Source organism: Bradyrhizobium nanningense, assembly GCF_004114535.1.
GTDB lineage: Bacteria > Pseudomonadota > Alphaproteobacteria > Rhizobiales > Xanthobacteraceae > Bradyrhizobium > Bradyrhizobium nanningense.
Genome location: NZ_LBJC01000016.1, coordinates 113717 through 171387 on the forward strand (window position 1 = coordinate 113717; position 57671 = coordinate 171387).

Consider the following 57671-nt stretch of genomic DNA (forward strand, 5'->3'; position numbering starts at 1 on the left):
AAGGACCGTGTCCTGCAGGCGATCACCCTCAAGCCGGAGATCGCCACACTTGATTGCGGCGTTCTGGCGTTCGGCGAATCGATCTATGTGGCGCGAATGTCCGACTTGCGCGAAATGACGAAGCTTATGCAGGATGCGGGCGTCAGGCCCGAGATCGAATGCTTTGACCTCGGCCACATCGAAAATGCAAAGAAGCTCATGGCAGAAGGCACTCTCAAGGGCCCGCCGCTGTTCCAGTTCTGTCTCAGCACCGGTTACGGCGCGCCAGCGGAGCCGATCGTCATTCAGGCGATGAAAGAGACACTGCCTCCCGGCGCGATTTGGGCCGGATTCGGCTGCGGTTCGGACGAAATGCCCACGGTCGCTGCAGTCGTGAGACTAGGAGGGCATGTTCGGGTTGGTCTGGAAGACAATATCTACCTGCGGCGCGGCGTGCTGGCATCCAACGCCGAACTCGTCGACAACGCGGTTGGGATCATTGAAAGGATGGGCGCCAGCATCGCCACGCCCGCCGAAGCGCGACAAATAATCGGCTTGGTGAAGCGCGGTTAGTAATTTCATTCCCGCGGGCTTCCTGCGAACACGAAAGCAACAGGCGGGACTGTGGGAGCTAGCCCCGCGGAAGAACCTAACGTCATAACCATGTAGCGTTCGCGCAGGTCACAACCGGCATCACGTAGCAGTTCAATGGAAACCATCGAGGAGCACTCACGCGTAGACGGGCACTAGCGGAGTACGCGGTCGCTATCGGACGGGGGGAGTTGTACCAGAGGGTGAGAATCGGCCGCGCGCCCAATCCCGACGTGTTCGTTTCAGGCCACAAGGCATCTTAAAAACCTTCGACTGGGCCCCTCCGATCCACAGAAGCTCTGCCACAGTCCGGCGGCCGGCACGATAACGAGAACCGCAAGAAAACTGTTCCCATCATAAAGTCAGGCCCAAGGTGTGGGCCCGGCCTCGGGTCAAAGATGAGCCAGGCACGACGCGTTAATTAGAAACTGTCTTCGTAGAAGGATACACATGAATGGAGCTGGCATGTTTCTGCTGACGGCAACAGAAATCGGTCGTCTCACAGATGCTGTTCCCAGCAAAGAAGATGCTCCACTAGCTAAAGCCTTGACTGTTCGCAGATCTTCTTCATTCATTAGCCGATTTTCGCGCCCTTGAACATCGAAGCGTCCTTATGCTGATAGCGTGCGCGGGTGCACGAATGGCCAGCCCACCGGGAGCGAAACGTTATGGCCCCGCCAAGGAATGTCTGAAGCGTTGCTCCAAAATGCCCGCCTCGCCAGACTACCTTAGATAACTGGAGCTCGGAGAGGCTCAAGGAAGAGACTGATGCGTGAATACCTGAAGTTCTTCATCGATGGCCATTGGGTTGCCCCGGAAACTCCAAAACAGATGGACGTCGTCAATCCGGCCACTGAGGACGTGTGCGGTTATATCTCAGCCGGGTCGCCCGCCGACGTCGATAAGGCTGTGGTCGCGGCGAAGAACGCGTTCGTTACCTTCTCGCAGACCAGCCGAGAAGAGCGCATCGACCTCTTGCAGCGCACCCTGGCCGAGTACCAGAAACGCTATAACGACTTCGCCAAAGCAGTAACCGAGGAAATGGGCGCGCCCGCAAGTCTTGCAGATCAGGCGCAGGCTTCCTCGGGCATTGTCCAGATTAACGCCGGTATCGAGATCTTAAAGACTTTCAAATTCCAGGAAGACCGTGGCACAACGCGCATCGCCAAGGAGCCGATCGGTGTGTGCGGCATGATCACTCCCTGGAATTGGCCGATTTACCAGATCGTCTGCAAGGTGGTACCGGCGCTCGCCACCGGCTGCACGATGGTTTTAAAGCCCTCCGAACAGGCACCGTTCAGCGCCTCCATCTGGGCCGAAGTCATGGACGCGGCGGGCGTTCCGGCGGGCGTTTTCAACATGATCAACGGCGCAGGGCCTGATGTCGGAGCTGCGATCGCAAGCCATCCCGGGATTGACATGATTTCATTTACCGGCTCAACCCGTGCCGGGATCGAGGTTGCTCGCACCGCCGCCGCGACGGTCAAGCGCGTGTCGCAGGAGCTGGGTGGCAAGAGCCCGAACATCATCCTCGAGGACGCCGATTTCGAAATCGCTGTCAGCCGTGGCGTACGCTCGGTGATGAGCAACTCCGGTCAGTCCTGCAATGCACCTACTCGCTTGCTGGTACCAACAAGGAAGATGGAGGAGACCATCGTTATCGCCAAGCGGGTAGCGGAAGCCACCAGTGTCGGCGATCCAAACGACAACGTCACCATCGGGCCTGTGGCCAACAAAAACCAGTGGGAGAAAGTTCAGCGTCTGATTCAGGCGGGCATCGACGAGGGCGCGACGCTCGTTACCGGCGGGGTAGGGCGTCCGGACGGGCTCGACAAGGGGTTCTATGTGAAGCCCACCGTGTTCGCGAATGTGAAGAACCATATGACCATCGCGAAGGCAGAGATTTTCGGACCAGTGCTGTCAATCCTCAGCTACGAGAGCATTGACGACGCAGTGAAGATTGGCAACGACACCGAATATGGTCTAGCGGCCTATATCTCGGGGTCCGACATGAAAAAGATCCGTGCCGTGGCCTCGCAGCTACGTGTCGGCCAGGTCTCTATCAATGGCGGTGGCGGCGACGCGACCGCGCCGTTCGGCGGCTACAAGTACAGCGGCAACGGCCGCGAAGTAGGTGATTACGGGTTGCACGAGTACCTGGAAATCAAAGCAGTCCTCGGCTATCGATGATCGCGTCCAGCCGAGAGCCGTACAAGATCGGTCTGTCCGCTGTCCCGTCGTTCCTTAAGGTTGCATCGTCCCCTCCGATGCGACCGCGGAATCACCCCTCGATTCGAGGGAATCTGGGGGGGCTGTGAGGTTGCGTGGCAAAGGCCAGCCGCGAGCTCTGTCGTAGCGTGCGATCTTATAGAAGCCGGAGAGTGGGCGCTGTGGGAATACTGCAGCCAGTACTGCTGCCGAGAAGGCGCGCCCGCGGTCGTAGCGCTTCGGCGAGACTTCGGCTGATGGGAGTGGCCCCGTTGGTCGGGGCCGATCCAGCTAGGGATTTGCTGCGCTGGGATGCGCGGCCGAACGATTGGCGGGATGTTCGGCGACGAACGCGGCCACGGCGACCTCGGACGTCGCCACCGAGAAGGTGATCACGGAAGGGGTGGATGATGCAGGCGTGGTCATGACGTGTCACAACGAAACGGACGGTTGCGCGCGCCGGCTCGCTGGACGACTTCGAAGCGCCGCATGGTGCGCCGCAATATGGGCGGGGATCTCGCAATGACACGGGGATCGCCGCTGGCTTCTTGATCAGCCGCAGCGTTGCGGACAAGAAGTTGACGGCAAAGGGCGATGTTGTCCTTGCGTCCGCCAAGGCGAGGGAGCCATGGTCGCGGATGGGTGGAAGCCTTCCGGGAGGGTTGTGCAGGAGAAAGCGACGCATGAACTCATCGGCATGAAGTGTCATCACCTTGGCTTTGCGATTCTGCCGATAATCCTTCCAGGAAAAGCTCACCTTGCCATCGACGAGTGAGATCAGCCTGCTGGTGGCAACGGCGACGCGCGTAGCCGCAGAGATAGCCAGCACCTGTTCGTCCGCCGAATGGCGGCTTGGCATAGACGACCCAGTTGATCCGTCGGAGCTGATCGAGCCCCTGGGTGAACGCGGCGAGATAGGCGAGATAGCCAAAAAAGCCCAAGTGCCCGGCCGCGACGGCAGCTTGCGGTTCTTGCAGAAACAGGCGCCGGAACAGTGAGAGCGGATGCGGACCGGCAGGAAGAAGCCGGGCCGGCAAGCGACCCAGCGTGTGCCGTCGGGCGATGGTCCACCACCAGGCACGATACCGGTGGACATGCGGATGAAGTTGCAGGGTCTGGCCCAAGTTATGAAGGAGGGTGGTCACGCTGAGCGGGGCGCCGAGATGCGTGGGGCACGCCGCGATCGCGGTGAGCGTCTCCGCCGCGCAGCGAACAGGATGGCATAGACCACCGCCTTGTCGCGGCACTTGTTTCTTGGTTGTACGTCCTCCGCCAAACATAGGCGAGCATCGAAAAGCTTCGATGCTGGCCCGGAAAGCAATCTCTCTGGCCGGCGCCGGCAAGGTGAAGACCGCGTGGAAAGACGGCACGGGACACCGCCGCCCGACGCGCCGTGATCGGGCCCTCACGCGTCGGCTCCACGCGACCGAGATGACCGGCGTGCGCCTTCCCCGCACCCAGACGGGATTCTCCAGAATTGTCGAACCGCGATAAATTGACGAGGAAGCTCAGCACGCCTGTGAGCCCGCACCGGTTTTCCTCCTCAATTGCCTTGGTGAACTCCGCAATAGTCTTTATTCCGACCTTGGAGCCCGGCCGCTTCAGGTAGTTGTGGAACGTCGTGAGGACCGACACTACAAGCCACGAGCGTCGCAATCCGTCAACCGAGGAGTCGGCCGTCCCTACGCCGAAATAAAGGGGATCGTCGATCAGAACGGCGCCGTGTCTTCCAAGCCCCTCTTTGCTCTCTATCCCTTGCTGCGCTTCCGCAAGGGGTATCTAATCAAGCCAAAGCAGATTGGCGACGTCATTCATTGACCAGGAACCCGGGGGATACTCAGAATACTACATCGGTCGCGGTGGGATGCATTGCATTGACCTGTGATCAGAAGGCAAAACCTTCTACTCCAGTTGGCCATGGGGGGGCAGGACGCTCGGGGTAGCTAAAACTAAGTATCCTCTCACCATTTCTGCGACGAAATTCCGCGCCAACTTGGTAAAATTTGCCGAATTTATGCGCCCCGAAACAGAACTGGACGCTTTTCTTTTTCAGCAGCTGCTAAGTTCTCCTTTGCGGTCGAGAGTGGCCGACCAATGGGACCGTTATGTATGGATAGCGAAGGCAGGGCCGTGCGCCGACGGCTTAGTTGCTTCCTCGTGCGGCCGCTCCCGTGCGAGCGTGAGGTTAGCCGGTCGGCGTGGTCCAGTGACAAATGATCCAATTCTGGTCAGCAGGAACGAGCCTGTCCTTGCAGATAATTGGTGTGAAATCCCCACCCGTACCGGTGCAGGTTAAGTTGCTACGCTGTCAATTCAATGATCGAGGGATGTGAGAAAATGCCTGTACAAAGCAATCGCGTGGCGAGCGACGGAATGGTTGTTGTCGATTGTGACATCCACGTCAATGATCTTCCGGAGTTTTTGGCGCCTCATTGCGAAATGCCTTGGCGCAAGTCGCTCGAGATACTTGGTGCGGCCCCAAGGCGCTATTTGGACATCCCAGGATACGCGCCCAGCTTCGGACTGCATCCGCCGATTCCTGGCGGCCATTCGGCCAGGAGCGTCAATACCCCACAAGCAATGCGCGATGAACTTGATGCTTTGGGTATTGACTACGGCATCCTGCTGCCAGATCATTTGCTGCTTTTTGCGACGCTGCCGAATATTGAATATGCGACAGCGCTCTCGCATGCTTATAATCGCTGGCTCGTTGCGCAATGGATACAAGCGGGCAGCGGTCTCTACGGCGCGATAATGGCCTGCCCGCAAAATCCCGAAGATTCGGCTAAGGAGATCGAGCGCTATGCCGGCACGCCCGGCATCTGCTCAGTTTACCTTCCTACGGCTGGTGTCGACCCGCTATGGGGAGCTCGTCGCTACGACCCGATCCTTGCAGCGGCCGAGGCAGCTGACTTGCCAGTGATCTTGCACAGCGTCACCGTGACATCACCGGTGTTTCCTGCTCAGATTAACCAGTTCGAAAACCACTTTGGCCGCCAGGTGATCGGACATGCCTTCTCGATGATGGCCAACCTGGTCAGCATCATGCATACCGGGGTCCCCGCCCGCTACCCGAAGTTAAAGATTGTCTTCACCGAAGCCGGTGTCTCTTGGGTCCCGTGCATGATGTGGCGCATGGACCGGTATCATCAGGAATATCGTCGGACCGTGCCGTTTCTTGAGGAGCGGCCGAGCGAATACATGCGCCGGCAGATGTGGTTTGCAACACAGCCGCTGGACGAACCAGTCAATCCGAAGCATCTTGTCGAAACGATGGAGCACTACGGCGGCGCTGATCGTACGCTGTTCGCGTCGGACTGGCCGCATCACGACTTTGACCATCCGCGGGGCCTAGCGAAGCTGCCTCTGACACAGGAGCAACGCCGCAAGATCATGGGTGAGAACGCGCTCGGCCTTTTCAAGCTTCCTATGCCAAACAGGCTTTCGAAGAGGGAGATACATTCAGCATGAGCGGCAATCAAGAGATGGCGGAACGTGCAAGTGAAGCCGAGACAAAGTCGCAGCAGCCTGCATCGACTCCGGTCGATTATCCCGTCGGGCCGGCCAGTGACTTTCCTCCCGGTTCGCACAGGATTGTTCAGGTTCGCACGCAGGAAGTCGGAGTGTTCAACGTCAACGGCAACCTGCATGCTCTTGTTAACGTTTGCCCGCATCAATACGGGCCGGTATGCGACGGCCCTGTGGGCGGCGAGATGAGGTGCAACGCCAGCACAGGTTGGAAATTTCAATGGAGTCGGGATGGCGAGATTCTCATCTGTCCGTGGCACGGCCTTGAGTTCGACTTGACGACCGGGCGTTGTCTGGCTCCAAAGGAGATGCGCCTGCGCAAATGCAAGGTGAACGTGGTCGAAGGCGAGGTGCGTGTGAGCCTGACCGGTGGCTGAGGCCGCGCCTCCGCACTAGCGAAGGCATGAGCGCTCGGTCCCGCACTGCCCAGCCTACGGATCCTCGATCTCGCTCAGTAGGTATGAGCGTCATTCAACCAGAGCTTTGGCAAGCAAGGCGCTGAGTTATCAAAAGCGAGGCTCCACTGAACAGGGGCCCGACGCCAAATTTTGTGAATGGGGCGCGACCTTGCGGCCGACATTGCGCTGGAGAACAATCGCTGGTGAAGCTGAATTGCCAAAGCCTAGCGGATTTTCTCGCCGCGCAGAACGTCGGACCGACCTGCCGGTCGCCATTGGGACAATCATGTTCGTGGTCATAGTCGAGACCCAGATTGATGCCGAGGAGCAGTCCGGCAGGACGGCCTATCTCGCGAAGCTCGAATACGAAGCCGGCGGGGCTGTCGGCGAAGTCCCTGGTCTCGAGGTACTCAACCAGGAGAATCGCCACGCTTTAGCGATGCTGGCGAGGCCGAACGAATTGTTCTTGGCACGGCGCTGGTGGCGAATGGGCAACGAGGATGGCGGCGGCGAGGTGCTCTTCACTGTCGACCACCACGGCAACATCATCCCGCTCGACCACAACGAGGCGGAGGCGCTGCTCGTCGACGGGGGAGCTCGGAGCCTCGTAACTTTCGGACGCCGCGCACCGCCTGGGAACGTTTTCTGCCGGCCGGCCTCGCTGTCAGCGCAGCCGATTGTGCGAGCGGCTCTGAAGTGACCCCGAGATTGTATGCCAAGCCGCTGTCGTCGAACGGCGTGTAGCCCTTTACAATTACCGCGAGAGATCCTAGCAAAATGCCCCTCATCCACTACGTGGCCGCAGACGGCACCCGAAGCTCTCTCGATATTGAGGACGGTACCAGTGTGATGCAGGGCGCCGTGTTCAACGGCGTCGAAGGTATAGTGGGGGAATGCGGTGGCAACGCGATGTGCGCGACCTGTCATGTCTATGTCGACGAAAGAGATCTCGACCGGCTGGAAGCGATGGATGAGCTAGAGAACGAGATGCTCGATGCCACAGCACGTCCGCGACGGGTAAACAGCCGGCTATCGTGCCAGATCAAGGTGAGCGCCGAGCTTGAGGGACTGATCGTGAACATGCCTGACAGCCAATATTGACACGCAGGCATGTGGACCTCGCCAGGCCGCAGCGGCCTGGTCGCTCGGGGATGTGCGGGCAAAGGGAGGCGGTCTATCTGATTTGCAACAATCGCTGGCCGCTTGGTCCGCGCAGCATGCATGCCGGACGGAAGTGCCGGCCCGCGCCCGCGGCTCGAGTGACGGCAGCCGCCGCCCCCGTGCGAAGGCTCCAGCATCTTTACTGATGTAGCACGGCGAAATAGGTGCAGCGCAAGTGACTTCGCATTCTGTCCCTCGGTCCAGTCGAACATTAGCGTGTGCAACGGCTCGCACGCCTCTAGTATTGGGAGGCGACGGTAGTGTGCGGGAGGTTCTGCAAAAGCTGAGAGGCTGAAGCGCTCATGGTAAGTCCGGTGATTGCGAAGATCACCGCTCGTAGAGGAGCTTGGTACCCGCCATGACCGTGACGAAGATTAGGACGGATGTCTTTGCAATCAAAGAGTTGTTGAGGTCGGACAAGGAGTTCCTGAAGCCGCTGATCCAGGGTGCGGTGCAGGAAATTCTCGAGGCCGAGATGACGGAGGCGTTGGGCGCGGAGAAAGGGGGAGCGCAGAAGGACGGCCTGGCTATCGCTCCGGCTACTATCATCCCCGCTCGCTGATCACCCGGGTCGGCAAGATCGAGCTGAAAGTGCCGCAGGACCGGCAGGGGCGGTTCTCGACCGAGCTGTTCGAGCGCTACCAGCGCTCGGAGAAGGCGCTGGTGGCGGCCTTGGCCGAGATGTATGTGCAAGGCGTCTCGACTCGGAAGGTCAAGCAGGTCACCGAGGAACTGGTGGGGCATGCCTTTTCGGCCTCGGCGATCAGCGCGATCAACAAGCGGCTGGATGCGTCGCTGAAGGCCTTTTGCGAACGCAAGCTCAAGGAACCGTTCCCCTATCTGATCCTGGATGCGCGCTATGAGCGGGTGCGCGAGGACGGCATCATTGCGAGCCAGGCGGTGCTGATCGCGATCGGCGTCGACTGGGAAGGCCGGCGTCAGGTGCTCGCGGTCGAGCTTGCCAACCGGGAGAGCCGGTCGAGCTGGAAGGAGTTTTTGGAAGCCCTGAAGGCGCGCGGCCTGCATGGCGTCGAGTTTGTCGTCTCCGACGATCATCCCGGCTTGAAGAAGGCGATCGCCGAAGTGCTCGCCGGCGTGTTCTGGCAGCGCTGTTATGTGCACTTCCTGCGCAACGCGCTCGACTATGTGCCGCGCAAGGTCGACGACGATTGTCTGCTCGAGCTGCGCTGGATGTACGACCGGCGCGATCTTGGCGAGGTGCGGCGCGATCTGGCGGCCTGGCTCGGCAAATGGGGCGGCAAGAGATCCGGCGGCGCACCTGCGTGGTGCGAATCTTCCCCAACGCCGAGAGCTGTCTAAGGCTGGTGCGGGCGCTGACCGTCGAGCGCCACGAGGCCTGGCTCGAGGACCATCGCTATCTGAACATGGATCTGTTGAAGGAGCACAAGAAGGAGACGTTGCGCCGGGCGGCCTGACGATGCTCAGGCCCACCAAGAGGATGGACGGCACCCCTCTCCCCGCCGTCGCTCGCCAGCGCTGCGCTTGGGGCGAGCGAGCGACGGCGGCTCCGAGGGGATGGCTTGGCCGGACCCCATGATCAATTTTGCTGAACTTGACGCTCAGAACTGGAGGCGACCAACACCAACTCCCCTGAAAGACACGCATCCATTCTACCGGAGCGTCGGTAGCACATTAGCCCAATCAGCAGGTCGCCACCGCCACGTGGCGACATCACTCGCTCGCGCGCCTTTAGTGCGTAATTTAGATGAAGAAGTCTTCATCCGCTGGCTTTCGGCGGCTCCTGATGTTGATGGCCGTGCAGCCGGCGGCGGCTGCCGTCTTTTAAAGTTTGGCAACGACAAGCGCTCAACCCTATTTGCCCCCTGACAATTTACGCCGATCCGCTCGTCACTCCGCGAAATTGCTTTTGGAAAGGTCTCGGACAGCGGGTAGAACCGACATCGAACCGCGATGCATATCTGCGGTTACGCCCCTTCCGTCTGAGCGGTGCGGTATTGAATGTCGAAACCCGCATAAGATTGGCTCTTCAGGCTCGTCACTCGTACTGTAGGGACGTTGAAATTCCTCGAAAAAGGCTGCCGAATACCGAATTTCAGCGCCAGCACGCCGCTCATTGCATTACTCAGTCTTTGAATTCGTCGTAGACGCGTGTGTCGAACGCAACCCGTGCTTTACCCGCAAAAACGGAAACCGCATGACTTTCGATAGGTTGGTTCAGAGCTGCAAGCGTTCTGGGGTGATCGTCCCCGAAGTGCTTGATAAGGAACAGCTAGGGTGCACAGGGCTCATTGCGCGTGCGGCCAAGTTCACCGAGCACGCCGCCGTTTACGACCTCGAGCCCTGTCACGCTCCTGAGGACCCGCGAGCGGGCCGCATCAATCAGCCGCATAAGGTACACCCGATTTCTGATCGGACCGTCCGCAGCCCCGCTGTGATGGATATCCTGACCATCCTGATTGGCCCCGGTTTGCGCCTGAAGGGCTCAAGGCTGGACATGAACTCGGCGCAGTATGGCTGGCGGGTCGAGTGGCATGAGGACTGGGCTTGGTGGTGGTGTACGAAAGTTGGTGGTCAGTCGCCCACGACGCGATGTTCCTCGCGACCTGCATGGTCATCGCGACCTACGTTGGCGAGGACCTGATCCGTGGCACAGCAACTGCGGATCCTACAGTCGCTCTGGGCCATGGAGCGGCGAGTAGCCGATGAACCGGAGTGGCCGCTTCAAACCCAGCTTGCGATGATCCACGGTGCCGGGTTCGACGGCGCTGGTGTGCGTTTCGTCGATCTTGCGTTCGCGACCGAGGTCACCACTTTCTTGCGGTCGCACGGCATGATCTGGCAGGCACAATGCTATCCGAAGAACGTCGACGACTTGGAACCGGTGCTCGAGATAGTGGCGAGGCTCGGGGCCGATCATGTCAATCTACAGCCGGACGTCCGCCCACAGCGGCTCACAGACTGTATTCCGCTCCTCGAAGGGTGGCGCCGTCTTGCTGAACAGGCCGGCGTGGCGGTGCATGTCGAAACACATCGGGACCGTATGACGACGGACCTGTTCTTCACGTTGCAGCTCCTCGACTGCTTTCCGGACCTACGACTGACAGCAGATCTCTCGCATTATTTGGTCGGCCGAGAATTCGCCTGGCCTGTCGACGACGTCAACCATGCGATGATCCATCGCATTCTCGACAATGCCTGGGGCATGCACGGCCGCATCGCGAGCCGCGAGCAGGTGCAGATCTCGATTAGCTTTCCGCAGCACCAGGGCTTGGTGGAGCTATTCACGCGTTGGTGGGCCTACGGCATCCGCTCCTGGAGGAGGCGCGCCGGGCCGGATGCGATACTGACATTCCTCTGTGAGCTGGGTCCGCCCCCCTACGCCATCACTGGTTCCGACGGCAAAGAACTCTCGGATCGCTGGCACGAGGCCCTGATCATGAAGGACATGATCAGGGAGTTGTGGAACCAGATCGCTGACGAGCCGTGAGGGCAACCGAGCACTGATTGATGGAGGAAGCCAGAAGCAAGAGTCGAATGGTCCTGCGGCGGCAACTCACTTGAGGCAGCAGCTGTTCCATGATTTGGGCCGAGAAGTACCACTCTAGCGAGAATGATCATACGGGAGCAAGCATAAAGCCACTGAGCGTTGCATCGAGCCGAACAACAAAATAGGCCAGCGAGGAGGACAAAAGAAGATGAGCAACGATACGGACCGCGCCGAAGGGGCTACCCTCAGCCGAGCGAGGCCGGAGCGGGTCGTGATAGTTGGCAGTGGACAGGCGGCCGTCGAATTGGCCGCATCAATGCGGCGGCGCAGGTTCGCAGGCTCCCTGGTCCTCGTAGGCGACGAGTCGGATCTGCCCTATCAGAGACCGCCGCTGTCGAAAGACTTCCATCCGGCGAGCAGGGCCGCGATGCCGCTGCGCGCGGAGAGTTTCTACGCCGCCAATTCGATCGAGCTACGCCTCGGCGCGGTTGTCGAGCGCATCGACCGTGACGCACGCGTTGTCGTGTTGACTGACGGCACACTTCTCCCTTACGACCATCTCGTCCTCGCTACGGGTGCGCGGAACCGAGTGCCGGCCATTCCAGGGCTTAATCCCGGCATGGCGTTGGAATTGCGCACGCTTGCGCATGCCCATAGTCTCGCGGCACGGCTTGCCGAACTTCGCCACGTCACCGTCGCCGGCGGCGGCTTCATCGGCCTCGAGGTAGCCTGTCTGCTCCGCGGCCGCGATATTGAGGTCGACGTGATCGAAGCCGCGGACCGGCTGATGGGCCGCGTGCTGTCGCCGGTCATGAGCGATTACTTTCGCCAGTTTCACGCGAAGGCCGGGATCCGCTTATGGTTTAGCAACACTGTCGGCTCGGTCGCCAGGAATGCGGCGCGCCAAGTGGTCATGCTTGCTGACGGCACGACGATCAACACGGACGCGATCTTGATAGCGATTGGCGTGCTGCCCAACGACGCGCTAGCGCGCGCCGCCGGGCTCAAGGTTGATAACGGAATCGTGGTCGATGCGCAGCTGCGCACCAGCGATCCCACAATCTCCGCGATTGGCGACTGCGCCGCTCATCCGAACCCGTTCAGCCGTGGGCTCGTGCGGTTGGAATCTGTGCAGAACGCGATCGACCAGGCGCGCTGCGTCGCGGCGGGCCTGACCGGGGCGCCGGCGCTTTACCGCTGCTTGCCATGGTTCTGGTCCAACCAGGGTAGCGTCCGCCTGCAGATTGCCGGACTGGCCGCTGATACTGACGAGCCGGTAGTGCGTGGCGATCCGAAGAGCGGTGCATTCTCGGTTTTCCTCTACAGGGGAGAGCGACTGGTAGCGGTAGAGAGCGTGAACAAGCCTAGCGATCACATGGCTGCGCGGGGCATCCTGTCGGCCGGGCTGTCGGTGCCAAGGTCAATGGCCGCCGATACCCGCGCAGACCTCAAGGGGGTCGCCGGTGAAGCTGCGCTGGTCCAAGCCACTTCCGTTGTCTGACCAAGGCACTTAGCGGCAGGATGTTGGAGCTTGCCGTATGCGCCCCCGTGGGGCGACTTCCTACTCGGTAGAGATATGATTGATAGTAAGTCGATCAGCTACCGTGTTGCGACCCGTGGATCGAGAACGCACCCTGAATTGCTTGGGGGTGGCCGAGTTCCTCCGCGACCGCGTGCACCGCCTTGCCGGCAGTTGACGGCTCACCATCGGTGAGATCGCGTCCAAAGTGACCCTGGAGAAGCTTGCCGACCCAGGCAAGCGGCGGGATCTCTTCTTCGATCGCCGCACGGATCAGATTCGGGGGCGGTCCGGTCGGAAGACGACCAGAAAGGCTTGAAGGGTAGTTGACCGCGGCCGTGGTGAACTGTCGGTTCGTCGGCAATGCCAGCTGCACGGAATCGCCCGCTCTGGAATCTATAGGCTGCGACCTGCCGAATGATGATGACGATCCGGGTTGTTGCGGCGCATCGACGAGCTGTTCGCCACCTAGCGGTTTCTCGGCTCCCGGCGGATAATGGCGGTGCTGCGGGCGGAGGGCCGTGCGGTCAACCGCAAGCGGGTGCTGCGGCTGACGCGCAAAAATGGCGATTGCGGCGCTCGTGCCGAAGCCGCGCACTATGAAGCGGGCACGCGCGCTTCCTCGCCGACGAGAGATATCCCGGCCACAACGCGCCGCCCGAATACAAGTTCGTGGTCTTCATCTCCGGTCAGAAGTGAGGAGTGACGCCTAAAATCAACGTAAACTACGCCGCAAATCGGCCGTCGAACCTGTGATCGGCCTGCGCCATTTCTTATCGCTCTCATCCCGGTGCTGCCGCACGTTCCGGGCTGAATTAGCACTCTTCGCGGACGGCTTGATTACGTATACGGCGACCGAGCGTAGTTAGAAGGCAGTCTTGTCGCCCCCGGATTCATGCTCAGGCGCGGCCCTCTGACGCAATTTACCTCCGCGCAGGTGAGACTCAGGCAGCAGCGGTCCAGGACGGATCCGTCTACGCCCAGGCCTGCTTTAGGTCTCCAGCGAGGCGGCATAAACCATCCTTGGGCAGGTCCTTTCCGTCCCAACCACTTAGCACTTTCATGGTTCGCGGCATGAGCACCAGCAGCCCGAACATCATCAGGCCGATCGGCAAACAAGTCTATCAGGATAAACAGCAGGAAGGAGAGGCAGGACGCGGGCGAAAGCCCTCAGCTTCCGCTCGCGCTCGCGCTCGGTCCGCTGCAGCTTGTCCGCAGCGGCACGCCTCCGAGATTGCGATCGATTTGGACGGCCATCGTCGTCATCGAGCCCTCTCTCAGTTCGTTTCTCGGGTCGTCCATGGGGAGAACGAAAGTCCTCCCCCTCGTTTTCTGGAGGGTTACTTCGCAAGCCAAGCAGTAAAGCGCTGGCGCAGCTGGTCGCCCTTCTCAATCCAGAAGACGACGTCAAAATCGATCGCTTGGGCCGCATGCTCCGGTGCAGTCGGAAGATCGGGTAGGATCGCCGGATCCACTAGTTTTACAGCATTCTTGTTACCGGAACCGTAAGAGATGTAGCGCGTCAGTTCGGCTTGAGACTGAGCCGAAGCGGCGAAAGCAATAAACTTATATGCCTCGTCCCGTCGCGGAGTGCTCTTCGGAATTGCCCAAAAATTCATTATCGGCACTTGGGCATCCCACATGATCTCGAAATGCTTGCCGGAGTTTTTGACAGCATCATAAATGCGGCCATTCCACGCCGAGGTCATGACGACCTGGCCGTCGGCCAGTAGCTGCGGTGGCTGCGCGCCGCTTGTCCACCAGATTACGTCCCTCTTAATCGTGTCGAGCTTTCTGAGGGCGCGCTCCACGCCTTCAGGCGTCTTGAGGACATTGTAGACGTCCTTTTTGGACACGCCATCGGCGATCAGTGCCCACTCGAAATTACTGTAGGGGTCCTTGTACAGTCCGCGCTTACCGGGGAATTTCTGCAGGTCGAATAGGTCGGCAATAGTTTTGGGGCCATTCGGCAGCTTGTCCTTGTCATAAGCGACAACTGCCGCGCCTACGTGACTCGGCACCCCGCAATCATACTTGCCGTCTCCCAAGAACTTAGCGCGGTCAAGACCCAGTTTATTCCAATCGAGAGTTTCGAGGATCCCCGCGTCGCATAGCCTTACGGCCGCTGATTGATTGATGTCGACGACATCCCAACTGACCGTGTTCGTCTCGACCATGGCGCGGATCTTGTCGACCTCATAATTGTATTCGTCTTCAGTGATCTTGATCCCGCTCGTTTTCGAGAAAGGCTCGAACAGGGCCTTGCGCTGGGCAGCCTGGAGGGCTCCGCCTCCAGCGATAATCGTGAGCTGATCGCCTGCGAAAGCAGGTTTCAGGGGGATCAATACGCTCACCGCCAGGCCGGCTAGGGCCAACCCACTTGCGGTCACCAATGACTTCCTCATCGTCCATTCTCCCTTCTATGCCCCAGGATGGAGGCGGGTCGCCGAAGATGTGTCCTAATTTGCTCACGGCAAGGCGCGGATCGTTGTCATGGCGCATTAAGCACCCGACAATCCTCCGTTCTCCAACCAATGGTGATCTCTGCGCCGGGCTCAACCTTCGCCACCGTTTCCGAATTAGGCAGCGTGACCACAAAGTCATCATGGCCGCACACTGAGACGCGGGTGCGTGCATGATCACCAAAATAAATGAGCTCTGTGACCCGCGCATCGAACACATCGAGTAGCGAGCCCGGCGTCGTGAGCTTCACCCGCTCCGGCCGCAACGACTGCACGGCCGGCAGGCCGACCGCCTCTACGTTGATCGCTAGCGCCTGCACATTGGCGGCGCCGGGAAGCTCCACCTCGCAGGTCGTGCCGTTTATTGCGACGACTTTGCCCTGCAACCGGTTGTTTTCGCCGACAAAGTGGGCGACGAACGCGTTCTGCGGCTGCTCGTAGAGTTCGGCGGGAGCGGCGAGTTGCTGGATCACGCCGTCGTTGAAAACCGCTATCCGGTTAGAAACGGTCAACGCCTCGCCCTGATCATGTGTCACATAGACTACCATCACGCCGAGATTCTCATGGATATGCTTGATCTCGAGCTGCATCTGCTCGCGCAACTGCTCGTCGAGCGCGCCGAGGCGGACGATCTCGAGCACCCGCTTGATCCTGACATCCCGGATTTGCCAATGCGAGATTCTCCACTACGGTAATATGCGGAAACAATGCGTAGTTTCCGATATCGCGCTTGTGCGGCAGCATCTTATCAATCGAGCGCCCCACCAACAGGATCGAGCCATGCATGGGCACTTCGAAGCCCGCGAGCATCGTCAGCGTGGTCATCTTTCCCGAGGCGGAAGCACCGAGCATCGTTAGAAACTCTTCCTGGACGGTACCCAAGTTGAGATTCTTTTGGGCGCCTGCTGCAGACTCACTGTTTCCTCAACCTACACTTTTGACTTGCGGCTGATGACGATATCGGACCACAGGGCCGGTTTTCATCAATCTCGGCCTTCGTATAGCCGAAATTGTGCATCGAAACCGGTAGTATCGAATATCTTTGTCAGCCGGGCGCAAAACGTTGGAGAGAACAACCCGAGCACCACGGTTCATAGATATAAGGCCTGAGAAGCTGCGGAGAGATGACGACGAACGACCTGGCGTAGACTGCAGATCGACCGGTATGCGAGTCGGGGCCTTTCGATGGCATTAGACCGTCAAGTACGACGCTGTCGCGCATTCTGAATGCATCGAGAACCGCGTTTTTGCTTATGGTGCACGGTCTCCTGAATCGGCACAGGAATCGCCGACGAAAGATACCAAGCTCATCACAGTCCGCACGCGGTATGGGTTGCGCGCCGATGTACCATCATCCATGATACTTTGATGTAGTCTGTATGAAATGCGTGGTTTGATTTATTCGCAGGCGCGTGAGCGTGCGCGCAGATGAGACAAGCGGCCCTCACAATTTGGATCTAAGAACCGGAAATCGATCCGACAGAAGCAGATGGCGAGTGCGCGGTGAAGATAACTGCAATCACGCCACAACAGTTTCAAGCTTAACCATTCCGAGGGGACACACGTCTCTTTCCTAGCTTTGTGGCCGTCTCGTCCGACCAACCTATCGCCGTCCAATGCAGATCCCGCCGGCGTCGAGAAGCGAAACTGCTGACGTGGACCCGATCCAAGTCATTCAGCAAGTTCCCGCCTAGGCTATTGAAGGCGCCGCTTTCGCGGGGCCCCATCCGCCGGTCAGCTGAAATCCATTGAAGAAAGCCCCGAAGCGCTGGATTTGCGCGTGAGCACGCGGCTCATTGCAGCAAATCAAGCCGGACCTGTGGCTATGATTTCGATCCGTTCCCCAGCGTCTTCAAAAATTCCCCGAGGCGAGTTGGATAGCGCTACTAGGAGCGCCGGCACGAAATACACCGAATACCAACTGATCAATGTTTGCTCTTTGGCTAGAGCCAAGAATAACACTTGCTACAGGAACTTTAACCTATGTTCAAATGGGACTACATCATCGTCGGTGGCGGCTCGGCCGGTTGTGTACTCGCCAATCGCCTGAGTGAAGATGCGCGGGTCAAAGTACTGCTGCTCGAGGCCGGCCCGCGCGACCGGTCGATGTGGATCGATATTCCCGCAGGCTACACCACACGCCAGCTCCGCAAAACCTTCAGTTGGAATTTCCAGATCGGCGGCAATGTGGGCAGCCCGCGCCTGCCATGCGCTAGCGGGCGGGGGCTGGGCGGCTCGAGTTTGATCAACGGTATGCTGTATGTACGCGGGCAGCCGCTCGATTATGACACCTGGAGTCAGTTGGGCAATCGCGGCTGGTCATACGAAGATGTGCTACCATATTTCAAAAAATCGGAGCACTACGAGGGCCGGGGGGATCAGTCGCGCGGTAAAAGCGGGTTCCTTAATGTACGCGACATTAACGAGCACCATTTGCTTGGCGACGCGCTTATCGAAGCCGCCGAGGTCAGCGGCTTCCCGCGCAACCTAGACTACAACAATGGGCAGCAGGCGGGTTTCGGCTACTTTCAGGCGACGATCAAGAACGGTCAGCGCTGGTCCGCGGCTCGCGCTTTCCTGGAGCCGGCCCGCAAGCGGCCCAACCTGCACATCGAGACCAACGCGCTCGTCAGCCGTATCCTGATCGAGGGAAAGCGCGCGGTCGGGGTCACTTATAGGTTGCACGGCGAAACTAGAGAGGCGCGCTGCGGAGGTGAGGTGATCGTTTCTTGCGGCGCTATTCAGTCCCCCGGCGTGCTGGAGCTTTCGGGCATCGGCCAGCCGGAAGTCCTCAAGAAGCTCGGGATCGAGATCTGCCATGAGTTGAAAGGGGTTGGCGAAAACTATGGCAACCATTTCTATGTAAACCTATGCCATCGCATCAACCGGCCGATCACGTTTAACGAGCAGGCCCGTGGCTTGCAGCTTTTGCGTGAAATCATGCGGTACTATGTCAGTGGCACCGGCCTGCTTACTCGGCCAACGGCATTAGTAGCCGGATTTGTGCGCACCCTTCCCAGTCTGCAGACGCCTGACGTGCAGATCCACATGGCGCCCGGGACGAAGGATCCGGCGCGGCCGGGACACCTCGAGAAAGAACCGGGAATGGGCATCGCGATTAACCAGTGTCGGCCCACTTCGCGCGGTTCAATCCATATCAGGTCGGCGATCCCCGGCAGCGAGCCAGCTATTGAGCCGAAATATCTGTCCTCGAAGATGGACTGCGACAGCACGGTCTACGGCTTGCAGATCGCGCGCAAGATTATGCAGAACCCTGTCATCGCCAAATGGGTCTCTTTCGAGATCTGCCCCGGCGATCGGGTGCAGAACTACGAACAATGGCTTGACTACGCTCGACATACCGGGGGGGGCCTCCATCATTTTGTCGGCACTTGTAAGATGGGTAACGATCCTATGGCGGTGGTTGACGACCGCCTGCGTGTGCATGGCCTTGTTGGGTTGCGCGTCATTGATGCCTCTATCATGCCAACCGTGCCTTCCGGCAACACCTACGCGCCGACGATCATGGTCGCCGAAAAAGGAGCAGACATGATCAAGGAAGATGCTCGTGAGCTGCCCTAGGGATTCTATGAGGACAGACACGCCTTCAATTCCATTTCGGATCTCAGGATTTACTAAAAGTAGGGCCTGTCGCCTCAGGTGGTTCGGTCATCCAGGACCTGGCTGAGGGCTGGCGCTCGGCCGTCGCGTCGCGTTAGTCATCAAGGAGATCAACGAGATCATGGAGCGAGATGCGCATTGTCGCCGCCTGATGAGTGTGCTGGGGGTCGGGCCAATCATCTCCACGCGATAATCTCCGCGATCGGAACTGGTGATGCGTTCCAGAAGGACCGCGACCTTGCGGCGGGCTTGGTCTGGTACCGAAACAAATCTCGACCGATGATTGAACCATTCTCGGTCGCACATCGAGACGCGGCAACCGGTCCGATCGGATTAGCACACTGTCCCGCCGAGTTTTGCGAGACGGAAGGGACGAATGGAGAAACGGTTCCACCAACATTTCTGAAACCTAGGGTCTGTACCTAATTAGCGATCTGTGATTGCCTCGCAGCGGGTTGATTCCACGCGGGGGACTTCGATGCGCAAGGGACTGTTCTGGCTCAACGACAAGCAATGGGCTCTGATAGAGCCGCATCTGCCAACGAACCAGACCGGACCGGTGCGCGACGACGATCGACGCGTCATCAGCGGTATCATTCACATGCTTCAGTGCGGCGCACGCTGGCGCGATTGCCCGCCCGACTATGGTCCGTACACGACGATCTACAATCGTTTCAATCGCTGGGCCAAGCGCGGACATTGGCGGGCGATCTTTGAAGCGCTCGCCCGCTGCGGCAAAGACGGCGTGACTTTGTCCATCGACTCCACCACGATCAAAGCGCATCGCTCGGCGAGCGGCGGAAAAGGGGGGAGCATGAACAAGCGATCGGCCGCTCGCGCGGCGGGCGGACCACGAAAATCCACGCGCTGAGCGACCCTGACTGCAGACCTTGCGCATTTCATCTCACTCCAGGCCAGGACGCTGATATTGCCGCAGCGCCAGCCCTTTTGGAACTCGCGCCACCCATGTCTGCCCTCATTGGCGACAAAGGGTACGACGGCGACGGCTTTCGAGCCGAAATCGTCGATCGTGGTGCCAAGCCCGTCATTCCAAACAAATCCAACAGGGTCACTCTCCACAGCTTCAGCAAACGCGCCTACAAGGGGCGCAACGTCATCGAGCGCTGTTTCTGCCGCCTCAAGGATTTCAGGCGTGTCGCAACTCGCTACGACAAACTAGCCAGGAACTTCTTGGCTGCCGTCCATCTCGCCGCCATCGTTGCCTATTGGATCATTTGAGTCCCAGCCCTAGTTCGCCCCTTCGCCCACTTGAGGCCGGCGAGTTATCGAGGACGGAAGTGGGGGGATATCCATAATGGCTCGGGGCGACATCCTTAAATCGAAGCCGGATAGATTGGCGCAAACCGCTTATGCCTTTGTTGATTCCTCTTGCAACGCCGGCGTGGTCCATAGATCGCGGTCAAGGTGTCCGTCGCCACCACGCTTGCGGCAGCCTAGCTGATCCCGGACCTGCAGACGCTGATCGCTAACATCATCGGCCGCCTTGTTCTCGACAAAGGGCTATCGTGGTCACAATGCACCGCGAGCATAGAATCATTGATGATGGCGATGAAGCTATCATCGCAGCATGCGCGTCTGATTGCGATGAACCGCAGGAGTGGCTTTTACTGCGGTAGAGGCCGGACGCGTTTGATCTGCGGCCGCGCCGGACGCCGGCGACTGCCGCCCGCGAGCAGCGGCATGCGTCATCGTCGAGCCTCGAAATCGAGACTGCCGCGCGCATTTTGCAGAATTTCGATCGTTCTTAGCTGATTTTTGCAGCCTTTAGGCGTCGGTACATCTTACACGTTTGCCTTATCTAGGAGAGCTTGGAGCGCACCACCTCACTCCTGACAGAACAAGGTTGTAAGATGCTTTGCAGGTCCGAAATGAACCAAAGCATCCTCGATCTTGCGAGGTTCTGCGCAGGGAAGGGAAGCGCCTTCGCGGTCACACGTGCGGCGGTCAGTTGCCTCATAGGCAGGGTTGCCGGAGATCACATGGCAGGATTCGGGTGACGGTAGCTTGCATGTGGGCCAGCGCCGCCGAGGACGACTTTCCCCGCAAACATTGTGGGCAACTGTCCACCATCGTGGACGGTCGGCAAGGGGCGGTCACCGGGTACAACAGGCCGAAGCATATTCGGCTGATTTGGGGAACAGACGATCATGAAACTGGGTGAAGCGATTGCGGAAATTCTCAAGCGCGAAGGCATCGAAATTCTATGCGGCTATCCGGTTAATCACCTGATCGAATATGCCGCAAGAGCCGACATTCGACCTGTCATGGTGCGCCAGGAGCGCGTTGGCGTTCACATGGCGGATGCGATCTCTCGGGTGACCTCCGGGGACAAGATCGGCGTCTTCTGCATGCAGCACGGCCCTGGCGCAGAGAACGCCATGGGTGGCGTAGCACAATGTTTCGGCGAGTCCGTCCCCGTTCTCGTACTGCCGATGGGCTATCCGCGTCGGATCGCCAATATCGAGCCGAATTTCAATTCCAGCCAGACGATGCGGCCTTTCTCGAAATCAGCCGAGCCGATCACGCTGGCTGCAGAAGTCGCCAATATCTTCCGCCGCGCCTTCACCAAATTGAGGAACGGTCGCGGCGGGCCGGTTGTGGTCGAGATCCCCACGGACATGTGGAATGAGGAGGTGCCAGAACCCTTGAACTACACGCCCGTGTTGCGAACGCGCTTTGGCGCGGATCCAGCTCACATCAGGGAAGCAGCAGAGCTTCTCATCGGCGCCAAGCGGCCGGTGATCTATGCCGGCCAAGGCGTGCATTACGCCCGTGCTTGGCCGCATTTGAAGCGGCTCGCCGAGCGGCTTGCTATTCCTGTGGCCACTAGCCTGGGCGGCAAATCGGCCTTTCCCGAAACGCATCCGCTCTCCCTCGGCTCCGGCGGGCTCGCGTGGCCGCGCGCCGTATCGAAATTTCTGGCCGAAGCGGACGTCATCTTCGGCATCGGCTGCTCCTTCACCGAAACTGATTTCGCCGTCCCTATGCCGAAGGGCAAGACCGTTATCCACTCGACGATCGATCCTAACCATCTCAACAAGGACGTCGAAGCGAAAATCGGCCTCGTCGGCGACGCTGGTCTCGTGCTCGATGCGCTCTTGGCGGAGGTCGGCAAGAGCGTCGCATCTGATCGCGACGCGCGAGGGTTGGCGGAGGAAATTGCGACCTCGCAGAAAGAGTGGCTCGCAAAGTGGATGCCGAAGCTCACAAGCAATGACGCTCCGCTCAGCCCTTATCGCGTACTATGGGATCTTCAGCACACAGTTGACATTAAGAACACTATCATCACGCATGATGCGGGCAGCCCCCGTGACCAGCTCACGCCATTCTGGAAGTCAGTCGAGCCGCTGTCCTATCTCGGCTGGGGCAAGACGACTCAACTCGGCTACGGCTTGGGGCTCGCAATGGGCGCGAAGCTCGCAAGTCCGGACAAGCTCTGCATCAATGTTTGGGGTGATGCGGCCATCGGATTTACCGGAATGGACTTCGAGACGGCTGTGCGGGAAAGGATTCCAATTCTATCGATCCTGCTGAACAACTTTTCCATGGCGATCGAGCTAAAGATCATGCCGGTCGCGACGGAAAAATATCGGTCGACCGACATTTCCGGCGATTATGCCGCGATGGCACGTGCCTTCGGTGGCTATGGCGAGCGTATAACGAGGCCTGAAGATATCGTGCCCGCGATCAAGCGCGGTATCCAGAAGACGCAGGCCGGCATTCCGGCGCTGCTCGAATTCATTACCTGCAAGGAGACCGAGATCTCGCGCCCCGGGACCTGAGGCGTGACTTTCTCGCCCTCTCCGGGGACGCTGTTCGGCATGGACCGCATTCCCGAGCTGATTGAACGAAGCCGCTGGCGCGGCAATTGAGGAGAGATCGCAAGAGCAGGCTCCTGTCTGAAAGGATTGCGGGTTTTCGAATCCCAGTTCTTCAGACAGGAGTTTTTCAATGGCTGAGATTAGCCCTCTTCGCCGCCGCATGATTGAGGACATGACGGTCCCGCAATCTGTCGCTGGCGACGCAGTGATCCGACCTTGCCGTGGTGTCGGGTTGAGCGGGTAAATTTAGGTCGGTCGCCCGATTGTCTTGAGCTGGAGAATATCCGCACTTTCCAGGTCCACCTGGTGGCGATGGGGATGTCCCGGCGGGCGCTCAATTTTAATTGTGTGGCGCTGCGGCTTTTTCTACGGCGTGACGCTCGGCCATGACGGGATTTCAGAGCGCATCAGCTATGCGCCAGCCGAGCAAGCTGCCGGTGGTGCTGAGCGCCGAAGAGGTCGCGCATTTCCTGGAGTGAACTCCAAGCCTGAAGAGCCGGCACCGCGCTGACGACGATCTATGCCGCCGGACTGCGCATGGCGGAGGTGGTTCTGTTTGAGGATTGCGGAATCGACGGCCAGCGGATGGTGATCCGCGTTGCGCGAGGCAACGGCGGCAAGCACCGTTACTTCATTCTCTACGCACGGTTGTTGCGATTTGCCATTGGCCCGGCAACAGCGCTGGATGTTCCCCGGCCGTGATGAGGACCGGCCGCTCGATCCCACCGTATTGCACGCCGCCCGCCGTTCGACCCAGTTGGTGGCCGGCCTGCGCAAAAGGTGACCGTCCACACGCTGCGGCACAACTTCGCGACGCATCTCCTGGAGAACAGGGCCGACGTGCGCATCATCCAAGTGCTGCTCGGCCATGCCAGCTTGGCCACGGCGCGCTACACCCAAGTCGCCAACGTCCGGCTTCGTGTCGTGCCGCCGCAGCCGAGCACGCGCCATGGCTGCCGTTCTGAGGTGGCGGACGTCTTCCGCCGGCCCAAAGCGTTCGGCAGGCCCGCGCGGGGCATCTCGGCCGCGTCGAGCGGCGCGCAAGGGGCGCCACCACGGCGTAACCTGTAGGATGCATTCGAGGCTTGCAGGCTGCGCTTCTTCGGCAACCTCGCGGGCATGGCCGAGCCCACGGCCTTCGCCGCCAGACCCGACCGACTCAGGCGCATCGAATGGGTCCTATGCCAAACCACCGTTCGGGGGCCCTGCACAGGCGCTGGCCTATCTCGGCCGCTACACCCATCGCGTCGCCATCCAATAGCCGGCTAACCTCGCTCTCCGACGGCAAGGTCCGCTTCACCTGGAAAAGGAACATCGCCCAGGACAGCAATTCGTTAGGCTCAATAAAATGATGCGTATACGCCCCGTCGGCAGAGGGCGGTCGGGATACTCCGTCAGGTTTTGCGGATGCGACGCAGCCGCGCCGACCGCCGCCGCTCGACTGTGGTAAGCATTGCGATAGAGAACAGGATCAGCACGGTTTCAGCGGCAGTGATGGTCGAACTGATCTCCTCGCGGATGCCCGAAAACATGACCTTCGGCAAGGTGCGCTGCTCGGCGCTAGCGACGAAAAGGGCGACTGTCGAAGGAGACTAGAAAACCGGAGATCACGCCCGGAAGTATGAGCGGTAGGGTAATCTTGAAGAAGACCGCGATCGGCCGCCTCGACCCTGCTGCTAGGTTTTCCCCTTGACGTAACTGCTCACGATACTGCCACCAGAGTCTAGCAATCTGCTGATGATCATCGTCGTGCTGCCATTTGGGGAGTCGATATTAGTTCGTACCACCGCCTGGGTTGTGCTCCGCACGGACTCGTCACGGAATGTTGATGGCCTTGCATGTCATATCGGAACCGGCCGAGCTTATCTTCAACCGGGTCGGGACGATCGTGGCCATAACTTATATTATTACCCTTCACGCTGATGCCGATCTTCAGCATTGGGAAGACGATCTCCGACCTTCGTCCGGGCCGCCCGCTCACTCGGCGCTGGCCCATTCTACGCCTTCTGGAAGGTCTACTTCCCCCAGCCGCGTGCGGCGATCCCCGGCGGGGTCTGCGGTCACGCCGATGCTGATGCCAAGCGTGCGCAGAAACAGGTCGCGGAAGATCGCGTTTTCTGGCGGCGAGGCGATGATCTGGCCATCGGGGCCATACTGGTAATCAACTGAACGCAGCAGCGAAAACGCTGTATAGCCCGAGCTTCTGCGCTCCACCAGGGTCCAGACGTCGTGCCGCCCCAGAGCTAGGGGCTGGCGGAAAGCATGCTGGCGTTGCGGGCGCTTGATATCACCTGGCTGAGAGCGCTAGCCAGCTCATAATTTATCAGTTGCCGATCGCGCCCGCGGTCTTCTGCGCCCAGGCCTGCTTGAGGTCTCCAGCGAGAGCGGCATAGGCGCTCTCGTTCGGAAGGTCCTTGCCGTCCCAACCGCTCAGCGCTGCCATGGTTCGCGGCATCAGCCCCAGCAGCGCATCATCATAGACCGCGTTGAAATCATTCGGCCGATCGGCAAGACAAAAGCGATCGCGGCAGGACCAGGGTGAAGGCGCTGGCGCTCGACCGACTGCAGCTTGGTCCGCAGCGGAACGTCTGGGCTTTCAGCGATTTTGAACAGCCATTGTCGCCATTTCTCTCTCTCTCTCTCTCTCTCTCAGTTCATCCATTGAAGGCGCGAAGACCGAAAGTCTTCCCGCCGTTCTTTCCCTAGTCTACTTCGCGAGCCAGGCGCTGAATCGCTGGCGCAACTCGTCGCCCTTCTCGTTCCAAAAGGCTTTGTCGATCTCCAGAGCATTTCCTATATGATTCGGCGCAATCGGAAGGTGGGGCAGCATCGCCGGATCAACAAGCGCCACCGCATCCTTATTGGCGGGCCCGTATGGTGTGTAACGCGTCAGATCGGCCTGCGCTTGGGGTGAGCTGGCGAAGGCGAGGAACTTGTAGGCATCGTCCAGGTGTCGCCCGCCCTTGGGAATCACCCAGAGACCCCACTCCAACAGCTGGGCATCCCACATGATCTCGAAATGTTTGCCGGAGTTCTTGACAGCATCGTAGATCCGGCCGTTCCAGACTGCGGTCATGACGACATGGCCATCAGCGAGAAGCTGCGGCGGCTGGGCGGTGGACGTCCACCAGATGACGTCCTTCTTGATCGTGTCGAGCTTCTTGAAGGCGCGATCGACTCCCTCGGGCGTGTTAAGGACCTTGTAAACGTCCTTGATGGGCACACCATCGGCGATCAGCGCCCATTCGAGAGTGCCGGAGGGATTCTTCGACAACCCGCGCTTGCCTGGGAATTTCTGCGTGTCGAACAAGTCGGCGATGGTCTCCGGGCCGTTCGGCAGCTTGTCCTTGTCATAGGCGACGACCTTGGCAGATGTGGATGAGGGCACCCCGCAGTCGTGCTTGTCGGCGCCCTTGAACATAGCCCGGTCAAGACCCAGCTTTTTCCAGTCGATCGTCTCAATGATGCCCTCGGCGCACAACTTAGTGTCCCAGAGCGGGTCGCCGTCGACAACGTCCCAACTCACGGTCTTGGACTTGACCATAGCGAGGATCTTGGCATTCTCCGCGTTGTACTCATCTTCGGTGATCTTGATCCCGGTCGCCTTGGTGAAGGGTTCGAAAAAGGCTTTGCGCAGGGCCGTCTGGTAGGCCCCCTCCAAAGGAGGTGATCGTCAGCTGATCGGCCGCAAAGGCGGGTTTCGCCGGCGCAAGCGCCCCCGCTGCTAGGCAATTTACGCCGACGATCAACAATAGTGTGTTCCTCATCGTCTGCTCTCTCCCTGCTATGCCGTCCCCAGGATGTGACGGCGTTGTTGAAACCCCGACCAAACGCCTCGAGGCGAACCGTCGCGCCATCGTCAGGACGCGTCGAGCGCCCGACAATCGTCCGTTCTCCAGCCGAGGGTGATCGCAGCACCCCGCTCGACCTGCATCATGCCCTCCGAATTCGGCAGCTTGACCACAAAGTCATCACGGCCGCAGACCGAAACTCGGATTCGAACGTGGTCGCCCAAATAGATCACCTCCGTAATCTGCGCGCTGAAGATATTGGGCAGCGAACCTGGGCTTCACTTGCTCCGGCCGCAACGACAACACAGTCGGCCGACCGATCGCCTCGACATGGATCGCCAGAGCCTGCACGTTAACCCCGCCTGCAACCTGCACTTGATAGGCCGCGCCATTCATCGCGACGACCTCACCGTGGAGCCAGTTGTTCTCGCAGATGGCGACGAAGGCATTGTGCGGCCGCTCGTACACGCGGCGGGCGCGGCGAGCTGCTGGGTGACCCCCTCGTTGAACACCGCGGTTCGGTCCGACATAGTCAGCGCCTCGCCCTGGTCATGCGCACATAGACCTACGGTGAGGCCGAGGTCCTCGTGGATGTGCTTGATCTCGAATTTCTGCTCGCGCAGCTGCTTGTCCAGCGCGCCGAGCGGCTCGTCCATCAGCACGAGCTTGGGATCGAAGACCAGGGCCGAGGGCAAGCGCGACGCGCTGCTGCTGGCCGCCCGAGAGTTGACTAGGCCGGCGCTTGCCATAGGCGCCGAGCCGGACCATCTCGAGCGCCCACTTGATCCTGGCCTCGATCTCGGCCTTACCGATCTGCGAACCTTAAACGGGAAGGCGAGGTTTTCCTCCACGGTCATGTGCGGAAAAAGCGCGTAGTTCTGGAACACCATGCCGATATTGCGCGTGTACGGGAGCATCTTGATCGAGCGCCCCTCCAGAAAAATGCAGCCCTGGCTGGGCACCTCGAAGCCGGCGAGCATCATGAGCGTCGTGTCCTGCCGGAGCCGATTTCGCCGACGTAGGCTTTCTGAATGTCGGAAAACTTCACAGCGGCATTTTTCGTGCCATGACCCTCCCTCCGGTCGCGGCGCTCCTCCCGTTGCTCGGCGCTGCCGACTACGAAACCACCATGTTTTTCGACGGAATGCAGCTTCGCGAGTTCATCGAGACCGCCGGGGCAAGCCTGCATGAGACGCTCCCGATCGAACGATTGGTGCATTGTTGCCGCACCCACATTTCTCCCTATCCGACCTTTGCAGCTCGACAGAAGTTATGTCTACCACGGAAATATTATGAGGCTTCTAGAGCTTAATTTCTTTATTTTGCGCGCCTCAGGAGGCGAAATCCTGCGCCGATGCCGGGATAGAAGGTGTGGACTAACCAGTGAGGGCACGAAAAGCCATCCGAGCTTTGGACAACGAACGCCGAGCGACTATCGGTTTGCGTAGGTAAAGCGTCATGGACCCACGTTGGGGCGGGTCGGGGAGCTGAAAACGCCTGACTGCGTGGATATCACCCGCCCGAAGGTTTTGCGCCATAATTGAATGAGCCCCCGCCGCCGGTGACCGATCTCTTTGGCCGAAAGGGGCGAACGAGGCTGGCTGCGCAACCATACCGCCACGTGCGGGTTTTGGATCGGCCGACGAACACCTTGGCATAATCGACCTCGACTTAACCCGCCTCGCTCGCGATGAGGATGAGTGCCACGCCTTCCGACGATGACGGCGTCAACACGCGAGATTTTCCTCGCCAAAACAGCCAGCAGTCGTGCGGCTGTCGTCACTTTTGCCTGCGTGCCGCGGCACTTTTCTCATAGCGCCAAAACAACACGCGCTTCGTTCAAGCCGGCTCCTATGGGTCGCGATAAGTGCCTCCGGTGTCGTCCCGAGAGCGCGACCTCACAAAACCTTCAAGATCCTGGGGGCATCCCGCGATCACTCGCAAATCCCAAAGGCGCGTCGTAGACCTGCTCAAGATCGCATCAAATCGGTCCGCAAGAGTCAGGTGCCCGCCATCAAAATCGTCGGCCTTGAGATGGGCCAATGAGTGATCAACGTCTTCAGAAAAGGTAAGAGAAACTATGCTCGGAATACGTCCTTTCTCACCGCAGCTTTCCGCGATGATTCCGCCGACGAATGGTTGTCCGCGCTCACGCAGCGACGACGGTGTAGCTCTCTGCGAGAACCTTCACGTCATAACATTGGCAGTCGATACTCCCGGGCAAGGTGAAGGCAGGTCGAACATGCGGTCGGTGGCGGGCGCAAAGGCTCGTGCGCTGCCCCAACGGCGAAGTTGGGAAGGTCGACGCGGTCAGTTCTCCTGAGCGTCGGATATACCGAAGCAGAATTGCCGTGGTATTCGCCGCATTGTCGCTAGTATTTGCCAACTTGAGAAAGCATGACACTTTCATCCGCCGCCAAACGGCAAATTCCATCGCACTCCGTAAATACATCCGATCGCAAGACACTAGCGATTTGGCAGCGGTTCAGAAGCGGAGGATTAGCATGAGGACTGGCAGCTTGCCCCTGCATTTCATTGCCTGCAACGGAATCCCGTCGACGTAGCACCCGCAAGTCTCCCAAGTGCTGGAAGGGACGCGACCTTCATGACAATCCCTCAAATGGTGGGCTTTGCTTAGGTGATACTATTTGGATAAGTGCGCAGTCCGCGGTCGCGCCAGATAGCCTATTGCGGTCTCGCGTACCAAAACTGAACCCTAGCCTACCAAGGGAGGCCTCCGGCCTGCCGGGGAGGCAGCAGAAGTTTGACGCTTCATCGCTCGTCCATCGAGGAAGCTCTCGAGCCACCATGCACATGAGAAGGAGGTTCGCGATGGAGATTTACGAGAGTCTAAACCACAGCAAGTGAGAGCGCAAATATCACGTGGTGATCATTGAGGCCGAGTTGGAGGCAGCATCTCGAGGAGGTGTTCCGAAGATCGGCATTGCCGAAGGAGTGCAGGGTCGAAGATGGGCATTTGATGCCGGATCACATTCACATGATGATTTCGATCCCACCCAAATGTGCGGTGTCGCAAGTGATTGGGCACTTCAAAGGCAAAAGTGCAATCCACGTGGCAAAAGTCTATGGAGAGAGGGAACGCAACTTGTAAGGCAGCAGCTCTGAGCCGGCAGATACTTCGTCTTCCGTCGGTCGAGACGAGGCAGTGATCAGGGAATACATCCGCAAGCAAGAGGCCGAGAATACCGACTTGAGCAAACGAACAAGTGGCGGCAAGGCCGCCTTTGGCGGTCACGTTCATTCAAGCACGTCTCTCGGAAATTGTGCCCTTGCCAAAAATCGGCACGCCAAAGGAGATATCACCCTGCGTACCTGAGCAACTCTAGCCCTGGATGGCCAGCTCAACGCCGTGATGACGGGATGTCGCCGATTTGCGGACTTCACGAGCGGACGAGCGACATGCGACGCGCTGCGCAAAGCCTCCCCAGTTCGCAGGATTTCCTCGTTTATTTTCCAAATATTGCGGGCTGACTGCGTTGGTGTGTCTTACATTCTAAACTCCTTAACTTCTCTACTGAAAGGACAACGTGCTGACACGGTACCGCCCCCATAAGTCGACTCCGGCAAGCGAAGGTGCGCTGTTCGCCCTCTTCCAGCCGAAATCGGTAGCGGTAATCGGCGCAAGTCCCGCGTCGGAGGCCCGCAGCCAATCGCTCGAATATTACAAACGGATTGGCTACTCGGGAAAAGTGGCCGCGGTGAATCCGAAGTACGACCGAATTGCCGGCTACTCCTGCTATGATTCCCTCAAGAGCATGCCGTTTGTGCCCGATGCTGTCCTCATTCTACGCAATCGTGAGGGATCGGTAGCCGCGCTCGAAGAGGCGGCGGAGGTCGGAGTTCGGGCCGCGGTTATCCCTGAGATTGGATTCGCGGAGTCCGGAGGTGCAGAAGGAGTTGCGGCGCAAGCTAAGATTGTAGAGATTGCGCAAGCCTCTGGAATGGCCGTGCTCGGACCAAATTCCAGTGGGTTGATCAACTGGATTGACCGGGTGCATCTAAACATTTCGTTGGCTGAGGTACTTAAGCCCGGCTGTGTCGCTCTATTGTCCCAAGGCGGGGGAACAAAACTCGCTCTGATGGGCGGCGGTCGCGGCGTACGTTGGAGTCACGTCGTCACCTGCGGCAACGAAGCTGTCACAGGTAGTGCCGATTTCCTGCGCTACTTCGTGGATGATCCTCGCGTCCGAGTCATCTGTGGATTCGTCGAAGCAGTTCGTGATCCAGAGAATTTCTTCTTCGAGTGCGACCGGGCTCGCGCTGCCGGCAAGCCCGTGATTCTGCTAAAGCCCGGACGCACGGAGGCGTCTCGCGAACTGGCCACCGCGCATACAGGTGCGCTCACCGCGCCCTATCGCTTCTACCGCGAGCTGTTCAAGAGGCACGGCGTGGTGCAGGTGGATTCGATCGAAGAATTGCTTGCCTCCGCCCTCATAGCGCAAGCGGGGCGGTCTCCGGGCGAAGGACGGCTTGGGGTAGCCTGCCCATCGGGTGGGTTAGTCCAAATGTATGCGGATGAGTTGGGCAAGTGCGAGGCGCTCAGCTACGCCGAATTGCAACCGCAGACGGTTAACGGACTCCGCAGCTTCTTGCCCGACATAATCGCTTGCAGAAATCCTCTCGACTTTTGGGGGGTCGAGAATTTGAAAGAAGACTCCAGGAGGATCTTCCATACGATAGCAGGCGACGCGAACGTGGACGTTTTCGCAACACTTTACGATCCGAGTCACCCTGGTCGAAATGGTGCGGCATACGAAACGTGGGCTGAATGCGCAGTAGAAGTGGCCGCAAAAACAAACAAGCTCGTGACGCTGATGACGCCAGTAGATGGTTCAACGTCGCCTGAGAAAATCGAAAGCCTGCTCGATAAAAATGTAGTGGTCCTGGGGCAGAGAGAAGCTTTTCGGGCTCTTGATCGTGCGGTGACATGGTCCCGTCCTGCGCCGCCGCTTGCAGATGAAGCGCCGATCGACCGATCGAGCATGAAGAAGCGTCTTTATGACTTCGGCGGAAAGCCATTTTCGGGAAGGCCGGCGCTCGAGTTCTTGGCTGCTGCGGGCGTCCCCGTCGTCGAAAGTCGTTTCGTCGGAAGCGTCGATGACGCCGTCAGCTCCGCGAACGAACTCGGATATCCGGTTGTCGCAAAAATCGGCGACACGAATGTGCTTCATCGAACTGAGCTCTCAGGTGTCGTAACAAATCTGAGGAATGATTTTGAATTGTCATCAGCGGCGGCAACACTCTTCGCCGGTGGGGCGCAGGTCCTTATCGTCCAACCATATGTGCGAGATGGTGTCGAAATGATCCTTGGCCTGGAGACGGATGATGTTCTCGGATCATTCGTTGTGCTTGGCCAGGGCGGAATCTGGACCGAGATCATGGACGACGCCGCGCTTCGCCCCGCGTGGCTCAGAGTCGGCGAACCGCAACAGATGATTGCTGAGCTGCGCGTCCAGAAGCTGCTGCAAGGATATCGCGGCGCTCCCGCGCTGGATACGAGAGCTTTGATGAGTGCTGTCGGACGACTTGACGCGATCGCCCGAACACTCGGAGATGAAATTCGCTCCATCGACATCAATCCGCTGTTCGTGCGCAAGCATGGCGTCGTCGCGGTCGATGCACTCATCGTACCAGTCGGCTCGCGCGACAGTTGAACTGTTCAGCTGTGGCTTTGCTTAGCAACCGGAAAAGGAAGAAAATCATGGAATACACTGCCATTAAATACGAAGTGGACGATCGCGTTGCGCGGGTTACCTGGAATCGGCCGAAGAAAATGAATGCCATCTCGATCAAGCTGCGCAAAGAATTTCATGATGCGCTAGCGGTCGCCGATGGCGATCCGGAAGTTCGCGTGATTGTTGTTAATGGCGCCGGCGGGCGCGCATTCTCCGCGGGCTTTGACCTCAATGACGAAGATGCCGAAGTAAAGGCCGGCGGTGAGAAGCAAAGAACCGTGAACGATTGGAAGAAGATCGTCGATGATTCCTTCGACTTTCTTTATTCTCCTTTCAAGTGCTCTAAGCCGGTGATCGCAATGGTCAATGGCTATTGCCTGGGAGGAGCGATGGACTTCATTTCGATGTGTGATCTTCGTTACTGCTCCGACGACGCGCGCTTCGGTGCTGTCGAGGTCCGGTTTGGGCAACCTGTTATGATGATGTCGATTCCGTGGGTTATGGGTCAACGTTGCCGTGAACTAGTCTACACCGGAGATCTGTTCGATGCGCAGGAAGCATATAGGCTTGGCTTTGTGAACCGAGTCTATCCGAAAGAGCGTCTCGAGGAGGAAGTCATCCGCATAGCGAAGCGCATCTCGCGCGTCGCTATGCCGACCTTGGTGTGGCACAAGCGCGCACTGAATAATACCATGAACGCGGGAGGGTTCGACTCTGCCTTGCGCTACGGGGCCGATGCGGGTCTGATCATGGAAAATTCCGACTCGGAGTTCAAGGGATACGCGCAGATCCAGCTGAGAGAGGGGACTGCGGCGGCAAACCAGTGGGTGAACTCGATCTTCGCGCCTTTCGAGAAGAAGAACGATTGATCAATTTGCGACCCGGGGTGTGTGTTGCCCATTGTCAGCCGATGGCAACACAGCCAAAAAAGGCGATGGATTGGAGAGGCTGCAGGACTGCAATAACTCTCTGGAGAGGAAGCGCCACGGCAAGCTATGCGCACACGGCGGACTCAAAGTAGCCTTTCGGTTCGCTGCCGTCTGCTTCCGATCCCAGTGATCACTAGCTGATTTCCGCACCTTCCGGCCGGCCGACGCGACGGAGCTGAACGATCCGGGCGACGACTCCTGCAGCGAGATCATCAACGAAGTGAGTGTGACATCGTGCGATCACTCGTAGGAATTCCAGCACTGGTGTTCCAGAGTTGCGCTTTTGCAACTCGCCGGTTGCCGCTCATTCTTACACTATAATGGCGCACGTGGAAAAGTGCGTGCGCCAAGCGCTCAAACTGGTAAAGTTACGTCACTTTGCACCGGCCAGCAGCAACTTATGACGTCGTTAACAGCCCTATCGACGTGGAACGTGCATGATCTTGGGGCGTAGCTCGCATACACGATGAGACGACGTGGAAGTCATTGCGCGATTGCAGAAGGCAGTCGCCCATTTCGGATGACGTCCTGGGCATGAGCCAAGATCCGACAGATTACGGGGCCAGATCTACGGAGTACAGTACACGTCATTGCAAGCTCCTGGTTTGTTGTCCTGTATTGCGAGCAAGAACGGTCGAGTAATTGCACCGCTGTCACACCGATACCCAAACGTTGTTGCGAGACGTTTATAGGTTGCGCATGCGGCGATTGCTCCAGAGTAGGGCGGGCGGAAGTTGGCTCGATAGTCATTGGCAGGCGCGAAGCGCAGGTGAAAGACACCAGTATTCTGCCGATGCGATACGTCGGCTGCAGGAGGTGAATCTCGATCCTCGTCGCTCTCGGCTCTGGTTTCAACGTGTCGCAATCAACAAAGGAGGATCCTTCTACTTCCCGAGTGAAAATTGAGGCTTATTCTCGGGTAGCCCTGCAGTATCTGATACAAATTCTTTCGTTCCGCCCTCGTGTAGGGCCGAATTTAGGCGCGCGGCACCAACACTTTGCAAGAAACGTGTGTTGAACTGAAATACACTGCTGCAAAAGGTCGCTCTAGCGGCCTCTGCGCAAGCAAGCGCGGTAGTCGGATCGTCAGACGACGGTCAAGGAGAAGGAAAGAATGGCCGAAATTGTCACCACGCGTCGCGAGGGCGCGGTCCTCGAAGTGACGCTCGATCGCCCGAAGGCAAATGCCATCGACGCGAAGACGTCTCGGCTAATGGGGGAGGTCTTCAAGGCGTTTCGCGACGATCCCGAGCTGCGCGTCGCCATTCTAAAAACCGCTGGTGAGAGGTTTTTCTGTGCTGGCTGGGACTTAACCGCTGCCGCGGCTGGGGAGTCTGCAAATGCCGATTATGGTGTTGGTGGATTCGGTGGCGTGCAGGGACTGCGCGACCTCAACAAGCCTGTAATCGCCTGTGTCAATGGTATGGCCGTTGGTGGTGGATTCGAACTGGCGCTCTCGTGCGACTTGATCTATGCGTCCGATCATTCGTCTTTCGCGCTGCCAGAGATTCGTGCCGGCCAGCTCGCCGATGCTGCATCGGTCAAACTGCCAAAACGTATTCCTTTCCACGTCGCGTTGGATCTTCTGTACACCGGTCGCTGGATGAATGCCGCGGAGGCACATCGCTGGGGTTTGGTCAACGAAGTAATTCCGAAGGAAAAGCTTGAGGAGCGCGTGTGGGAGATCGCGAGGCTGCTCGCTAGCGGCCCGCCACTTGTCTTTGCTGCTATCAAGGAGACGGTGCGCGTCGCTGAGCCACTGAGCTATCAGGATGCTCTGAATCGAGTGAACAGGCGTCAGCTGGCAACGGTTGACATACTCTACGGTTCAGAGGACCGTCTTGAGGGCGCCCGTGCTTTCGCAGAAAAGCGCCCTCCCGTATGGAAAGGTAGGTAGTCGCGCTTCGCGCACGAGAGTCGTGATGGGGGCAACGGGAGAGGCGATGAGGTTGCGGAGGGCTGTTTCATCGATCGTCTTTTCGCCTGCATTGATCCAAGACTTCGATTCAATCCCCAGAGCGCTGGGCAAGCAAGCGAGTAGCGGCAGCGGAGCCCTCCGCCGCCCTTTGAACCAAGATCAGATATGAGTGATTGCGCCGGCTAGATCCTTTAAGGCGCAATGATCTCTCTGCTTGCTGCGCTCGTTCTGAGATAGGTTTCGTGGTCATAGGAGGAGCTGAGGATGATCTCGGAGGTGTTCATTACTTGTGCGGTCACGGGGGGCGGGAGCGCTCCCAAAAGTCCGCATGTGCCGGTAACCCCGGACCAGATCGCCGATTCGGCGATCGAGGCGGCGCGGGCGGGAGCGGCAGTGGTGCACATCCACGTGCGCAACCCTGAAACCCGGCGTGGCTCGCGGGATCTGGCTCTCTTTCGGACTGTTGTACAGCGCATTCGGAAGTCCGATGTGAATCCGGTTATAAACCTAACTGGGGGGTCAGGCGGCGATCTCGTGCTCGGCGGGCCTGACGCGCCCTTGCCGCTCGATCCTGCGACAGACGCCACAGGCGCGCTTGAGCGACTGTTGCATGTAGAAGAATTGCGTCCGGAGATCTGCACGTTGGATTGCGGGTCTATGAACTTCGGCGCCGGTGAGACTGTCATGGTCAACACTTATCCGATGCTGCGCAAGATGGCCGCGCGATTGAAGGAGCTCGGGGTCCGTCCTGAGCTTGAGGTATTTGATACTGGTCACCTAGTGGCGGTACACGATTTGATCAAAGAAGGGCTCATCGACGATCCGCCCTTGATCCAACTATGCATGGGGATTCCCTATGGTGCGCCGGGTGATTTGACTACGCTAATGGCCTTGGTGCATCGACTCCCGCCCCGCGCTATTTACTCTGTTTTCTCGATTGGACGAATGCAGCTTCCGTACGCAGCGTTGGCCCCGTTGGCCGGCGCGAACGTACGGGTGGGGCTGGAGGACAACTTGTACCTATCCCATGGCCGGTACGCGACCAATGCCGAACTCGTGCAGCGGGCGACCGAGGTCCTTGAGAGAATTGGAGTCCGCGTGATAGGCCCGGATGAGGTGCGCGAGAAGCTCGCCCTCAAATCCCAAGTATGACGTCGGAACTGAAAAGGTTCTACTGACCGTCAGGTTGCTTGCGTGCAATAATCGGCGGAGGGTGGGCGGCTCCTTTATCCTCAATCAGGTGACGCTCAGCTGCCTGTCTCTGAGGTACGCAAGCTGGCCAGCGAGCGCTGGCGTACCCGACGGCCGGCGCAGGCCCCGTTAGCGGCGGAGGGATGACAAAACCTGGTAAACTCGGTCTAAAAGTGCTGCGCGGCGTCGGCCGTGAGCCGATCCCAACGCGAGCCTTGCGCCAACGACTAAAGCGATTGTGGGCCGGTCGTGTAGCCACCATATCACTTGGGCCGCAGCTGCCCCGCGCAAAAGATGCCGCCGATCAAAGGGACTATTGGTCGCCGCCTGCATTCGGCAACGGCGGCTCTGAAACATTGAACAGAAAACCTAGCACGTTGCCGGTCCCACCAGCAAAACGGGTCGGCCACAGGATCTCATTCGCCGCAGCTCCTTTTCACATCCAATCAGCCAGCATCCTAAGCTGACGCGAAGCAGAACCTGATGTTGCGGAACCGTGCTACAGGTGCCTCCCTGGGCGGGTGTCGAGCGGGCAGCCGTCGAGATCGCAAGTACGTAGTCGATTTAGACAACCTCAGCTGCGAAATGGTCGTCGGCTAATGGACAATTGCGGATGGGCATCAGCCGGAGGGCTACCCCACGCCGCGAAGTAACTGCTTACCGGGCCGGTGAACAGGGCAACCCTCCGGCTCGCGGGGTCGAAGCAGAGGTTAAGTGTCTCGACAGTGCAAGCGAGGTCGCCGGCGCTTTCGATGCGATGAAGAAGATGAAACCGCTTCGTATCCGAGGCAATCAGAGTTGTATGAATATGAACCGATGCTCCCAAGCGCAGTTCGCGAATGTAGCGAACGTGGGTCTCGGTCATGACGAACTGAAGGTCCGGCCCAGGCCCAAAATCATGCTTCGCGCGGCGCCAGACTTCGATGCTCGCAAAATCGGCAATGCGCTGATAGGCCAAGAAATTGACATGATCAAGCTTGTCCAACCAGTCCCTATCGACGACGCCTTCCCAGGTCTTAATCCAGGCCATGTTTTTATCTCCTCGAACTTTGCTCTGATTCAAAGTTGCCCTGATTTGCGAGTAACGCAGAGCAGATCCCCACGCTGCCTCTATTGCGCGGTGCTATCAGCTCTGCCTGGCCATTCGTTCGGATCCCTTCGGCAGCCTCGTCGATATAGATTCCGCATCCTGGTCATCCTCACTCGCTAGTCAGATGCCCTATTGTTTAGCGGCACCAGCCCAGTCGGCCACGACGGCTTCCGAGAAGTTTAGTAGTGCGCCGCCGGTTCAATTTCGAACTGAAACTTCCAGGAGCACGTGCACCCGCTTGCTATCAGCGAAGCTTAGCCTCAGCTCAGCTCTTGTTTTCTCTAATCCAGCCGCTAACTCAGCCAAAATCCTGCTGGCAATGTCCGAATGAAGAGCTTTTGTGCCAAACGCGCTGATCTCGGCGAATCAAATAGGGCTCAAACCGCAATCTGAACTCGATCTCTCAAAATGAAATCGTCGCTCGACCATATTCCCGAAACAGCGGACGCTATTGGCGTGATGAACAAATTCGTCAGGTCGCGTCTTAGGAAGGCTTAGCCGTGTTCCTATGCAGAATGGCGATCACGCGCACTCAGCAGTATATCGAGGTGTGGCAATCGCCTCTTGCCAGCCGAGAACCAACTCCCGGTGAAAACAAGCTGTGAGAGCGCTCTAATCTTCGATTTTGGAATCGCACGCCAAGAACGACTACCACGATCAGTTTGGGAAACGGCGGTCCTCTAAACGCGCAGCCTGGCCAAATTGGAGGCAATAACTCAGGCTGCCAGGACGTACCCCGCAAATGTAATGGCGTATCTGTCGGACTGACGAGCGTCGCTTTCAAAAACTTGACTTAGCCGCGTCAAGACTCGGCCATCGGCTTTCATTCGAACTTTCGAAGTCGATCTGAGATTGAGGAGGAGTTAGTTCGGCTGCCGGACTGATGTCCTGCTCGACAGCGCGTCTCGCGAGGTAACGTGGTTCCTTCGAGAGCGGTCCGTACCCAGATCGTGCGCGGCGATATCGACGTGCGCGCAACTTCAAGAGGCGAGTGGGCGCAGTTCAGCGGATGCGGGTTGGCCGCAGCGCATAAAAATGATGTCCGCCGCGATACGGTCGCAGGAAATTCCTAGGTCTTGAGCGTAACGCGCTGATTTTCCGCAGATTCGGGGTGAACATTGATTAAAATCCACGGGAGGGAAGGCGTAGTTTCTTCCTGCGGGTTTAACGCCAAATGGCGGAGCTAGCACGCGCCGATAAGGAAAAAAGACGATCCTCAGAAGATCGCGCGGTTGATGTCAAAGGCCGGGTGGGAGACAATTTGCGTGTCAAGTGTATCAATCGGAAAACTAGCCGCCGGTGAGCAGGATCACGTCGTGGAGGACATCTCTCGATTAGAGCACGTGCGACGCAAGCATGTAGGGCGGTATCTCAGTGCTGTCGCGGTCGTGGCGCTAGCCACTTGGATTGTGCTGGCCTTTGTGCACGGTCAGATCGACTGGGCAGTTGTTGGTCGTTACCTTACGGCGCGCACCATCATTCTCGGCCTGGGCAACACTGTTCTGATGGCCGCCTTGGCGATGCTGCTAGGAATTCTGATTGGAGTGACGGTTGCGATCATGCGCCTTTCCGCCAATCCTGTGGTCAACTGGGCGGCGGCCGGCTACGTCTGGTTCTTTCGCGGCACGCCGTTGTTACTGCAGTTGCTGCTGTGGTTCAATCTTGCGCTGGTCTTTCCCAAGCTCGGCATTCCGGGGCTCTTCGAGCTGCGTACGGTAGACGTGATGACGCCGTTCGTTGCAGCGTTTCTCGGATTAGGCATCAATCAGGGAGCCTATACATCGGAGGTGGTGCGCGCCGGACTACTATCTGTCGATCAAGGACAGTATGAGGCGGCGAGCGCAATCGGAATGCCCCGTCTTCAGGCGCTGCGTCGAATCATCCTTCCGCAAGCGATGCGCGTCATTGTGCCCCCAATTGGCAACGAGCTCATCGGCATGGTCAAGCTGACATCACTCGCGAGCGTGATCCAGTTTTCGGAGATTGTTCACAACGCAGAGAACATCTATTACGTGAACAATTACGTGATCGAATTGCTGATCGTCGCTGCATTCTGGTATCTGATCGTGGTTACCGTGCTTACGTTCCTGCAAACGCGATTAGAGCGGCATTACGCACGCGGCGCCCGCGCCACGAAACAACGCTAGCCTGGAAGAACACATGAATCCCATCGTTAAAGCCAGCGGCGTGCGCAAGTCCTACGGTGCATTCGAAGCGCTCAAGGGGGTCGACCTTGAAGTAGATCGTGGCGAAGTGCTCTGCATAATCGGTCCATCGGGCTCGGGAAAGAGCACCTTGCTCCGGTGCATGAATCAGTTGGAAGTTGTTGATAGCGGCGCACTCTGGGTGAACGGCGAATTGGTCGGTTACCGTCGGGTCGGACAGAAGCTGTATGAACTTTCAGAGCGTGATATCGCGCGGCAACGCCTCGCAACGGGAATGGTGTTCCAGCGTTTCAATCTCTTCCCCCATAAGACGGCACTTCATAACGTCACCGAAGGTCCGGTTCAGGTACTCAAACAGGAGCGCAAGCGGGCCGAGGTCGCCGCCCGTGAGTTGCTCGCGCGGGTCGGGCTGTCCCACAAATGCGACGCCTATCCGGTCGAGCTATCAGGTGGTCAGCAGCAGCGCGTGGCAATTGCTCGCGCTCTCGCGATGAAGCCAGCACTGATGCTGTTCGACGAGCCTACCTCTGCGCTGGATCCCGAATTGGTCGGCGAAGTGCTTGCCGTGATGCACGATCTCGCGCGGACTGGAATGACAATGATTGTTGTCACTCACGAACTCGGTTTTGCGCGGGAAGTGGCAAATCGAGTGATTTTTATGGATCAGGGGCAAGTCATCGAAAGCGGCCCACCGGCCCAGGTCCTCAGCAGTCCCACACATGCTCGAACTCTGAATTTTATTTCAGCCGTCCTCAATTGACGCCGTGCCCGTTAATCGCAAACGCGTAGAATGGAGTTGCTGGGCGATCTGTGCCCCCTCTTGTGGTAAATGCATTCGGCAGTGATGCATGCATTATGGCCGTCGTCGACGCGGACGCCGGCTGTGATCACGCTGAAGACACGCATTCTCTCCACATAGCGCCGGGAATAGTACACCGAAGTCGAGGCTATGCAGTCCGAGCCAACTGCGAGGTCTCTAGGGAGTGGCTGCTTTCTAGCTTTCATTGCGCAATGGGGCCAGCTCTCGACAGGAATAATGGAGATTCAATGCTCAAGATCCCGGATGTCGAACTTTCCCTGCAGGCCCTCCGTGTACCAGTGTTTGCCGCCCCCATGTTCTTGATCTCCGGGCCTGAACTTCTCTTGGCCTGCTGTAAGGCCGGCATTGTGGGCTCTCTTCCAGCCCCGAATGCTAGAAATGGCGCGGAACTTGAGGAAATGCTGGAGATCATCAAATCGGGCTTGAGCGATCGGCCTGAGGCGCCTTGGGCACTGAATCTGGTTATGCATTCGACTAACAAGCGGCTACCGGATGACCTTAAATTGGTAGAGGCGTTTAGACCTCCGATCGTCATCACGGCCTTAGGCGCTCCTAGGCCGGCGGTCGAAGTCGCGCATTCCTACGGAGGGCTAGTTTTCGCAGACGTCAATTCCGTCGCTTACGCTCGGAAGGCCGTCGCGGCGGGCGTGGATGGCCTCGTGCTCGTGTGTGCGGGAGCAGGCGGGCATACCGGTGATCTTTGCAACAACGTCTTTTTCGAGGAAGTCCGGAGCTTCTTCTCGGGATATGTCGCGCTGGCCGGCGGAATCTCGAGTGGCCGGGCTGTGTTGGCGTCGAGAGCGCTGGGGGCTGATTTCGCATACGTCGGCACCGCCTTCATGGCTGCATCGGAAAGTAGGGCCGATCCGGCCCACCAGCGGATGCTGCTTACGAGTTCATGCGAAGACCTGATCATCACGCGCGCCTTCACAGGTGCTCGAGCCAACATGCTGGTCCCGAGTATTGTGGCGCAAGGGCTTGATCTGGAAACTGTGGCGAGCAGCAGCGCGAAGATGAACTTCACTGGTCTGGAAGGGGCCGAGGTCAAGCCGTGGAAGGGCATATGGTCAGCCGGCCAGGGCGTGGGCAGGATCCGTGAGATCGAGCCTGTTTCCGGCATAGTCGACAGGCTCGACCGCGAATATCGGGCCGCACTCAGCGAGCTCGAACGTTATCGTGTTGTGATGTAATCGGGCGCTTTCCAATCCAATCAGTGCCGAGCTCTTGGAGGTGGTCGAGCTCTATTGTTCTCGCGGAGTAGATAGGGTCGATTTCGATAAGGTTCGCAGATCGGATGCTGATGCGGACGGCAAAAGAGTCCCGTCCCAGCAGAAACGCCTCCAAAGGTTCGGTATTTTCTCTACTCCGCTCGATCTCATTGCAGCGACCGAACACCCAGCAATCAGGGCTCGCCATTGATCATTGGCTTCTCGATTGAAGCATCATCAGGCAGGCCCCACTTATGTAGCAATTGACCATAGGTGCCATCAGCAATCAGTGCGCCAAGTGCATGCTTAAGCTGTCCTCCGAACTGGGGATCATCCTTTGAGAAAGCCATACCGGTCAGCAGCTTGATCACAGGTTTGCCGATGACCGCGAACTGGTCTCCCTCAAACTTGTTTTGATACAGACACGTAGGGTTGATATACGTAATCGATAAAGTTCACGCTGGCACGGCGTTCGGGCGTATCGCCAATTGCACTCGAAAGGATGTCCGTGCGCTTTGTCTTGAGCGGGGCGAAGCTGATTATCTGGGCGAAGCTCGATTGGGTCCAGTTGACTTGCGCGCCCATCTTCGAAGCGATCCCGTTTAGAATATCAATGTCGAAACCAACGAGATTTCCCGAAGCATCGGCGAATTCGAACGGCGGAAATACAGTTACCGCCATTGCATTGATATCCTTTCTTGCTCCTTCCGGGTCCGCGCGCGCGTTAACCAGGCTAAGTGCGACAGCTAGCGTGGTCGCTGTAAGACGAAGCGCAAACCTTGCAGACATCTATCATCCTTTCATGTGTTTTCATTTGAGGACGCAGCGCAATGCAGCGGGAAAATAGCGTCACGACATCACTAGCCAAAGCAAACACTAGGTCGTTCAGAGTCAAATGCTCGGCGTAGGGGCAAGATCACGATATGGAAGTTAACTGGCGCAACCACCGCCATCCGATTCCGTATAGGGAAGCCGCAGTTCGAGCTGGGTTGCGATCCCGCCTCGTTTGGCCGCTTGACGGGGAGCTGAACTAGACCTGCCATAGCACTGGTCGTGACGCCTGGTGACATGCGCCTAAGCTCTAGCGACAGCAAGCAAGCCAAGCTTAGACGAGCTAGGTGCGGCTGCGTCGCGCCAGGCGTGATTCCATCGCGGCTGGTGCTCTGCAATTCCATTCGGAGCTCCAAAAATAGTCAACTAATTATGGTGGCGCTTGAGCGCTGAATTTCCTCATTTCTAAATGGTGTGTGCCGAATTCTGGTGGCCGATCCCGGCTTTGCGAAGTTTTTATGCAAGATCCGCGACCTGCCGCGTCGAGCGTTTCTCTCCGCGAGCCGTTTTCGATGGAGTCCCGACCGCCGCTCAAATAGTGATACAAGAGTTTAATCTTGACACGCGTTGCTTGCCGAATCTACGCTTGCCCTGTTCGGAACAACCGAGTGTGATTCATGGCGAACTCAGTGCTGAGCAGAGACGGAAACAAGCCGTACGCCTGGACTAGGCAATTGCAGGCCAATTGAACGCGGCTTAGCGACGGTGCTCGATAGAATTGATGCTCATTTGCTTGATCTAGTGCAGCGCAATAACCGTCTAGCCAGTGAGCAGCTCAGCGCCAAGGTCGGCTTGTCTGCGTCGGGAGTTCAGCGTCGCCTGAAGCGACTGCGACAGAGGGCGTAATAGAAGCCGACGTGTCGATCATCCGCCCAGCGGCGGTTGGTCGATACGTAACGGCGTTAGTACTCATTACCCTCGAGCGTGGCCGCGCCGACATTGTCGATCGCTTCAAGCAGGCAATGCGCAAGACGACAGACGTTATGAGCGCATTCTGCGTTGCGGGCCAAGCCGACTTCGCGCTGCTAGTGACGGCAAATGATATCGAGAGCTATGAAGACTTCACGCGGCGCCTTATTGGGGAGCACCCCAACATAAAGCGTCTTGAAGCCATGATCGTGATGGATCGGGTGAAAGCGGGCTTCACTTTGCCAATCGCTTCTGTCGCAAGCGTTGCCTGCTCCCTACGTGGCGCCTGACTGGTGGTGTGTTGTGTTGTTGTCGCCATTTCGAGGTTGTGCCCCTGGCCGGTTGCAGGTGCTGTTTACGACGGGGTCTAACGACGCCGGCGGCGAATACGCTCTCAACGACTGTTCAGATCGTCGTTAGTTCGCGAAAACTGCATCGACTAAAGAGAACTGAGCTTTTTGAACTCGTTGGCAACAGCATCTTCTTTGTCACGCGGACCGGGAGGGGACTCGGGGCGCGGCCGAAACGAACGTGTCGGCACGAGGCGTATCAAATGATGATACCATCATAATAACTTGACACAACGTGGGCAGACGACACAGTAGCCGCAGCGAGAATAAAAATGGCGAGCTTCCATGAATGAACGTCCGCATGCTTCGGTTGAAGGCGCCGTCGCCTCAATTGAGGCGGGCTTTGCGCGGCATGCACTTCGGCGCATGACGTTCATTCGCGGCTTCGAGGAGGCGTGCCTGAACCTAAGCGCTGGTGCCGAAGCGCTGGTTGCCGGATCAATCCACCTATGCGCGGGGCAGGAAGCCATTGCGGTTGGCGCTTGCGCCGCAACTGTCGATCACGACCGCATCCTCGCCACTTACCGCGGCCACGGATGGGCAATTGAGGCGGGGCTCGATCCCTTCGAAATCCTCTCGGAGATTTGCCATCGCGAAACTGGCCTCAACGGAGGACGAGGTGGTTCTGCATATTTCATGGGGCCCGGCACCAAATTTGTGGGAGAAAACTCGATTGTTGGCGCTGGTGCGGCGATCGCAAATGGTGTCGCCATGGCGATGGACAAATCGAAGGGCGTCGTGCTCGTCTCGGTCGGCGATGGTGCGATGAACCAAGGTGCCTTGCACGAGGCCATCGTTTTCGCCGCCTATAAAGACCTGCCTGTCGTCTTCGTCTGCGAAAACAACGGGTGGTCAGAGATGACGCCGATCGATCGCATTATCCCGTTCGAACGGCTGTCGCGCCGGGCGAGTGGGTACGGCATCCCCGGCGCGACTATTGATGGCTGCGACCCTGTCGCCGTTCGCGATACGATTGCTCTTGCGATTGACCGTGCACGGGCGGGCGAGGGTCCGTCCCTGATCGAATGCAAAACCGTCCGCTTGTGGGGCCACTACAATCGGGACATTGAGCACTATCGACCGAAAGCCGATCGCCTCACGGCTGCAGGCGCTGATCCGATCGTGCGCCTGCGTAGGCGTCTTCTCGAAAATGGGCTGTTTTCTGAAGACGAGCTGGACGCTGATTTCGCGGAGGTAAAGACACAGATCCAAGCGCTGGTTGAGCGCGTTAGGGCGGCGTCCAAGCCGGATGCTGCGAAGGCCCGCCTTCATGTGGTGGCAGAGGGAGATGCTACCCGGCAAACCCAAGTGCCGGCTGTTGCCGCGAAGCTCACTTACCAACAGGCCGTGAACGAGGCCCTCAGAGACGAGCTGAAAGAGCGGCCCGAGGTTGTCGTTTTCGGCGAAGATGTTGGTTTCGCCGGAGGTATTTTTGGTTGTACTCGTAATCTTCAGCGTGAATTCGGCGAACGGCGCGTCTTCGATACACCTATCGCGGAGGCCTCGATCCTCGGAGCGGCGGTCGGTGCATCGATGTGCGGTTTCCGGCCGGTCGCCGAGATCATGTGGATGGACTTCCTTCTCGTCGCGCTCGATCAGTTGGTTAATCAAGCGGCAAATGTACGCTATATCACACAAGGCAAAAGCAGTGCTCCGATGGTTGTGCGCCTTCAGCAAGGTGCGACGCCCGGCTCGTGCGCGCAGCAGTCGCAGTGCTTGGAAGCGTTTCTTGCGCATGTACCTGGCCTGAAGGTCGGGATCCCGAGTACGCCACAAGATGCCTACGATATGCTTCGTGCGACTGTCGCGGATAACGATCCTTGCGTCATTATCGAATCCCGCGCGCTCTATCAAACAACGGGCCACGTCACCAAGGCCATTTCCAAGCTCGGATCGGCGAAGCTTCGCCAAGAGGGCTCAGACGTTGCAATCATATCTTGGGGCGCTATCGCCAACCGTGCTGAGCAAGCTGCGGAGATCCTTTCTACCAAGGGCGTGCAAGCGGCCGTCCTGGATCTTCGTTGGATTGCACCTTTGGATGAGGGTCAGCTGGTATCCGTCGTTGAACGGTGCGGGGGGCGGGCTGTCATCTTGCATGAAGCGAACCTCACTGGTGGCTTCGGCGCCGAAATCGCCGCGCGGCTTACGGAGCGCGGTTTCCCAAATTTCCAGCGTGTTGGCGCTCCCGATACCCGCATCCCCGCATCGCCCGTGCTGCAAGCGGTTCTTCTTCCTTCCGTCGAGGCGATAGTGGCCGCCGCGGATCGCGTGATATCGCGCGCTTTGCGGTCGATTCATGCTCCTTAGTTACGATTCGGGTTTCCAAAACCGCGAGAGAACATGGCAATACAAACCGAAACCGGACGCAGCACCGGCAAAAAGCGCAAAGTGAAGGAGGAGGCGCTTAAAGCGCCTGCGCCGCGCATTCAGTCACTTGGGCGCGGGTTCTCAGTCCTCTTTCTTATTGCCAAAAGCGAAAGTGGCTTGATGGCGTCGGACATTATCAAGGAAACAAGGCTTAATCGGCAGACTGTTTACCACATTCTTCAGTCGCTCAGCGCCGTAGGAGTCATCGTCAAGAACCACAATTCGCAGCGATATGTTCTGGGACTGAAAGTCGCGGGTTTGATCGAAGCATTCAAACGTCACCTTGCGCCGCCGGAGCGGCTTGCGCCTCTCGTTCGGGAGATTGCAAATCGGACTGGTGAGACTGCCTACGCTGTCGGATGGGCGGAGGGAGAGATCGTAGTCATTTCCGCGATGCGCGGGAGCGCAACAGTGACCGCCATCGACGTGCCGCCTGGCTACTTCGGCAACGCGCATGCGCGAGCGTCCGGCAAGCTTCTTCTCGCGCTTTCCAGCTCCGATACTCGAAAGACTTACTTCGAAACACGCAAGCTGAAGGCGCTTACACCGCGGACCATCACGAACCTTGCGGTGCTGGAAAAGCATTTTGCTCAAATCCGCAAGCAGGGCTACGCCCTCGAAAAGGAGGAATTCGTGCCAGGCCTCAGCTGCATTGCTGTGCCCGTCGGAGATACGGACACGGGTTTCGCGATCGCGGTGTCGGCTCCGTCGCACCGCGTGGAAGAAAAGCTGAAGCTTTACCTCGAAGTAATGCGCGAAGTTGCGATGCGAAGCGATGAATAAGCAGGACGGGCCATGTGAAGCCAAAAAGGTTTTGGCAATCTCACTGCCCCCCATCGAGCTGCGGCGATCGAGCTTAGCGTCGCCTGAATCAATCCGCGAGAATGCAAGCCTCTCGCAACAAATGATGGAGAGTCACCATGGAACGGACCAACCTATTGCAACGGCCGTATTCAGCCTACGACCGGAAAGAAGTGGGCCCTGACTCCGAAGTTTTGAAGGTCGGAAAAGGCACGGCTGGAGGCGAGTATCTACGCCGCTTCTGGCAGCCCTTCGCTTTCACATCGGAATTCACCGACGTTCCTATGGCGGTTCGAATTTTGAGCGAAGATCTCGTCGCCTTCAAGGACGGACAGGGCAACTACGGTCTTCTCGAGCGGCGCTGCAGTCACCGCGGTGCCTCGCTCGAATTCGGAAAGGTCCAGGAAAGAGGAATGCGATGCTGTTATCACGGCTGGCACTTCGACGTTGACGGCCGGATTCTTGATATACCAGGCGACTCGTCGGGGTTGAAGAACCGTATCTGCCAAGGCGCTTATCCCGTCCACGAATACAAGGGTTTGCTCTTCGCCTATATGGGCCCGCCGGATAAGAAACCGGCGTTTCCGCTCTACGACGTGCTTGAGCGCGAGCCCGGCACGCAATTCCGACGCAAGGACGTGGCGCCGTGCAACTGGCTGCAGATCCGCGAGAACGAAACGGACCCGATGCATATCTCGCAATTGCATTGCGGTCTGTTCGGGATCCAGTTCACTGAAGTGTTCAGCCAGATCCCGGTCGGCCTGCAGTGGTTCGAAACATCGATCGGCGTGATGTACGCAGGCACCTTCCGCTGGAAAGATAAGGTGTATGTACGCACGAATGACTTAATCATGCCCAACCTGACGCGCGTGGCAGGCATCGAGGATGCCGAAGGCGAGGTGTTTAACGATATCCGCGGCGGGTCAACGAACTGGGTCGTTCCTATAGACGATTACAATAGTATGACCATAGGCTGGCGCGATATCGAACCGGAGGTTGAAATTCCGGGCGCCGCCGCATATCTCGATCGTCAGCGCAAGGGCGGCGCCGAAGTGCTTTCCACGGCCGGCAATATCGACACCCAGACCGGCAACCGCAGTTACCAAGAGCGGCAACGTGCGCCGGGCGACTGGGATGCGTTTGTGTCTCAAGGTCCGATGACCATCCACGGCCGCGAACATCTCGTCGCCAGCGATCGTGGCGTGATAATGTTTCGCAAAATGTTAAAAGCTGGCATGGAAGCTGTGCAAGCCGGAAAAGACCCGTTTGGCGTCGTGCTTGCCGACCAGGCCAGATCGGTCATCCGCACGCATGCTCGAAACACGGTCTTGAGCATTCCCAAGGCGACGTCTGAGAGAGAAGACAAGGACGCGTGCGGCCGGGTTGCCCGGTGGTACGTCGATGCCCTCCGGGAGCACAGATTCGAGAACGACACGCAACCGTCGGCCAAGCGGCTCGATGAAATCCGTGAGCAAGCGGTGAAAGTCTTCAATGGCGAAAAGATCGCCGCGGCTTAATCAAGCGCATTGAGAGCGAGCGGAAGACAATGGCTAATCGTATCGCAGTCTCGTCGGTGCTATTCATTGCGCTTTTGCTGATGGGTGAGAGAACCATTGAGTAGCCCTATGCGGGATAATGCGCACCGCGTGAGCGTTTACGGATCGGAGGTCAACGCCGTTGCGCGACCCAGTGCCACCGTCCTTGAGACCCTCTTGTTGCAAGGAGTTGAATATCCCCATGGCTGCACCACCGGGTTTTGCGGGCTCTGCAAATCCCGCCTCCTTTCCGGCCAAGTTGAGCACCTCGACTATATGGACTCAGCTCTATCGGATGAAGAGAAGCGTGTTGGGCTTATTTTGCCGTGCTGTGCGATTTCCACTTCGGACTGCGTTATCGAGCCCGCCGTCAGCGATGTGCCATTGCCTCCGGTGGTATCACTCGAGGCAGAGATAGTGAGGATCGAGCCGGTAAGCCCAGAAGTCCGGCTCGTGCAATTGTGTTCCCCACGGCCATTTGAATTTCTCGCTGGACAATATGCATCCCTTACGTTTGACGGCCTCCCGCCGCGTGAATTCTCCATGGCGAGCGAGCCGGGGAACGCGGCGATCGATTTCTACATCAAATGCGTGCGCGGGGGAGCTGTTACCGACCAAGGACTAGCACGCGCGGTCGTAGGCGACCGCGTCACCGTGAGAGGTCCGTTCGGCACCGCGTTTCTGCGCACTGACGATGCTAGTCCGATCGTTGCGGTGGGAGGAGGGACTGGCATCGCACCAATCCTGTCGATGCTCTCGAGCGGACTTGGCAAGGGAATACGCGGCATAGCCGTTCGACTCGACAAAGCCCAGATCGTCCGTATCACCAATACCCACGGCAATCAGGTCGTCGATACCTGGGCTTTCAATGCAAGCGAGACGTCCGAGTTCATGTCGATGGAGCATACCCGAGCGTCTCTCAAGAAGCTTACGCCGTGCTGCGGCGAGTCCTTTGTCACCAACAAACGGCGACCCATTCTTACGTTGTTGTCAGACTCATCGCCCGGCATTCATGATACCTTGATTGCTGCCTGCGACCGCCATCGCTACGAGTTACTCGGCCACGTCGGCTATCATGACAACTGCACCGATAATCTCGCGGCTGCGATGCAGGCGATGGGGATGGTCTTGCCCGAAACGCCGTGTCCCCTGAACCTCTTTATGAACATTCCCGTTATTCAAGGCAATCGGCTCGATTGGTGCCCACCAGCCTCAAAGCCCGGAGATCACGTCACACTCCGGGCAGAGATGGAAGTGATCATCGTATTCTCAGCCTGCCCGATGGATTTGTTGCCCGTTAACGGCGTCGATTGCACACCAAGCGACGTAGCCGTGTCGATTGACTAGATCCGGCGTGCGTCGGCCCGCCGCTCGAGGGAGGGTGGCCCACCTTGTCAGCCAGGGACTGGTGCGACCCGCGCCTTCTTTGGCCGGATCGCGAATTCGCCGTGGAGGCAGAGTTGCTGGGTTGACGGTATTGAGTTTGGCGCTTCGGCTTCGAGCCACTGTCCCGCCATCTAATCTGCGGGAGGCGCAACCTGTTCCAATTTATGTTCTGAACTTACCTGCGAGCCGCAAGAAGTTCATAAGCAACCACGCCCCCTTGCTGAGTAATAATCGACCCTGGATGGAACTGCACGTCATACGTTGGTTGATAGCGATGAGAGAGAGACATAATTTCCCTGTCCTCTGAGCGCGACGTCACAATGAGATGCGATGCGCACAGTTCGTTGAGTTCTACAATGCGAGAATGATAGCGCCCGACGCGAAGTGGCAACGGAAGTCCCTTGAACGGCCCTTGTCCATCATGGGTCACGTAAGCGGGCCGACCGTGCATAGGGTTACGTGCACGCACCACTCGTCCGCCGAAAACGCTTCCGATGCACTGATGCCCAGGGCAGATGCCGAGGATTGGAACGAGACCCGAGAGTTGCCGTACGACAGCGTTAGATATTCCTGCCTCGATCGGAGTGCAGGGCCCCGGCGAATGACGATCGCCCTTGGATTGAGGCCAACAACATCGCTGACGCTAACTTTGTCGTTCCGGAGGATCTCCGTTGCTTCGCCAAACGTGCAAAAATAGCGCGCAATGTTGAAGACGAACGAATCATAGTCACTTCAATCCGAACTACGTCGAAGCGGCAAGCCTACTCAGTGTCAAGACTGGCGGCTGTCCAGAAGACTGCGGCTACTGTTCGCAGAGCGACCGGCTTGATGGATCGCGCCGACGTGGTTGCGGCCGCCCGGCGAGCCAAGGACGCCGAATTGCGATGCTCTTAAGCAATTCCGGAGCTCACATCGCTGCTCAGGTTGTATTTCGATAGGAATCCTGCCGCGCTATCGAGGCTGAGACGAATGTGAGTCTATAGCAGTAATCACACCAGGTCGCTCGGAAATTTGCGCTCCTGGCGTCACAGGGCGCGCCGCGGGCGCAGCTGAGAATCGGTGGCAGCTTCACCACGCTTGACCCGCACAATCTCTTCATCCGTACAGGATTGTTGGTGTCGACTCAGCTTCGCATCACGATCGCCTCAGCGATCCAGAGTCCACACCTTGCTCTACTAATCCCGGAGATCACGCTTCGGTTACTTTAAAGTGTCGTTCCCGACAAAGCGCGCTGGGCCTAGTCTAGGACCTATGAGTGGCTAGCCCCGCTCGCCCCTTACTTGCGATGGCTATCAACCTTTTCATGGCGAGGGCATAGTCGGCGTGGACTTCTGCGGAATGGCTCGTGTCATGTCGTTGACAAAGAATGACAAAGAGTATTGGGCGTAATTTGCTCGATCCAGAAAGCCAACGGTATGCGATCGCGTTGATCGAAGAGTACTTCGAGGCGTTTCGCGCGTTGATCCCACGATGGCGTCTGTTATGCCCGCGACTTGTTCGATCAACCCTAATCAGGCACATATTTTAGCGCGTGCGTCCCCCACGAACTGATCATTTCTTGTGGTCGAAAACAAAGATGGTTTCGTGTCATTGACTATACATCGATCGCTTCTACCATCTATAGCGCCCCGGCGAGGTCTATTGTTGCGATTAGTGCGTGGCGTCCGAGAATATCTCGAACATCTCCGCCGTCGCATCCGCGACCAGCGCATGGCGGAGCTTCATTGAGAATCGCGGTTATGAAAGTGATCATGAGTGATACAACAACCATTCACGATGTTATTCCGGAAGCCGACATCATCAAGCGCGCGGTCCGACTTGGTGCCGAGATCAGGAATGTGAAGCTATCGGGAGAGTTATCAGACGAGGTCATCCGCGCAATCAATGACTTGCTGTGCGAGCACAAGGTGATCTTCTTCCGTGACCAGAAAAACTTGATGCCGCCCAGCATGAGCGCTTTGTAAGGCGGCTAGGCATTCTGGCTCCGGACCGACAAGTCGGTATCGCGAAGGCGGTGCCGTCGATCTTGGGGCGGGGTTCGGGCAACAATGGTGGTCGCGCTGACAAGCGGCAGCATACAATGATCATAGTTGAGGGTTATCCGAAGATGTCCTCTTGCACAACGTAATAAATTCGCGCTGTCACGGTGGCACCGTCTGGTCGGATACGGCGGCTGCATATCAGGCGCTCCCGCTATCACTGCGCATGTTCGCCGATCAGCTCTGGGCGGTTCACAACACTGCGTATGGCTACGCGATGAAAGCGGAGCTCGCTGCGGCAGGCGAAGACCGTTTGGACGGCGTGTCTGCCAGACTGAATTCCCAGACGGAGCATCCGTTAGTTCGCGTTCAACCCGATACAGGCAAGCGCACACTCGCTATCGACGATAGCGTGCAGCGCTTCGTTGGCTTTCAGAATTGTACTAGCCAGAAGATGCTCCGCCTCTTCCAATCATACATCCTCACGCCTGAAAACACCGTGCGATGGAGCTGGATACCGGGCGACGTTGCGATCTGGGACTGTCGCGCTGCCCAGTATCACGAGGCGACGGACGTTGGCGATCGCCCTTGCGTGAAAAGGCGCGCCAGTACTGATCGCGACCTGCCACTCAGTATCGACGCCGGTCGCCGCGCCAAACACGTCGACGCGTCAACATCGCGGACGCCTAAAGCTCGCATCGCTTCCGGCACCATGCGAAGTCACAGCTCGCCATGGTGATTTAGCTCTTCTTCGGAAGCCAAGCGGCTGCGGACGGCGCGGCTCGCAAATGAACGGCGTCCCATCACTCGTTAGCCCGTTCTTCGCCCGATTGCAGCAAATCCTCGCTCTATTCTCGACGGAGGCATTCTCTATAGAGCGAACGGCTAACGGACCTAAGTACCGCTAGTGGTCGCGTCTTACGCAGAGTTGGGCTAGGCTAGCCAAAGGAAGGGTGTGCGGATAAGGCCAGGGTCGGGCCGAGTAGCGATAAGCTGGGATAGAATTCCAGGGCTGTGTGCCTTCGACTCTGATCAAGTCTTGGTTCACGACCGGCGTAGAGCGAAAGCGGCCTGCCCGCTGCGGACTTTTGGGATGAAGCAATGGCTCATCTAGCAAGATTTCTGTCGCCGGCGCGACCGCTACATTCAATGCGTAAATGAGATTCATCCCGGGCCCTGGTAAACCGGTTATCAGTCCACACCCGGCGCTGAAAATGTGGGCAGGAGTGCAAACTCAATCCGTCCGAACACTTCGTGCTGCTCGGCCAGATGCCGATTACAAAGTTGCTTTAACTTTCGGGGGGCGAGGCCCTCGTGATCAACTCCTGCGTTAAGCAAAGAAAATGCGCGGAATATATGCACATCAAAGCCAAGTCCCGGCCGACTTCCTCCTCAATCTGACGTAAAACAGCGCCCTCGCGGACAGGGCGAGGAAGGCTTTCGAACGGAATGTGCGCGCGGCAACCACTTCTTGCCAGATGCCGAGCGGGAGGAACGAAGCAATGGAGGAGCCGGATCAAGCGATGCTTCGGAAGCCTCAGCTTTCCCAGCCCGAACGGAAAGCGCAGGAGCGGATCTCGGGTCGAAGACCCTTCGCGCTCAATAGATGTTGTATGATAGGAGGCAATATGTCGGCCTCCCCGGGGCTGGTCCACGGCGGTCAATTGTGATGCGCGCCGACATCAATGCGCTGCCGCTTAGGGATGCGCGAAAATCTGCCGTATGGCTCGTCCGCTTGTGACCTTGTGTGGGAGCGCCATCGAACAAAGATCGGCTAGGCTTCCTAGCCTCCAACCCTTCCATAACGTCAGGTAATTCATGAACAAGCTCTATCCCGACGCGAGGTCGGCTCTGTCCGGCATTCTGAAAGACGGCATGATGATCATGTCGGGGGGCTTCGGCCTCTGCGGCATTGCCGAGGAGCTGTCGGACGCGATCCGCGACTCCGGCGTCAAGGGGCTTACGGTCGTCTCCAACAATGCCGGCGTCGATGGCATCGGGCTCAGCCGCCTGCTGGAGACCCGGCAGATCAAGAAGATGATCTCGTCCTATGTCGGCGAGAACAAGCTGTTCGCCCAGCAATTCCTCGCCGGCGAGCTGGAACTCGAATTCAACCCGCAGGGCACGCTGGCCGAGCGCATCCGCGCCGGCGGCGCTGGCATCCCGGCCTTCTACACCAAGACCGGCGTCGGCACGCTGATCGCCGAAGGCAAGGAAGTGAAGGAGTTCGACGGCGAGAAGTACCTGATGGAGCGCGGTCTGTTCGCCGATCTCGCCATCGTGCACGCCTGGAAGGGCGACACCGCCGGCAACCTCATCTATCGCAAGACCGCGCGCAACTTTAACCCGATGATGGCGACCGCCGCCAAGATCACGGTGGCCGAGGTCGAGCACCTGGTTCCGGCCGGCGAACTCAATCCCGACCACATCCACACGCCCGGCATCTTCGTGAAGCGCATCGTCGAGGTCGGCACGGCCAAGAAGCGCATCGAATTCCGCAACACCCGCCCGCGTACCGCCGCCTAAGCGCAGGAGACTCACATGGCCTGGACCCGTGAACAGATGGCTGCGCGCGCCGCGAAGGAATTGCGTGACGGCTACTACGTCAATCTCGGCATCGGCATCCCGACGCTGGTCTCGAACTACATCCCCGACGGCATGAACGTCTCCTTGCAGAGCGAGAACGGCATGCTCGGCATGGGCCCGTTCCCCTATGAGGGCGAGGAAGACGCCGACCTCATCAATGCCGGCAAGCAGACCGTGAGCGAGCTGCCCTCGACCTCGTATTTCTCGAGCGCGGATTCCTTCGGCATGATCCGCGGCGGCCACATGGACCTCTCGATCCTCGGCGCCATGCAGGTGGCTCAGAACGGCGATCTCGCCAACTGGATGATCCCCGGCAAGATGGTCAAGGGCATGGGCGGCGCGATGGATCTCGTCGCCGGCGTCAAGCGCGTCGTCGTGGTGATGGAGCATTCGGCCAAGGACGGCCCGAAGCTGCTGAAGCAGTGCAACCTGCCGCTGACCGGCGAGCGTGTGGTCGACATGGTCGTCACGGATCTTGCCGTCTTCACCATCGACAAGCACGGCGACGGCGGCATGGCCCTGATCGAGCTCGCCGACGGCGTCTCGCTCGACGAGGTCAAGGCCAAGACCGAAGCCGAGTTCCGCGTCGCGCTGAAGAACACCTGAGGTCTGCGAGAATGGGGCGTGCATGACGATACGGTCTGCGCGTCCGGACGACGCCCGGGTTCGCAAGATCCCGTCCGCTCCCCGACATGCGGCCGCCGACTGCGCGGCGGATTGGATATCTAGGCTGTTTGAGCCAAGACGGACTTGCTCCATGTCTGGTGTCGAAAAACTCTTGCTTCGTGCGCGTCGCCCGTGTGCCGGACCGTATCCCACCGACAGATCGCCCGCGTCAGATCTGAAGTGCCTGCGCAAGGAGCTGTTCTTTTACTAGGCTGTGGACTGAATTGATCGAAGCCAAATTCGCCCGGAAGCGAGCTGAAGGAAGCGAAGACGTCGCGCCGAGCTTGTCGTAGCGGGTGGCAAATGCGTCAAAACTACTTCAGTTTGTTGAAGAAGCGCTCACCGTGGTTGCGCTCGCGATTGATGGCCACCGCAACCTCTTCTTACGGTTGATTTGTTGGGAATGTTGGGGATCACACCCTGATCACGGATGTGGGCACAAATACGATCGGCATCGTAGCCTCTGTCGGCGATGACGACGGCGCGCGCATCGAGTCCATCGAGCAGAGCCTCGGCGTACGTCACGTCGTGGGCCTCGCCGGGGGGGTCATGAGGCGGACCGGGCGGCCTTTCGCGTCGACGCGCGCGTGGATTTTGGTGGTGAGGCCGCTTCGGCTTCGGCCCACACCAACGATCTCCACTCTTTTTTCCCCGGAAGCATGCTGATGGACCCGCACGACCGAACTGTCGATCATCTGCACCTTGCCATCCTGTGCCTTGACGACCGTATCCATCAGCCGGTCCCAGCTGCCGGCCTTGCGCCAAGCGGTTGAAGCGATTGTAAGCGGTCGTATAAGGTCCGTATCGCTCGGACAGATCGCGCCACGGCGCTCCCGCGCGCAGGATCCAGAAGATGCCGTTGAGAACGCGGCGGTTGTTGCCTGGCTTGCGACCTCGACGGTCCTCCGGGAGAAGGGGTTCGATAACACTGCACTCGAAATCCGTCAGGTCGTAGCGCATGATCCCAGCCCCGATGTTCGGTAGCTTGAATCATGGTCCGCCCTGATCCGCTAGACGATTGAGTACACGACCTCCTGTAATGGGCCCGATGATGTCAAGCCTCCCGAGTAAACGTCACGCCGCCGAGCTCATGATTCTGTTCGTTGTCAACGCCTGGCTGCCGCATCATGCTGTCAGAGGGAGCGGTGAGCCTATCTAGATACGCGTGGTTCGTCAGATGACGACCACTGGCCGTGTACGGCTTCACCGGATCCACCGTCCCGGCGACGGGACTTCGGGCACTGGGCTTCACTTCAGCCCGGTGGTGCTTGATCTCCTCCACGTCTTCTATGCCGTGATCGGCCCCGCTTCGGTCCATCGGTAAGTTGTGCCCTCGACCCAGATCCGATGCAGGATCACTGCCAGCTTACGTGCCAGAGCGACTTTTGCGCGCTTCGAACCTCGCCGCTTGGCGACGTCCATCACCCAGCGCTTGAGTTTTGAGAACCGCGTTGATGCGCGATAGCAGAACGTTGGCAGCCTCATACAAGACCGCCGTTTCATCATCTATCGGGGGACAGCCACCATCATCACCCCGTGCTCGGAGCAGGGCCGATTACGGCATCTAGTCCGGGTGGAATGCGCGTTCGGCCACTATCGGGGTGAACAGGCTGGCTAATGTGCCTGTGACAATCATTATCAGCCAGCCAGTTCGCTTCACCCCGTCGACATGTTCTTGCGCAACTTCAGATTCTTCGCGGACACGTGCGCTGGCGTAAAACCGACCAGCTGTTCGTAAAGGCGAGGATCGGTCGCACCCTCGGTGTTGATCAAGAATACCCGTGCATCGGCTCTAAGACCAATTTTGGCACGCACGTCTGGATCGGAAGCAGCCTTCAGTAACGCTGCGAGACCAACACCACCGCTTTCGCCTGCGACAACTGCCAGATCGCCATCCGTCGGATTTGCCAGACGTTTCATCGCGTTGATTGCGTCCTCGTCGTCGACGGTCATGAAAGCGTCTGCTGCACGTGAAAGTACACGCCAAGCGATAAGCGAAGGCTCGTAGCATTCGAGCATTGCCATCACGGTCGATTGCGCATGAGCCACCTTCACAGGATGCCCGACTCGTGCGCTTTCAAAGAGACACGCTGCACGCGAGGGATCGACAACAGTGAAAAAAGGACGGTCATGACCTAGCAACACCGAGAGGTGTCCGGCAACAGCAGCGGCAATTCCACCTACGCCCGACTGAACGAAGACATGAGTGGGACGTTCAGGCAACTGACGCAGGGCTTCGCTGAGTAGGGGAGTATACCTCTGCATTACCAGGCCTGGGATGCGCACGTAGCCGGGCCACGAGGTGTCAGATACCAACGTCCAACCCTGTTCCGCCGCAACCCGGGTTGCCTCGGCAACCGAGTCGTCATAGTTGCCCTCGACACGAAGTATCTGCGCGCCAAAGCGGGCAATGGCGGCGATGCGCTCGCGACTCACGCCCGAATGAACGAAGATGGCGCACTGTGCACCGACTAGTTGGGCGCCGTAAGCAACTGATCGGCCATGGTTGCCATCCGTAGCGCAACAGATCGTCATACCTGCTGCCACAGCTTTCACTTCAGGCGTGTGCAACTCGGACACGCCCACATCGCGGCTGAACTGCCGACTTGCTTCCTCGAGCAATATTCGGATCACAGCATAAGAACCCCCCAACGCTTTGAAACTGCCCAAGTCGA

General features: G+C 58.5%; 43 protein-coding genes and 13 pseudogenes (2 of these 56 running past the window's edge). 36 read left to right on the forward strand and 20 right to left on the reverse strand.

The features are described from left to right. Nucleotides 1-552 carry the 3' portion of a beta-keto acid cleavage family enzyme gene (locus XH84_RS10945; protein WP_128948256.1) on the forward strand. Its footprint begins 330 nt before the window's first position, so 552 of the gene's 882 nt are visible here — the last part of the coding sequence; its start codon lies beyond the left edge, outside the window; the stop codon is at nucleotides 550-552. A gap of 786 nt (nucleotides 553-1338) precedes the next feature. Next, nucleotides 1339-2760: an aldehyde dehydrogenase family protein gene (locus XH84_RS10950; RefSeq protein WP_128948257.1), complete on the forward strand. Its 1422-nt coding sequence runs from the start codon at nucleotides 1339-1341 to the stop codon at nucleotides 2758-2760. A gap of 309 nt (nucleotides 2761-3069) precedes the next feature. On the opposite strand, the gene XH84_RS41375 is transcribed toward XH84_RS10950, so the two are convergent. Together XH84_RS41375 and XH84_RS40680 are read right to left on the reverse strand one after the other, a co-directional pair. Further along, on the reverse strand, nucleotides 3070-3204 hold the full coding sequence (locus tag XH84_RS41375) for a hypothetical protein (protein ID WP_283811941.1): 135 nt from the start codon (nucleotides 3202-3204) through the stop codon (nucleotides 3070-3072). A 250-nt stretch (nucleotides 3205-3454) separates the two neighbouring features. Beyond that, nucleotides 3455-4058, reverse strand: a pseudogene (locus tag XH84_RS40680) (transposase); the annotation flags it as partial. A 1057-nt stretch (nucleotides 4059-5115) separates the two neighbouring features. Here XH84_RS40680 and XH84_RS10960 point away from each other — a divergent pair. From XH84_RS10960 to XH84_RS10985, 6 genes and pseudogenes are all read left to right on the forward strand, one after another. Continuing rightward, on the forward strand, nucleotides 5116-6249 hold the full coding sequence (locus XH84_RS10960) for an amidohydrolase family protein (RefSeq protein WP_128948259.1): 1134 nt from the start codon (nucleotides 5116-5118) through the stop codon (nucleotides 6247-6249). Further along, complete coding sequence (locus XH84_RS10965) at nucleotides 6246-6683, forward strand: Rieske (2Fe-2S) protein (protein ID WP_208757066.1); 438 nt, start codon at nucleotides 6246-6248, stop codon at nucleotides 6681-6683. The genes XH84_RS10960 and XH84_RS10965 overlap by 4 nt, the downstream gene beginning before the upstream one ends. Before the next feature lie 307 nt (nucleotides 6684-6990). Then, nucleotides 6991-7404 carry a hypothetical protein gene (locus XH84_RS10970; protein WP_128948260.1) on the forward strand — a complete coding sequence of 138 codons (414 nt, stop codon included), beginning with the start codon at nucleotides 6991-6993 and terminating at the stop codon, nucleotides 7402-7404. A 77-nt stretch (nucleotides 7405-7481) separates the two neighbouring features. Further along, entirely contained in the window at nucleotides 7482-7805 is a 324-nt protein-coding gene (locus tag XH84_RS10975) for a 2Fe-2S iron-sulfur cluster-binding protein (protein WP_128948261.1), read from the forward strand. A 418-nt stretch (nucleotides 7806-8223) separates the two neighbouring features. Then, nucleotides 8224-9301: pseudogene (locus XH84_RS10980) on the forward strand (IS256 family transposase). Between the two features lie 118 nt (nucleotides 9302-9419). Next, entirely contained in the window at nucleotides 9420-9713 is a 294-nt protein-coding gene (locus XH84_RS10985) for a hypothetical protein (protein ID WP_128948262.1), read from the forward strand. Nucleotides 9714-9811: 98 nt separating this feature from the next. On the opposite strand, the gene XH84_RS39625 is transcribed toward XH84_RS10985, so the two are convergent. Continuing rightward, a complete protein-coding gene (locus tag XH84_RS39625; protein WP_164937359.1) occupies nucleotides 9812-9961 on the reverse strand; it encodes a hypothetical protein in 150 nt (49 codons plus the stop codon). Nucleotides 9962-10491: 530 nt separating this feature from the next. On the opposite strand from XH84_RS39625, the gene XH84_RS10990 reads away from it, so the two are divergent. Both XH84_RS10990 and XH84_RS10995 read left to right on the forward strand, forming a co-directional pair. After that, entirely contained in the window at nucleotides 10492-11334 is an 843-nt protein-coding gene (locus tag XH84_RS10990) for a sugar phosphate isomerase/epimerase family protein (RefSeq protein WP_128948263.1), read from the forward strand. Nucleotides 11335-11542: 208 nt separating this feature from the next. After that, nucleotides 11543-12835 carry an NAD(P)/FAD-dependent oxidoreductase gene (locus XH84_RS10995; RefSeq protein WP_128948264.1) on the forward strand — a complete coding sequence of 431 codons (1293 nt, stop codon included), beginning with the start codon at nucleotides 11543-11545 and terminating at the stop codon, nucleotides 12833-12835. A gap of 94 nt (nucleotides 12836-12929) precedes the next feature. Here XH84_RS10995 and XH84_RS11000 read toward each other — a convergent pair whose 3' ends face one another. Beyond that, on the reverse strand, nucleotides 12930-13229 hold the full coding sequence (locus XH84_RS11000) for a hypothetical protein (RefSeq protein ID WP_128948265.1): 300 nt from the start codon (nucleotides 13227-13229) through the stop codon (nucleotides 12930-12932). Between the two features lie 111 nt (nucleotides 13230-13340). On the opposite strand from XH84_RS11000, the pseudogene XH84_RS41850 reads away from it, so the two are divergent. Together XH84_RS41850 and XH84_RS40685 are read left to right on the forward strand one after the other, a co-directional pair. Further along, nucleotides 13341-13421: pseudogene (locus XH84_RS41850) on the forward strand (IS3 family transposase); the annotation flags it as partial. Between the two features lie 47 nt (nucleotides 13422-13468). Then, nucleotides 13469-13614 (forward strand): annotated as a pseudogene (locus tag XH84_RS40685) (IS5/IS1182 family transposase); the annotation flags it as partial. Between the two features lie 579 nt (nucleotides 13615-14193). Here the strand turns inward: XH84_RS40685 and XH84_RS11015 are convergent. The 3 genes from XH84_RS11015 to XH84_RS40690 all read right to left on the reverse strand — a co-directional run bounded on the left by XH84_RS11015 (nucleotide 14194) and on the right by XH84_RS40690 (nucleotide 16167). Then, complete coding sequence (locus XH84_RS11015) at nucleotides 14194-15258, reverse strand: ABC transporter substrate-binding protein (protein ID WP_128948266.1); 1065 nt, start codon at nucleotides 15256-15258, stop codon at nucleotides 14194-14196. 86 nt (nucleotides 15259-15344) lie between these two features. Continuing rightward, entirely contained in the window at nucleotides 15345-15956 is a 612-nt protein-coding gene (locus XH84_RS11020; protein WP_245471691.1) for an ABC transporter ATP-binding protein, read from the reverse strand. Next, nucleotides 15877-16167, reverse strand: coding sequence for a hypothetical protein (locus XH84_RS40690; RefSeq protein WP_245471698.1), 291 nt, complete (start codon nucleotides 16165-16167; stop codon nucleotides 15877-15879). Before XH84_RS40690 ends, XH84_RS11020 begins: the two co-directional genes overlap by 80 nt. A gap of 1131 nt (nucleotides 16168-17298) precedes the next feature. On the opposite strand from XH84_RS40690, the gene XH84_RS11025 reads away from it, so the two are divergent. The 6 genes and pseudogenes from XH84_RS11025 to XH84_RS40355 form a co-directional block, all read left to right on the forward strand. Beyond that, nucleotides 17299-18897, forward strand: a complete 1599-nt coding sequence (locus tag XH84_RS11025) for a GMC family oxidoreductase (protein WP_128948267.1) — start codon at nucleotides 17299-17301, stop codon at nucleotides 18895-18897. A gap of 517 nt (nucleotides 18898-19414) precedes the next feature. After that, nucleotides 19415-20175 (forward strand): annotated as a pseudogene (locus XH84_RS11030) (IS5 family transposase). Between the two features lie 929 nt (nucleotides 20176-21104). Then, on the forward strand, nucleotides 21105-22739 hold the full coding sequence (locus XH84_RS11035) for a thiamine pyrophosphate-requiring protein (RefSeq protein WP_128948269.1): 1635 nt from the start codon (nucleotides 21105-21107) through the stop codon (nucleotides 22737-22739). Nucleotides 22740-23315: 576 nt separating this feature from the next. Further along, complete coding sequence (locus XH84_RS41620; protein ID WP_347338873.1) at nucleotides 23316-23480, forward strand: hypothetical protein; 165 nt, start codon at nucleotides 23316-23318, stop codon at nucleotides 23478-23480. A 78-nt stretch (nucleotides 23481-23558) separates the two neighbouring features. Beyond that, on the forward strand, nucleotides 23559-23849 hold the full coding sequence (locus tag XH84_RS41625; protein ID WP_347338874.1) for a tyrosine-type recombinase/integrase: 291 nt from the start codon (nucleotides 23559-23561) through the stop codon (nucleotides 23847-23849). Between the two features lie 109 nt (nucleotides 23850-23958). Then, nucleotides 23959-24091: pseudogene (locus tag XH84_RS40355) on the forward strand (transposase); the annotation flags it as partial. An 81-nt stretch (nucleotides 24092-24172) separates the two neighbouring features. Here XH84_RS40355 and XH84_RS40695 read toward each other — a convergent pair. The 6 genes and pseudogenes from XH84_RS40695 to XH84_RS41640 form a co-directional block, all read right to left on the reverse strand. Beyond that, a complete protein-coding gene (locus XH84_RS40695; protein ID WP_245471692.1) occupies nucleotides 24173-24322 on the reverse strand; it encodes a hypothetical protein in 150 nt (49 codons plus the stop codon). A gap of 433 nt (nucleotides 24323-24755) precedes the next feature. Further along, on the reverse strand, nucleotides 24756-24992 hold the full coding sequence (locus tag XH84_RS39635) for a hypothetical protein (RefSeq protein ID WP_164937361.1): 237 nt from the start codon (nucleotides 24990-24992) through the stop codon (nucleotides 24756-24758). 493 nt (nucleotides 24993-25485) lie between these two features. Continuing rightward, nucleotides 25486-26545: pseudogene (locus XH84_RS11055) on the reverse strand (ABC transporter substrate-binding protein). A gap of 92 nt (nucleotides 26546-26637) precedes the next feature. Then, the gene (locus XH84_RS41630; protein WP_347338876.1) at nucleotides 26638-26802 is read right to left on the reverse strand and encodes a TOBE domain-containing protein; all 165 of its coding nucleotides are present in this window, start codon (nucleotides 26800-26802) and stop codon (nucleotides 26638-26640) included. Nucleotides 26803-26961: 159 nt separating this feature from the next. Further along, nucleotides 26962-27552, reverse strand: coding sequence for an ATP-binding cassette domain-containing protein (locus XH84_RS41635; RefSeq protein ID WP_347338877.1), 591 nt, complete (start codon nucleotides 27550-27552; stop codon nucleotides 26962-26964). Beyond that, nucleotides 27549-27788, reverse strand: coding sequence for a hypothetical protein (locus tag XH84_RS41640; RefSeq protein WP_347338878.1), 240 nt, complete (start codon nucleotides 27786-27788; stop codon nucleotides 27549-27551). Before XH84_RS41640 ends, XH84_RS41635 begins: the two co-directional genes overlap by 4 nt. 1664 nt (nucleotides 27789-29452) lie before the next feature. On the opposite strand from XH84_RS41640, the pseudogene tnpA reads away from it, so the two are divergent. The 5 genes and pseudogenes from tnpA to XH84_RS11085 form a co-directional block, all read left to right on the forward strand. After that, nucleotides 29453-29803: pseudogene (gene tnpA / locus XH84_RS11065) on the forward strand (IS200/IS605 family transposase); the annotation flags it as partial. 314 nt (nucleotides 29804-30117) lie between these two features. After that, nucleotides 30118-32244, forward strand: a complete 2127-nt coding sequence (locus XH84_RS11070) for an acetate--CoA ligase family protein (RefSeq protein ID WP_128948270.1) — start codon at nucleotides 30118-30120, stop codon at nucleotides 32242-32244. A gap of 47 nt (nucleotides 32245-32291) precedes the next feature. After that, entirely contained in the window at nucleotides 32292-33134 is an 843-nt protein-coding gene (locus XH84_RS11075) for an enoyl-CoA hydratase/isomerase family protein (RefSeq protein WP_128948271.1), read from the forward strand. A gap of 1174 nt (nucleotides 33135-34308) precedes the next feature. Further along, complete coding sequence (locus XH84_RS11080; protein ID WP_128948272.1) at nucleotides 34309-35091, forward strand: carnitinyl-CoA dehydratase; 783 nt, start codon at nucleotides 34309-34311, stop codon at nucleotides 35089-35091. 285 nt (nucleotides 35092-35376) lie between these two features. Beyond that, nucleotides 35377-36264, forward strand: coding sequence for a beta-keto acid cleavage family enzyme (locus XH84_RS11085; protein WP_128948273.1), 888 nt, complete (start codon nucleotides 35377-35379; stop codon nucleotides 36262-36264). 613 nt (nucleotides 36265-36877) lie between these two features. On the opposite strand, the gene XH84_RS11090 is transcribed toward XH84_RS11085, so the two are convergent. Continuing rightward, nucleotides 36878-37333, reverse strand: coding sequence for an acyl-CoA thioesterase (locus XH84_RS11090; protein WP_128948274.1), 456 nt, complete (start codon nucleotides 37331-37333; stop codon nucleotides 36878-36880). A 1376-nt stretch (nucleotides 37334-38709) separates the two neighbouring features. Here XH84_RS11090 and XH84_RS11095 point away from each other — a divergent pair. The 3 genes from XH84_RS11095 to XH84_RS11105 all read left to right on the forward strand — a co-directional run bounded on the left by XH84_RS11095 (nucleotide 38710) and on the right by XH84_RS11105 (nucleotide 41568). Next, nucleotides 38710-39540 (forward strand): amino acid ABC transporter permease, encoded by an 831-nt coding sequence (locus XH84_RS11095; RefSeq protein ID WP_245471693.1) that lies wholly within the window; start codon nucleotides 38710-38712, stop codon nucleotides 39538-39540. Nucleotides 39541-39553: 13 nt separating this feature from the next. Next, nucleotides 39554-40318: an amino acid ABC transporter ATP-binding protein gene (locus tag XH84_RS11100; protein WP_128948276.1), complete on the forward strand. Its 765-nt coding sequence runs from the start codon at nucleotides 39554-39556 to the stop codon at nucleotides 40316-40318. Between the two features lie 287 nt (nucleotides 40319-40605). Further along, nucleotides 40606-41568, forward strand: a complete 963-nt coding sequence (locus XH84_RS11105) for an NAD(P)H-dependent flavin oxidoreductase (protein WP_128948277.1) — start codon at nucleotides 40606-40608, stop codon at nucleotides 41566-41568. Nucleotides 41569-41780: 212 nt separating this feature from the next. On the opposite strand, the gene XH84_RS11110 is transcribed toward XH84_RS11105, so the two are convergent. After that, nucleotides 41781-41957 carry a hypothetical protein gene (locus XH84_RS11110; protein ID WP_245471694.1) on the reverse strand — a complete coding sequence of 59 codons (177 nt, stop codon included), beginning with the start codon at nucleotides 41955-41957 and terminating at the stop codon, nucleotides 41781-41783. 31 nt (nucleotides 41958-41988) lie between these two features. Next, nucleotides 41989-42375: a transporter substrate-binding domain-containing protein gene (locus tag XH84_RS11115; RefSeq protein ID WP_128948279.1), complete on the reverse strand. Its 387-nt coding sequence runs from the start codon at nucleotides 42373-42375 to the stop codon at nucleotides 41989-41991. A 747-nt stretch (nucleotides 42376-43122) separates the two neighbouring features. Here XH84_RS11115 and XH84_RS11120 point away from each other — a divergent pair. From XH84_RS11120 to XH84_RS11140, 5 genes and pseudogenes are all read left to right on the forward strand, one after another. After that, nucleotides 43123-43616, forward strand: a pseudogene (locus XH84_RS11120) (Lrp/AsnC family transcriptional regulator). Nucleotides 43617-43961: 345 nt separating this feature from the next. After that, nucleotides 43962-45983: an alpha-ketoacid dehydrogenase subunit alpha/beta gene (locus tag XH84_RS11125; RefSeq protein WP_128948280.1), complete on the forward strand. Its 2022-nt coding sequence runs from the start codon at nucleotides 43962-43964 to the stop codon at nucleotides 45981-45983. 33 nt (nucleotides 45984-46016) lie between these two features. Continuing rightward, nucleotides 46017-46826 (forward strand): IclR family transcriptional regulator, encoded by an 810-nt coding sequence (locus tag XH84_RS11130; RefSeq protein ID WP_128948281.1) that lies wholly within the window; start codon nucleotides 46017-46019, stop codon nucleotides 46824-46826. Between the two features lie 137 nt (nucleotides 46827-46963). Continuing rightward, nucleotides 46964-48361: an aromatic ring-hydroxylating dioxygenase subunit alpha gene (locus XH84_RS11135; RefSeq protein ID WP_128948282.1), complete on the forward strand. Its 1398-nt coding sequence runs from the start codon at nucleotides 46964-46966 to the stop codon at nucleotides 48359-48361. A gap of 129 nt (nucleotides 48362-48490) precedes the next feature. Then, nucleotides 48491-49726 carry a DUF1989 domain-containing protein gene (locus XH84_RS11140; RefSeq protein ID WP_164937362.1) on the forward strand — a complete coding sequence of 412 codons (1236 nt, stop codon included), beginning with the start codon at nucleotides 48491-48493 and terminating at the stop codon, nucleotides 49724-49726. 201 nt (nucleotides 49727-49927) lie between these two features. Here XH84_RS11140 and XH84_RS11145 read toward each other — a convergent pair. After that, nucleotides 49928-50470: pseudogene (locus tag XH84_RS11145) on the reverse strand (anthranilate synthase component II). A gap of 23 nt (nucleotides 50471-50493) precedes the next feature. Here XH84_RS11145 and XH84_RS40700 point away from each other — a divergent pair. The 5 genes and pseudogenes from XH84_RS40700 to XH84_RS11165 form a co-directional block, all read left to right on the forward strand. Next, a pseudogene (locus XH84_RS40700) lies at nucleotides 50494-50641 on the forward strand (biotin synthase BioB); the annotation flags it as partial. An 863-nt stretch (nucleotides 50642-51504) separates the two neighbouring features. Continuing rightward, the gene (locus XH84_RS40705) at nucleotides 51505-51729 is read left to right on the forward strand and encodes a hypothetical protein (protein WP_245471695.1); all 225 of its coding nucleotides are present in this window, start codon (nucleotides 51505-51507) and stop codon (nucleotides 51727-51729) included. A gap of 151 nt (nucleotides 51730-51880) precedes the next feature. Further along, nucleotides 51881-52483: a TauD/TfdA dioxygenase family protein gene (locus tag XH84_RS40710; RefSeq protein WP_245471696.1), complete on the forward strand. Its 603-nt coding sequence runs from the start codon at nucleotides 51881-51883 to the stop codon at nucleotides 52481-52483. A 1079-nt stretch (nucleotides 52484-53562) separates the two neighbouring features. Beyond that, nucleotides 53563-54270 (forward strand): CoA transferase subunit A, encoded by a 708-nt coding sequence (locus XH84_RS11160; RefSeq protein ID WP_128948284.1) that lies wholly within the window; start codon nucleotides 53563-53565, stop codon nucleotides 54268-54270. Between the two features lie 15 nt (nucleotides 54271-54285). Then, nucleotides 54286-54936, forward strand: coding sequence for a CoA transferase subunit B (locus XH84_RS11165; RefSeq protein WP_128948285.1), 651 nt, complete (start codon nucleotides 54286-54288; stop codon nucleotides 54934-54936). Nucleotides 54937-55203: 267 nt separating this feature from the next. On the opposite strand, the pseudogene XH84_RS11170 reads toward XH84_RS11165, so the two are convergent. From XH84_RS11170 to XH84_RS11180, 3 genes and pseudogenes are all read right to left on the reverse strand, one after another. After that, nucleotides 55204-55959: pseudogene (locus XH84_RS11170) on the reverse strand (IS5 family transposase). A gap of 324 nt (nucleotides 55960-56283) precedes the next feature. Next, nucleotides 56284-56485: pseudogene (locus XH84_RS11175) on the reverse strand (IS110 family transposase); the annotation flags it as partial. A 167-nt stretch (nucleotides 56486-56652) separates the two neighbouring features. Then, nucleotides 56653-57671, reverse strand: partial view of a diaminopropionate ammonia-lyase gene (locus tag XH84_RS11180; protein WP_128948299.1) — the 3' portion only. It continues 205 nt past the right edge of the window; 1019 of the gene's 1224 nt are visible here — the last part of the coding sequence; its start codon lies off the right edge, out of view — the gene reads right to left on this strand; it ends in the stop codon at nucleotides 56653-56655.

Coding starts and splice junctions, on each gene's coding strand:
- XH84_RS10950 (WP_128948257.1), top strand. CDS start 1,339: ATGCGTGAATACCTGAAGTTCTTCATCGATGGCCATTGGGTTGCCCCG.
- XH84_RS41375 (WP_283811941.1), bottom strand. CDS start 3,204: ATGACCACGCCTGCATCATCCACCCCTTCCGTGATCACCTTCTCGGTG.
- XH84_RS10960 (WP_128948259.1), top strand. CDS start 5,116: ATGCCTGTACAAAGCAATCGCGTGGCGAGCGACGGAATGGTTGTTGTC.
- XH84_RS10965 (WP_208757066.1), top strand. CDS start 6,246: ATGAGCGGCAATCAAGAGATGGCGGAACGTGCAAGTGAAGCCGAGACA.
- XH84_RS10970 (WP_128948260.1), top strand. CDS start 6,991: ATGTTCGTGGTCATAGTCGAGACCCAGATTGATGCCGAGGAGCAGTCC.
- XH84_RS10975 (WP_128948261.1), top strand. CDS start 7,482: ATGCCCCTCATCCACTACGTGGCCGCAGACGGCACCCGAAGCTCTCTC.
- XH84_RS10985 (WP_128948262.1), top strand. CDS start 9,420: ATGATCAATTTTGCTGAACTTGACGCTCAGAACTGGAGGCGACCAACA.
- XH84_RS39625 (WP_164937359.1), bottom strand. CDS start 9,961: ATGAGCGGCGTGCTGGCGCTGAAATTCGGTATTCGGCAGCCTTTTTCG.
- XH84_RS10995 (WP_128948264.1), top strand. CDS start 11,543: ATGAGCAACGATACGGACCGCGCCGAAGGGGCTACCCTCAGCCGAGCG.
- XH84_RS11015 (WP_128948266.1), bottom strand. CDS start 15,258: ATGAGGAAGTCATTGGTGACCGCAAGTGGGTTGGCCCTAGCCGGCCTG.
- XH84_RS40690 (WP_245471698.1), bottom strand. CDS start 16,167: ATGCTCGGTGCTTCCGCCTCGGGAAAGATGACCACGCTGACGATGCTC.
- XH84_RS11025 (WP_128948267.1), top strand. CDS start 17,299: ATGTTCAAATGGGACTACATCATCGTCGGTGGCGGCTCGGCCGGTTGT.
- XH84_RS11035 (WP_128948269.1), top strand. CDS start 21,105: ATGAAACTGGGTGAAGCGATTGCGGAAATTCTCAAGCGCGAAGGCATC.
- XH84_RS41620 (WP_347338873.1), top strand. CDS start 23,316: ATGGCGGAGGTGGTTCTGTTTGAGGATTGCGGAATCGACGGCCAGCGG.
- XH84_RS41635 (WP_347338877.1), bottom strand. CDS start 27,552: ATGATGCTCGCCGGCTTCGAGGTGCCCAGCCAGGGCTGCATTTTTCTG.
- XH84_RS41640 (WP_347338878.1), bottom strand. CDS start 27,788: ATGCACCAATCGTTCGATCGGGAGCGTCTCATGCAGGCTTGCCCCGGC.
- XH84_RS11075 (WP_128948271.1), top strand. CDS start 32,292: ATGGAATACACTGCCATTAAATACGAAGTGGACGATCGCGTTGCGCGG.
- XH84_RS11080 (WP_128948272.1), top strand. CDS start 34,309: ATGGCCGAAATTGTCACCACGCGTCGCGAGGGCGCGGTCCTCGAAGTG.
- XH84_RS11085 (WP_128948273.1), top strand. CDS start 35,377: ATGATCTCGGAGGTGTTCATTACTTGTGCGGTCACGGGGGGCGGGAGC.
- XH84_RS11090 (WP_128948274.1), bottom strand. CDS start 37,333: ATGGCCTGGATTAAGACCTGGGAAGGCGTCGTCGATAGGGACTGGTTG.
- XH84_RS11100 (WP_128948276.1), top strand. CDS start 39,554: ATGAATCCCATCGTTAAAGCCAGCGGCGTGCGCAAGTCCTACGGTGCA.
- XH84_RS11105 (WP_128948277.1), top strand. CDS start 40,606: ATGCTCAAGATCCCGGATGTCGAACTTTCCCTGCAGGCCCTCCGTGTA.
- XH84_RS11115 (WP_128948279.1), bottom strand. CDS start 42,375: ATGTCTGCAAGGTTTGCGCTTCGTCTTACAGCGACCACGCTAGCTGTC.
- XH84_RS11125 (WP_128948280.1), top strand. CDS start 43,962: ATGAATGAACGTCCGCATGCTTCGGTTGAAGGCGCCGTCGCCTCAATT.
- XH84_RS11130 (WP_128948281.1), top strand. CDS start 46,017: ATGGCAATACAAACCGAAACCGGACGCAGCACCGGCAAAAAGCGCAAA.
- XH84_RS11135 (WP_128948282.1), top strand. CDS start 46,964: ATGGAACGGACCAACCTATTGCAACGGCCGTATTCAGCCTACGACCGG.
- XH84_RS40705 (WP_245471695.1), top strand. CDS start 51,505: ATGAAAGTGATCATGAGTGATACAACAACCATTCACGATGTTATTCCG.
- XH84_RS11160 (WP_128948284.1), top strand. CDS start 53,563: ATGAACAAGCTCTATCCCGACGCGAGGTCGGCTCTGTCCGGCATTCTG.
- XH84_RS11165 (WP_128948285.1), top strand. CDS start 54,286: ATGGCCTGGACCCGTGAACAGATGGCTGCGCGCGCCGCGAAGGAATTG.